The sequence below is a fragment of the Candidatus Binataceae bacterium genome, from assembly GCA_035308025.1.
Classification (GTDB): domain Bacteria; phylum Desulfobacterota; class Binatia; order Binatales; family Binataceae; genus JAJPHI01.
Window position 1 is genome coordinate 1 of record DATGHL010000053.1, and the last position, 57,671, is coordinate 57,671.

Sequence of the window (57,671 nt, forward strand, 5' to 3'; positions counted from 1 at the left end):
CTCGCCAGTGCGGATTCGCACGACCTCATCCAGCGACGAGACAAAAATCTTCCCGTCGCCGATCTTGCCCGTCCTCGCGTTTTCCGCGATCGCCTTTACCAGCGGCTCGACCATCTCCTCAACCACGACGACGCTGATCAGTACCTTAGGCAGGAAGTCCACGACATATTCCGTCCCCCGGTACATCTCCGTATGCCCCTTTTGCCGGCCAAAACCTTTGACTTCGAACACGGTCAATCCGGTGATCCCCAGCGCGGTGATGCTCGCCTTCACCTCATCGAGCTTTGAAGGCTTGATCACGGCCTCGATTCGTTTCATCTGGCTCTCCTCTTTTGCAACCGTTTTATATCTTGGGTGGCGGGCCCGGCACTTCCTGCATCCGCGCGGTTGTGCCGCCGTCGTATTCGAGGTGCAGTGCGCGCACGACCATCCCGTGCATCCGCCACGTCGCGATTACAAAGATGAGCTCCATGATCTGCGCGTCGCTCAGATGTCGTTTCAGCGCGGCGAAGGTCGCATCTTCGATCAGGTTGCGGCCCACCAGCTCATCCGTCACCGCCATCACCGCCCGTTCGACCGGCTCGAATTTGTCCGAGGTTGCCCAACCCTTGATCGCCTTGAGCTTGTCTTCTGCCAACCCGACCATCCGCGCGACCTTCAGATGCTGCGAGTACTCGAACTTCGAGTCGCCAACGATCCCCGTCCGCAGGATGGCGAGTTCCCGATATTCGGGCTTCAAGGCCCGTCCCGGTTGCAGCAGGGCGAACAATGAGGCGTGCGACATTTTCAGAATGTCCGGGACCAGCGCATAGGTGGTCCAATAGTCGCCGGGCGTGCCGGTCGCCGTGCCGGGCTCGGCTACCGGATCGCGTTCGCCAAAGAATTGACGGTAGATTTCACGGACCTCAGGTGAGGCCTCCGCGAGACTGACCGGTCGCAAACGATCGCCCATCGTCTAAACTCCCGCGAACCCGCCGACTCTAATCGACCGTGCGGCCTGCTCACCCCGCGGCGATCGCCCCGCACGTCCGTAGCGCTGCGAGATCGCTCGCACTGAAACCCCAATCGCGCAGCGCCTCCTCGGTATGCTCCCCGGCGCGCGCCGGCGGACGCTGGATCGCGCCTGGCGTTCGGCTGAAGCGCGGCGCCGGCGCCGGTTGCACGACCCCGTCGGGCTCGACGAAGGTCCCGCGCTCGCGATTATGCGGATGCTGCGGCGCCTCAGCCATGCTCAGCACTGGCGCGAAGCAGATGTCGCTCCCCTCCATGATTTTGCACCACTCGTCGCGCGTCTTGGTGCGGAACAGCGCGGCGACCCGCTCCTTCATTTTCGGCCACGACTTACGCTCGTTTTGCGGCGCCAACTCTTCTTTCTTCAAGCCGGAAAGCCGCAGCAGCTCGTCATAAAATTTCACTTCGATCGATCCGATCGAAACGTATTTGCCGTCACTGGTTTCGTAAACGTCGTAATAATGCGAGCCGGTGTCGAGCACATTGGCGCCGCGCTCATCGGTCCAGAAGCCCGACCCGTGCATCCCATAGATCGCCGACATCAGCGACGCCGCACCGTCAACCATCGCCGCGTCGATCACCTGCCCCTTGCCGGATTTTTGCGCCTCGAGCAGTCCGGCCACCACGCCGAAAGCCAGGTAAAGCGCGCCGCCGCCAAAGTCTCCCACGAGGTTAAGCGGCGGCACCGGCGCCTGACCGCGCCGCCCGATCGTGTTCAGCGCTCCTGAGAGCGCGATGTAGTTGATATCGTGGCCCGCCGCCGCGGCCAGCGGACCGTCCTGGCCCCAGCCGGTCATCCGCCCAAAGACCAGACGCGGATTGCGCGCGAGGCAGAGGTCGGGACCCAGGCCCAGCCGCTCCATCACGCCCGGACGAAACCCCTCGATAAGGGCGTCAGCCTGCTCGATCAACCGCAAAATCGCTGCTGTTGCTTCCGGCCGTTTCAGATCGAGCGCGACCGACCGCCGCCCGCGATTAAGCACGCTGAACTTCGTGGGCAGGCTGATGCCGAGGCCCGCGTCGGCCAAACGATCGATTCGCAGAACGTCGGCGCCGAGGTCCGACAGCAGCATCGCGCACATCGGCGCGGGTCCGATGCCGGCGAGCTCGATCACCTTGTAACCTGTCAGCGGTCCCATACGTCACCTCGGCTGGATGGAGTGATTTTCGGCTCCCAACCTTAGCATAAGCCCAGATCGGTAAAAGGGTCCGTGTGGCCAAGTGCGAGGGCGCTGAAGATGGTTACATTCCAGCGCCAATTTGCAAAAATATCTTCTACTTATGCCTGACGCGGCCGAGTGGCTCTCAAAACTCAGACAGGATACGACGGCCGCGAACCAAGCGGCGGGCGCCGCGGCGCGCTGCCTGGAATTCGATCCGCGAATTTTCCGCGATTGCTTCGACCGCGAGCCCTTCGCTGTGCATCACCACCTCGCGGGCAATGCGCTCTTTACGCTCGAGCGCCTGGCCGCGCTCGCACGTTTTATCGAGGCGCAACCCAATCAGGTCTACGCGGATGCGGGTGTCGCCGACCTCAATCAGCGCTGGGATGAATCAGCGCACCCAGCCACGAGTCTGGCCCAGACCGTCGAGCAGATCGTCGGCAACGACACCTGGATTATCCTGCGGCCGCTCGAACTCGATCGCGAATATCGGCTCCTGCTCAATCGATGCCTCGATGAGTTACGGGCGGGTATCGGTGGCGATTGGGGCCGGCCCGTATGGCGTGAAAACTCGATCGTCTTTCTCACTTCGCCGCGCCGCCTCAGCACCTACCATATCGATCGCGAGTGCAATTTCATCTTGCAGTTGCAGGGCGAAAAGACGCTTTACGTCTTCGACCGCAACGATCGCGAAGTGCTGCCCGAGACCGAGCTCGAGCGCTACTGGGCAGTGGACTCGAACGCCGCGCGCTACAAGCCGCAGTATCAGGATCGCGCGCGCGTCTTTCGCCTGCGCCCCGGCGACGGCGTGCACGTTCCGGTAAATTGTCCGCACTGGGTGCAGAATGACGACAACGTCTCGATCACGCTCAGCATCAATTTCCAGTTCCACGACAGCGATCGCGCCAACAAGTACCGCGCCAATTACTATTTACGCAAGCTTGGAATCAATCCGGCGCCGCCCGGCCGCTATCCGCGTCGCGACGCCGTCAAGGCCTTCGCCTATCGCGCCACGATGGCGCTGCGCAGCCGGGTCCGGCGCGACCGGCAGACCACTCCCGCAGGCTACGGCGGCTAAGCGCCGCCTCACTGCGTCGGTTTTGCCGCGTCGGATTCCGCCGCGTCGCGCTTGTAGACGATCGCGACGCCGTTGACGTAACGCCCCTGATGACCTAACTCGCCGACCTCGGGCGTATGCTCGCGCGCGCGCACGTTGACCCCGGAATCGGGTCCCACATCCTGCCCTTGCTCATTGGAGGCGCCCGGCAGGGGTTTGCCGCGCTTCTGCCGCTGGTCTTCGAGAATTACGAAAGCGTCGGCGCCGGTCTCACACGCCTTGCGGCGCACCAGCGCCGCGACTTCGCTCTCGTCGGCGTTGATGTCGTCGGCCACTTCCACGATCGCGACCTCCTGGTAATCGACGTTTGGCGCCGCCGAATAGATCGGGATCGCGCAGTCCGCGGGTAAGGCGGCGCGGGTCTGCGGCGCCAGCCAGCTAATCGTGGACTCCGGCGGATCCTTCTGCGGCGCGCAAGCCGAAAGCATCGCGAGCCCCGCTCCGAGCAGCATCCGGGCCCAGGCTCTACGACTGAGTTCACAGATCATCGTGGCATCTCCAGGAACAACTCCGCGCTGCTGCTACTCAATTCGGCTCGACGCGTTTGAGGCTGAAGACTCCCTGCTCGACCAGCATTCCGCCTTGATAGCACGAATAATCGCCTTCACCGTCGTTGCCGTAAAATGCCTCCAGACTGTAGAGACACCACGAGCCGTCCTGCAGGGAGACGCGAATCCCGCGCGCATCGACGTTTCCGCTGACCCACCCCCGGGTCATCTGGTTGCGGCAGTTGGCGTTGCCCGCCGCGCATTGATACGTGCCGGAGATCTGATCGCCTTTCTCCTGGACATCGAAGCCGATCTTAACGCGACGATTGTCGCCGCTGATCGTCTCTCCGGCAAACCGGCCCTTGAAGTCGTCCAACGGCCGCGCCCCGACGGGGTCCTGCGTCTGCGCCCGCCGGGCATTCGCACATCCAGTGAGCAACGCGGCGCTCACGAGGCCGAGCAAAAGGCATCTCGCGGCAATCGCTTTCCGAAAACTCATGCTCTAATCTTATACCCCGAACGCATGGCTGACAGCGTTAAACGCGATGCTGCATATATGATCGGGCGGTTGTGAAAACGATAGCCTGTGGAGCACGACGGCGGTGTTCGATCGTACCTCAATCATAATTCTCGCGATCGTGATCGTGGCGGCGATTCTCGTGCGCAACTCCATTCTGCGCATTGGCGAAAAGGCGGCGCGCGACGCGCGTTCACGCAAGCGCCCATCCAACGGCAGGAAATCATCGTGAATTTTGGCCTGCTGATGGCGTTTCGCAACCCTCCACCCGGGGTTCCCTTCACCGAGATCTATCGCAAGCATCTTGAACTGGCCGAGGAAGCCGAGGCGCTGGGTTACGATACGCTGTGGCTGACCGAGCATCATTTTGTCGATGACGGTTACTCGCCGTCGCTGCTGCCGATCGCCGCCGCGCTCGCCGCGCGCACCAAAAAGATCCGCATCGGCACCTTCGTTATACTGTTGCCGCTGCACAACCCGATTCGCGTGGCCGAGGACGCGGCGACCGCCGATGTCATCTCCAATGGCCGGATTGATCTGGGCTTCGGCCAGGGCTATCGCGTCCCCGAGTTCAGCGGCTTCAATATCTCGCGCAAAGAACGCGGCGCGCGCCTCGAGGAGAACACCGAGATCGTCCGCCGTCTGTTCACCGAGCAGAACCTCTCCTTCCAGGGCCGCTTCAACCGGATCAGCGGGGCGACCCTGATGCCGCCGGCGGTGCAGCGCCCTCATCCGCCGATCTGGCTCGCGGCGCGCGGCCCCAAATCGATCGCGCGGGCCGCGCGCAACGGCTATCATCTGATGGGCACCGGCGGCGTCGATCAGCAGCAGACCTACGACGCCGCCCTGCGCGAGTCGGGCCGCGATCCTGCCGATTTCAACATCGCGCAACTGCGCACCGTCTTCGTCGCGCCGCGGCGCGCCGCCGCGTGGGACGCCGCCGAAGCCGGCGCCCACTACATCATGAGCTGCTACGGCAAGTGGTTCGCCGAGGCCAACGACCTGCCCGGCGATTCGGCTTACAGCGCCGACCTTCCGCCGGTCGGCAAGCTGCGCGATAGCGAAACTGCGGCGCTGTTCGGCGAACCTCTCATCATCGGCACACCCGCCGAAGCAATCGCGATGATCGAGGATTATCAGGCGCGCACCCGCATGACTCACCTCGTGATGGCGATGGTCTTGCCCAAGACCGACTTCAAGAAAATCACCGCAAGCCTGCGGCTCTTCGCCAAGGAAGTAATGCCGCATTTCCGGCGCAAGGCGCGCGCCAAAACCCGCCGGGCTCATGCGCGCTAGCCCTAGCGGAGTCGAGCGCAGCGAGGAGGCGAGTTGTTACTTTGGCCGCGCCTCGCAGACTCGGCCGCCCCCCGGAGCCGCGTCAGGATTCTCAGTTTGGCAGGCGGCGATCGCGCTAATCTTGACGATCGCCTGCGGCTGTTCCACCGACAATTCTGCCGACCATTTTTCCTACGTACCGCCACAAACCGAGCAGGAGAAGGAGATCAAGGCGACCGACGTCGCGCTCGATCGCGACCGCATCATGGTTCAGAGCGGTAACCTCGCGCTGCCTTATCAGCAACTCGGGCCGCTCGCCTATACCGAGCCGTTCTCGCCCCGCGCCATCGACGAAGACCATATCGACGACCGCCTGCGGACCATGGCGATTGCGAAGTGGGGCAACGACGTCGACGCGATCGTCGGCGTCAAGACCGCGCTCAGCCGCGATGCGCGTGAGGTCAACGTCAGCGCCGAAGTCGTCAAGGTCACTGGCGACTGTTCCTTTTGCCGCCACGCCGGCGGCTACGCTCAAGGCAAGTAGCAAATTAAAGAGACGCACGCGAAACTTTCGAATGGATGATTCGGCGGGTAGCGCGACAACGGAGCGCGGAGCCTCCGGCCGGTGAAAAACGCGACAACGGAGCGCGGATTCGTCGGACGCTGAAAAAAACACCGGGAGCGCGACGCGCCCCCGGTGCGGTTCAGCCTGCTATGTCACGTTCAGATGTTCAGTCAGATCACTCTAACGATGCAGCGTCTCGAGGTGGTTGATGTCGTATAGATGCGCCACCTCGGTGCCCGTCACATTCGGGAAGCCCCCCGGCACCTCCCAGATCGTTCCGCGATTATTCTGCACGTCCAGCACCTGCACTGATTGGAACTCGGTGGAGAAAACGCCGTGATTGATCGCCGCCCACGGCCCCTTGAAACTCTCCGACCATTTCTTCTGGAATTCCCAGATCTTCCAGAGCTTGCCCTTGTGATCGAACGCCACCATCAGCCAGGTATCCCAGTTCTGCGTATCCCACAGTAACAGTACGCTGCTATACGGATGACGCTCCGAGGTTGGGATGCGCTCCATCAGGTAGTAATGACGCAGCGCCCAGCTATCGTTCGGGATGATCCCATTCGGACCGTACATATAGGTGAATTCGTGCTGCGAGTCCTGCACCGCGAGCACATCCTTAATCCCGATATAGTTCCACTTCCACTCCAGCTCGCGGCCCGAGAAGCCATAGAAGTCTTCGATCGTATGGTCGGTGCCGAGCAGTGAGTCCGACTTGACCTCAGCCGAAATCCGGCGCACGCGGCGGAGAGCCGGCAAATAGGCCCAGCCGTCGTCCTCTCGCGTCGGGTCGGCGTACCGGTAGACGATGAAAGCGGTGCCGCGAATATCGAACGGCGTATAGAACCCGGTGAATTCCTTGAATTCGAAGTCCTTCGCCCCCGCCACCGGCAGCGTGTGATCGGGAACCTGCGCCAGATGGCTGAAATAGACGCGCTCATAGAATGCGTTCAGCGTCCGCTGGAAGGTGCCGCCACCGCCGTACATCAGCTTCAACTCTTCCGGCGTCGGCATCGTGTTGGGTGGATAGGGAATTCCGGCACTCCATTCCTTGGGCGGATACTCCCACACCGGGATTTCGTGCGTCCCGCCAAAACGCTCCCAGGTCACCGGCGGAACCGTAAACAGCCCGAAGTTCTGCCAGCGATACTCGAAGTTCCACGCGGCTTTCCACGCTGAGTCCGGATCGCCCGGTTTGAGATCCGCGCTCGCGAACGGCTGTCCGCAGACATAGTTGTCCATCGTGTGGTTCGCCGTCAGCCGCACCTGTGCCTGATATTTCTCGGTGCAATCCAGATAGTCCTTGCGCGGCGTATGGTCCACATAATCCATGATCGGCATCTTGAATTCCGGGAAATTCAATTGCTCGAGATAGCCCGGAAACATGAAGGGTCGAATCCGTTCGAGATCTTTGGCCGTCAGCACGTCGCCGACCTTGAAGTCGGGCTTGGCGTCCTTGTTCTTCTGGAACCACTGGATAAAAGTGTCGCGAGTATAACTGCTGACGTCCTGCGCCTGCGCCGCGGGCCGCGCGACCACCAGCAGACCCAGCGCCACCACCCCCGTGACGGCCGCCCGCCACCAGGCGCCGGCGGCTTTCCGCGGCCGCACGGAATCGTTCATCTTACCCTTCATTTTTCCTCCATCGAGCAGCCCGTTATGCGGGCCGCAAATTGATTACATGTGACTCACCGGCGCGCGTTTGGCCGCCGCCGGCGTGCTAGCTCTGCGCCGCGGCCAACAGCCGTTGCGCCGTTACATCAAGCGCATCCGAAGCGGTGTAGCGCACCGCCGGATCTTCTTCCTGCACCATCGCGATCAAAGTCTCAATCCCGCGCGCTTTGCCGATCCGTCCAATCGACCAGGCGATCTGTGCACGCATCAACGGGTCCGTCGTATGCGGCAGCATCGCGGTCAAAAGTTCCAGCTCCTTCTGTCCGCCGACCAGCCCTAACGCGCGGATGCCGGACATTTGCAGGTTCGGATCCGTCGCGCCGATCGCGGCGATGAGAACCTCGTAACCCCCGGTGAAGCCGATTTGATCCATCACCTGGCCGACGTGCTGGCGACTCACCGTGTCGTCCATGTCATTCATCGTTTGTTTGAGGTAGGCGGCGCCGGCCGGCTCCTGATAGTGAGTGAGGCTAGCCGCCGCGCCGATTCGAACGTCAAGGTCGTCGTCGCTCAGAGCCCGCTTGAGTATCGGGACGACCCGCGGATCATTTGCATAGCCCAAGGCAAGCGCCGCGACCGGCCGCGCATTGCCATTCCTGGAATCGGTGAGAATGCTCTCGATCGGGCCCAGCTCGACGGACTCGCCGAACTTGAGCAGCGAGGTCGCCGCCATCGCCCGCTCGATCGGCGCGGCATCAGAGGTCATGACGCGTCGCAACAGCGGCGCTGCGGCCGGATTACCCAGCTTGCCGAGACCCTGCAGTCCCGCCAACCGCAGGCTCTGATCCGGACCGCCGGCCGCGTCGCTCAAAACCGTAATCGCCGTGGGATCGGTCGCATCGCACATAGCTTCCGCCACGATTCGCCGATCGAACGGGCCGGCGGCAAAATAGAGCTTCTGCAAAACCCCGACCGCATACGCGTCGCCCGCATCGGCTAGCCCATCCGCGGCGGCCATCTTGAGACTCAGATCAGGATTCGCGCGAATCCCTCGCGCAAGCAGATCGACGCCCTGGTAGTTCCCGCCCTTGGCCAGCGCGCTCGCCGCAAAGTAGCGCTCGAACGGATCCTTGTCGCCTAGGCCGCGCTCCAGCACCAGCATCGAGAACTGGCGCAGCGCGCTGAACCCCTTGCTCCCGTCCAGCCGATAGGTTGCTCTAAACTTGGTCGCGGCCGCGGGTAAATCGCCGGCAACGATTAACTCTTTAACCGCAACCATCCGCGAATCCAATTTCAGTAGCGGATCCGGACGCGCCTGCTCGCTTGGTGGGCGGCGCATCGTGCTCGCCAACGCAAGCGCAACGACGCCCAACCCCAGCGTGTAGAGCCACCAGTAGCGTCGCCACGCCTTACCTGATCCGACCGCTCTCGCCATTTGATCGCTACTACTCTTTGACTACCAACCGGCCGCCCGATGATTTGGTTCCCGGAGGGCCGGTCTCTACCTTAGGTGCATTAGAAACGGTACCGAACTCTCGTCCAGAACTCGTCCATCACGTTGCGTTCGGCGCCTCCAGCCTGCTCATGGCCCGCCCCGAAAGCGGTTTCACTGAACGGCTGAAACGGCTTACCTTGCGCGCACGACGGCGTGATTTTACAGAAGGTCGCGAAAGTCGCCAGGTCATGCACATTCGATTTGCCGAGGAAGGCGTCAATCCCGAGCCGCGCTGACCAATGATCGTTAATCAGCCATTCGGTGTCGCCGCCGATAGTGGCGTCGGTGCCTTGCGTACCATACGCGACGAAGAGCAGCGGGATGATCTGGTCGCGATAATAATGCGTCTGCGTAAAAGCCGTCAGCGTAAAATCATTATTACCGGTTATCAGTCCGCGCCGGCCTCCCTGGGTATCATGCCCGCCGGGATAGTACGTCTCAAACAGTTGGAAGCTGCTGAAGAAAGTACGATCCGGATTCAGGAACTTGATGAAATGCGGCAGATCCACCCCTAAAACGTACGCGAGGATGTCGTCCTTGCTCTGCAGCGTCAGCGAGTTGGTGTCGGTCAAGCTCGCGTTGTGGGTCCACGATGATTCGGCCCGAAACACCAGGCCGGTCTTCGGTTCAAAATAATCGGCCGAAAGCCCCATCGTGTTGACCTTCTTATAGTAGATCTGAATCTCACCGCCGAAGGTGCAGTTGTCGATAAAGGTGTCCGGCCGCACCCCTGGCTTCAGATGGATTTGATTCGGCCGCACCACGGTTACCGGAACGCCTCCTGGCGTGAATACGTTCTTTCCAGGGACCGCGCCTCCGGTGATGGTCGCGAAGGTCGGGCAGGCCGGATTGAACGCCGTCGTCGTGTTGAGCCGCGTATTAACAAAACCCGGAACGTCGCGGATGCCCCAATAGTCAGTGAACGCAAACCGCACGCCCTGCGGAATTTCCCAGTCCCACTTGGTGCCGATCCCGCTGTTGCGGATCCGCCACTGCGGCGTATGCTCCTTGTCCAGCGCGAAATTGATATTGTTGCCGTTGCAGCCCGGCGCGCCGCCGCACAGCCCGTTGGTGAAGAGACCATTGTTGAATGCAAACGCCCGCTTGGCGTCGCCGAACTCGACGGCCCACGGCTGTCCGCTCTGCCCGAGTCCCACCGGCACAAATTGATCAAAGTTCCAAACGATGTTGCCGGCCACATCCTGCAGCGCCGCACCGACGTCGCCAAAGCGATGCTGATACCACAGGGTTAACTGCGGGATGCGCGTGTCTTCGAACGGCTCGATAAAGAAATGCTGCCCAAAATCGACCGGGTTGACGATATCCTGCAGGCGAAAGAAGTCTGCCTTGCCCCACACCGTCTGCTGCTTGCCCAGCCGAATGAGATTCTGCCCGAACATATCCCAGTTGAAATCGAGGTAGGCCTCGCGCACCGGATAGTAATCCCGATTACTATCGTCGCGCTCGAACTCAAGATCGGCCTGTGAAACATTCGTGTTGGTGCAGCCCTGGCAGGGGATCAGGAAGTGCTCATTGGGCGCGACCGGATCGGGAAAGGCGAAGCTGCGCGCCCCGTAACCGCGGAACTGCTTGACCTTGTAGCCGAACGCTTTGAGCAACGCGACCCCGGCGCCAGTTACGATGGGTCGCTGAAAGGGCGAGGTGCCCGTGCCCGAAAAACCTGTCGGGCGATCGCCGAAACGATCATTGATTATCGAGTAGGCGCCCTCGTAGCCCCCTCGCACTTCCATGAAATAGTTAATCGAGAGGTTCTGGATCGGCCCGGCGCCGAGGTCCTTGATTAGCTGGCCCGACGGCTGCAAGTCGAGCCGGTTACGCAGCGACGCGACATGGTAGCCTTTGACGAAATTCTCGTTGCGCCAGATTTGCTGGGCCTCACCGTACCCGTGAAGCTCAAAATTGTCCTTGAGATTGGTAAAGAAATCGCCATCCGCGCGCGCCGGCGAATCCCATGCGCTTAAACCCAGGATGGCCACGATGAGCACCGCCAGGCGCCCGCTTAGCCTTTTCCCCCGAAGCATCTGCTCCTCCTCCTATGCGCTGTTTGAGCCGCGGCGCACGCTCCTCTTGCGTCCGCCGCTAACCTTAACCTATTTATGCACCATAGCTGTCCAACTGTTCCGTTTGTCTCTGCGATCGATCTTACTACCCGCTCTTCCTACAGGATCTTCCTACGCGGGCCCCTCAACTCATCTCCGCCACCGCCCCTCCCGGCAGCGTACGCTCGGCTTCCTCCGTCGGCGCGCTTCCCCGCTCGACGAACTTCGGACGCACGATCGCAAAAATCGACGGCACCAGGGTAATCGCGGCCAGCCAGTGAGTAACCATCAGCAGCGCCAGCAGCATGGCCATCTCCGCTGAGAAGCGCAAGTCCGACATCCACACCCACGGGATAATCCCGCCGACCAGCGTCGTCGCGGTAAACGTCACCGCCATTCCGGTAGTCGAAATTGCCCGTTTGATCGCCGCGTCGTGGTCGTGCAGTCGCTGATACTCGCGCTTGATCCGATCAACCACGTACAGGATGTAATCGACGCCGATACCCATACCGACCGCGGTCACCGGCAGGGTATTGATGTTCATTCCGATTCCCTTCAAACCAATATAGAGAAAGCTCACCACGCCCGCGGCGATCAGGGTGATCATCACCATCAGACCCGCCACCAGTGACATATAGCTGAAGGCCACCAGGCCGAATACCACAGCGACGATCAGGAAAGTGCTGACCTTGTCAGAATAGGCAATCTCGTCGTTGAGCGCCGCCGTAGTGCCGATCGTGCCGCCCGCCAAAACCAGTTGCACGTGGTTCATCGGATGCGTGGCGATGAAGTTCTTGACCCGCGCGATGGCTTCATAGATGGTCGAGCCCTTCGCATCCTTGTAGAACACGACGAACTGACCGTCGCGGGCCCCATAGTCCATATATTCCAGGATGACCCCCGGCACCGGCGCGTTCGCCTCGTACATGAACGTCATATTACCCACCGCGGCGGCGTCGCGCGGGATCATCGCCCACTTCGGATCGTCGTAGTGATACAGCCGGTTGACGCTCCGCACCAGCGTTGGCACGTCGCGCGTGCCGCCGGCTTCGTCCTGCTGCAGCATGTAGTGCCGCAGATCATCGAGCTGATTGAGCACCACCGGATCCTTGAGCGCGCCGTCATGGTCGCCGTGCAGATAGATCACCAGTTGATTCGAACCCGCAAAGTCCTTGTTGATCTCGCGCGCCGAAACGTTGAAGTTCGAATTCGGGAACAGTAGCGGCGAACCCGCTTCGGTCTCGCCGACCTGCACCGAGCCGGCCTCGTAGGCACCCGCGAAAACGATCGCCGCCGAGAAAGCGAAAACCGCCCAGCGGCCGTTGCGGCTGATGCAGAAATTGCCCACCCGATCGAGCAGCTCGTGCATCCACGCCGGCACGTAATGGCGCGTCACTTTCGGCGTCGGCAGCACGTCGAGCAGCAACGGAATCAGCAACAGGATCGTGAAGAGATTCGAGAAACCCCAAAAACTCGCAAAAAACGCCAGCTTGCGGATGAGCGGAATCGTCGCCACTGAAAGCACGAAGATTCCCGCCGCGTCTGCCAGCACCCCGATACCGCCCGGCAGCAACAGCTCCTTCATCGAGTTCAGGACCGCGACGTGCCGATCACCCGTCGCCTCCATCTCCTCGAAGTACCGCTCAACCATCTGCACCCCGTGGCTCGCCGCACGCGCTGACACCAGCAGCGGGATAACCAGCACCAGCGGGTCGAGGTTGTAGCCGAGAATACCCAGGAACCCCAGTCCCCAAATCGCCTGAACGCAAGCCCCCAATACCGGCAGCGCCACCCCATATAGCCGGCGGAAGTAGAACACCAAGGTCACAAAGATGAACAGGAAAGTGACGGCGAAAATCTTCGCCAGCTCCCCCGTGTAGAACCATACCCAGCCCTTCAGCATCGGCTCGCCCGCGACATAGAGCGTGGTATTGGCGTCGTCGACGTGCGCCTTGATCTTCATGATCTGGCGATGGATGTTCGCGTAGTCGAGCCGTTCCTCGTTGAAGCCCGCCAGGATCAGCGCCGCCTTGCCGTCGGTCGAAACATATTTGCCGTACACGATGTCATTGTTGAACATCGACTGCTTGAGCTTTTTCATCGACGCCGCGTCGGTCGGAATCTCATCCGGCAGCACCGGCACCGATTTGATCAACCCGCCCGAGGTCGCCTCCAGCCGCCGAATCTTGACGTGCGACAGCGACGCCACCTGGTAGTGGTTAACGCCGTCGATCTCGTCGACCTTCTCGGTAACGTACCGGATCTTGTTGAGGGTATCCGGATTGAAGATGTCGCCGTTCTTGACCTCGAGGCTCAAACTGACGATATTCGCGCCGCCAAATGTCGTCCGATAGTGATTATAGGCCTTGATATACGGATGGGCCTGCGGCAACAAATCCGCGAACTGGCTGTACATCTGAACTTTCGTCGCATGGTAGCCGAAAAAAAGCGTCAGCAGCCCCAATATCGCCAGCGCAACCCATCGATGCCGCAGCGTGTAGCGCGCGATCCCGTGTGTGATCTTTTCCGACAGAGGGAGGTTTTCTTCGTGAAGTGCTTCGGCCATTGATCCACCGCCAAAGGTGCGCACGCACCTGCTGTCTAATTTGCCTTAGCTGTGCTTGGTCCCGGGTGTCGCCCCTGCGATCACAGCCTGATCGATCGGCGCCCAGCTTGCGCCGCCATCGTGCGTAACCAAAATCGTGCCCTTGCCCCCAGTGATGATTCCGAACGAGCCGTCGGGCGCGAAGCGCAACGACCTGAGCCAGCTATAAACGCTGTTCGAGACCTCGCGATCGCGCGCCCATCCTGTATCCGTCTGATGGACCAGCGTGCCCAGAATTCCCGTCAGCACGACCGGATGCCCCTTCGGCAGACCGATCCCGAACAGCGTATTCAGCGTGTCGCCGCGGGTCGCCTGCCAGCTCTGTCCGCCATCCTTCGTACTTAGCACAAAGCCGCCCGTCCCGATGACGTAACCCACCGTCGGACTAGCCCACGCCGTCTGGATAAAATAGAGATCACCCTCATCGAGTTGCGGGATTCCGCGATGGTACGCCTCGTCGTCGGTGACATCCTCGACATACTTGGGCAACCCGCTCACTTTGTTGGAGTCCTGCCAGGTATGGCCGCCATCGGTGGTTTTCATGATGGTGCCGAATTCCCCGACGATCCAGCCGTTCTTGTCGTCGAGGAAATCGACGCTGTTCAGCGCTATATCCTTTTTTAATCCCAGGTCTTCCCAAGTATCGCCGCCGTCGGCGGAGTGGATGATCATGCCTTCGGGTCCGACCGCCCAGATTTGCTTCCGATCGGCGCCGCGCGCGATCGCTTCGACGTCATCCGTGATACTGTCGGGGACCTTGGATTTGTTCCAGTGCGCGCCGCCGTCCGTCGTGCGCAGAATCAGGCCATTCTCGCCGCCGAGCACGACATCTTGCGGACCGTCGGCGCTCGCGCTCAGGAGCGCAAGCTGAGTACCGCTCGGCTGTAACGTCACCTTCGATCCATTATCGGAAATTTTCAGGATCGTGCCGTAGGTGCCGACCGCCCAGGCATTGTCTTTGTCAGCCACCGCAGTCGCAAAGTAGTTCTCGTAAGAGGGCAACGGATGGCCGACCGCAGTAAGCCCGATCTTTTCCGCCACCGCGGCCTTCTGCGCCCGCCCTTCGCATCCTGCCGCCAGGACCAACAGCGCGAGCGCCGCCAGCGCAAACCCGCGCCTCCTCGATACCCAGTCAGGGAGGTTCGTTCTAACCTGCATTCGCTCGTTCATCGCTTGAAACTGCTCTTTGAAAACGGCTGCAGTCCGGCCTCCGAAGGTCGTTGCGACCGGTCTTTTTTCATACCCAGCCCGCGATGTCAAGATCGTCGTACCGGTTGGTACTGCTATTCTGAGGGAGCGCGGCTGCCGCGCAGAGCGAGTCTTTACCTCGGCCGCGCGTCGCAGACTCCGCCGCCCACCCTTGGAGCTGCGTTCGAAACAAAAACAAGCTCAGATCTTCTCTTCCGCATACTCCCTCAGAATGACGTTGCTGCATTCAGTGGCGCCAAGCCACTTTTGTCATTCTGAGCGTAGCGAAGAATCCCGGAGCCTCTTTCCGCAAGCTCGCTTGGGGACTACGCCGACTTCTAAGGCGCGCGTTTACTTGGCCGGTGCCGGCTTCTCCGCCCGTTTCGCGGCCGCGCGCCGGCGCGCATAGACCACCGGATCCGCCAGCGGCGAATGGCTGTGGCCGTGTGCGCTCACCGCCGGTACCGGCTCCCCGCGCTGTTTGCGAGTTTCCTCGCGCGCCGCCACGGTTTCGTCGTACTCCGCCCCCCGCCCGTGCAGATGAGCCGCGTAACGCGAGGTCGAACGCTCGTCCATCCAGCAGAGTTGCGCCGGCGGCGGCACCCGCAGCCGGGTGACGTCGGGACGCGACGGGTCAGCAGCGCGCGCCTCAGGTTCTCTGCCGCTACGCCCGAAGGTCACGGCCGAGAGGATTCGCCGGGCGCGCCGTCCGCACTGCGGGCACGGATGAGCGCCAGCCGCGTCACTGACCGCGGCCAGCACCTCGAACGTTAGATCGCAGCGCCCGCAATGGCACTCATAAAGCGGCATCGACTCAGACTAAAGCTCCTCAGTCCACTCGATGGGGATGTTCCTTCCAGTCTTCGGGATCGTGCGTGATCCACATCGTCGCGCCCTGCATGTCGCGAATCGCCTTGATCCGCTGAATCGAGCGCAGCGACTGGTTCGGATCGACGTCGATCCCCATCGTCGCTTCCATGGTCGCACCAGCGCGCAGATGGAGCGTGTCGCCGACCAGCAGGAACTTGCGGTTGGGCAGGTTCACCATCACCGAGCATTCGCCCGGCGTATGTCCAGGGGTCAGAAGGAACTGGATGGCGCCATCGCCGAAGAGATCGAAGTCGCCGCTCAACTCGAGCCAGTCATAGCCGCGCGTCGGCAGGAAATCATTCAGGATAAAGGCCCAGCGCCGATCCGGATCGGGCCAGTAGGCGTAGCGCAACTCGTTCGCGCCGACGATAAACTTGGCTTTCGGGAAATAGGTCAGGCCGCCCGAGTGATCCAGATGGGAGTGCGAAAGAATCACATACTTCACGTCCGAAGTCTTGTAGCCCACCCCCTCGATCTGCTTGTCCAGCGTGTCGGACTTGTTCCACTTAATCGGCAGCGCCTTCGCGGTCTCGCCCCAGTAGCCGACGGCGTCATCGATTATCTTCGCGTTGCAGCCGGTGTCAAACAGGACGAGGCCCTTGGCATGTTCGATTAGAAACGAGGGACACGGCAGCTGCAGCAGATCGTTGCTGCCGCCATGCATCAATAAGGAGGCCGGGGCGGTCAACTCCGCGCCGGGCAGCACAAACATTTTCTTCGCCTTGCCTTCCGCCATTGGTCGATCTCCGCGCTTGACTTTCTGATGGTTTAATCTGCAACCCCTCTGCTTGTCGCATCCCAACGCCGTTGCGGACGTTACTCTGAGGCGAGGTGAAGCTAGATCGCCCGCGCCCTCGCTGTCAAGCAACCCCCGACCCACTGAACAAAACTCGTCTACGCCCGCGCGAAAGCTTATCATCCCGCCGCCGCGATAGCTTCGCCGCCGGGGGCTTTTGCTCTGCGCCTGGGTGGAGCGGCTCGCCCGAAGCGCGCAAAGACCAGCAACAGCAAGAAGGCTCCCTGGATCGTCGTGTCGCGCATCGCGAAGCCAGCCAGCGAGACGAAGCCGATTTGGTAAAACAGCGCCAAAAATGGCACGCGACTGAATGCTCCGTTCTGCACCGACCGATAGGACCAGCCACCCATCACGCCCAGCAGCAGCACCAGAAACGCCGAGCCCGGCAGCGTGAAATCCTCGGCCCAGTAGCGATAAATCGTAAAGACGTTGGTGGTCGGCGCGTCCGGATCTTCTGACGAGACCTGCGTCTCGTCAAACCGTTGGAACTGATGCCCGCCGCCCAGCCATTGATAGGCGCTGGCAAAGCTATAGCGGCCGAGCCCCGGGGCCGGAAAACTGCTCCAGTTGTCCTCGAACCAACTGGAAAACGCCGCCAGCGATCCCACATAGGCCGTTTGCGCTTGGGCCAGCCCGAATTGAACCGGATTGAACTTGGCGTCGCGCCTGATCGGCGCTCCCGTGCGCAACGCCTGCAGACCAACGTAAACCACGACCAGAATCGCGGAGAGGACGCCGGCCCAGGTCAGCGAACGCGCGCCAAACCGCAAGCGCGTGATCTCGCCGCTCCAAACACCGGTCGCCAGATAACTTACCAGCCACATGATGCCGCAGAAGAGCACGGGCCCGCGAGTCGTCAGCGTAATCCCAATCAACAGAACCGGCGCAGCGACCAGTATCGCTATGACGCGATCGGCGCGCCGCTGGCTCAAGCTAAACAGGATACCCGAGAGATACGCGCTCAGATAAACCAGCGTACTCAGGGCAACGTATGCCGACGGCTCGCGAAAGCCGTGGCGGTAATACCGCAGATAAGAAAAAACCACGCTATTGATCGCCAATGCCACCGGATTGGCCAGGCTCGTTAGCCCCTCTCCGATCGAGCGCAGCAGAATCTCGACGCCCACCAGCCCGGCGATCACACAGAAAACATTGGTCCAGCGCAGAGCGCGGAGCGAAGGCGACCCGCGCCGCAGCGGCATCGGCCGCCGCGCGGAGCCTGATCCTATGGCTGCGCCGATTTGCACCAACCCGCACATCAGCAGGAACCACACGACACCTGGCCATATCTCATTGTCCGGCGCAAAGACCAGGCTCGCGCCGACGAAACCCGCCCACAGAATCGAGTAAAACGCGCCCGGCGCCAGCCAGCTGCCAAACTGGACCGTACCGAACCACGCCAGCAGCACCAGCAGCAACTCGACCATCAAGGCAAGAGTCCAGCTAGTGCTCATGCGAATAAAGCCCGATCAGGAAATGATCAGGTTGCCGAGCGTTCGCACTAAAGGAAGGATGGTTCGATGACACGAATGGCTGCGCTGGCGGTAATTTTGTTTTGCGCCTCGCCGGTGGTCGCGAGCGCGGGCCAATTCAATCAGATTACGGGAAGCGGGCCAAACGATGTGCCACGGAATTGGTTGGCCTGTAAGCCGACGCGTCCTTGACAGACGTTCCTGCATTCTTTAGTGCTGCGTGGCCATGATCGACGATCCCCAAACTGGGAACTGGTACGAGAACCGCGACGCCATTAAAGGCCTCGAACGCGACAACCCGATATACACGCCAGGCGCCCGCTTCCAACAAATCGCCTGGCAGCTAGCGCTGTACCGCACCCTTCAAATCGCCGCTCCCATTCCAGGGCAAGCCCGAATACTCGACGTCGGATGCGGTACCGGGGGCGCTGTTCCTACATTGTATTGGACGCGGACCAGTCCGAATCAGATAACCGGCATCGATATCAACGCCGAATTCATCGACCGGGCGAGGCGGCGATTCCCCGGATGCAACTGGATCGTCTGGGATGCAACCCAGGACTTGGTCGAGCCTGCGAGCTTCGATCTTGTAATGCAAAGTACGATGTTTCTGCAGGTGGGCGAGGCCGTGATGGAGTCTGTGGCAGCCGCGATGTCACGGGCTGTGCGTCCCGGCGGACACGTCCTATTCGTCGATTGGCGATACACCTATGACCGGCGGGTACTCCGGAGCAGCACACTTCGTCAATGGTTTAGCGACTGCAATTTGGTCGGCCGGATACCGGGGGCGCTGGTGCCGCCGATCGGGAGGGCGGTGTCGGCCCACGCCCAATGGGCCTACTTCCTGATCCAGCGCACCCTGCCGTTCCTCGTCGGACAATATGCTTGGCTGTTTGCGAAGCGCCATCCATAAGCTAAGAGCCTTGCACGCGAAGAGCCACGCGGGACGATGGTGATCTTCGTTGTTCGCACGACGATGCGATCCTTGCTTGCAAGATGCATTGGGCAACGTGAAAATCGAGTTCTCGGCCAGTCAGTAGCATTACTAATTATCTTCGGGCTTTTGGCCCCGAAGGCTCTTGTTTTCGCACAGACATGCAGCTCAGCCGGATGTTCGGGGACGACGACTCACATCGGCGGCGCCGCTAGCAATCCAAACATCTCTCGCTTTAGCGTCAATGGCATAATCAACCCGGTGGCCTACGGTGCGTTTCCCAGTTCGACCACCGCGAGGCTCACGGCGACAGCCGGTAGCAGCACGGGCGCGGTCAATGCGATCGGCGACTTCGTTGCGGGGCAGCTTGTCTTCGTGGTCAATGCCGGGGCCGTCTGCGCCCTTGCGACGCCGTTGGCTCCCAGCGTCACACCCTATGCAACCGCAGGCTACAGGGTCGACGGCACTGGCCTGGCTTCCTACTCTATCGAAGCGGTTGGCCCGAATGGATGCGTAACTCCAGCGGGCCCTACTACCACTATCACAAACGGCAATATTATTTTGAGCTCTGCAAAAGGACATCAGCTATCGTGGCGCGCGGTGACGGGTGCGAAATTTTACAAAGTATATGGCTGCTCTGGTAACGCCTGCTCGCAGAAATTCATCTCGCTCGCGCGTGGAACAAAATACAGCGATTTCGGCCAGGCCGTGGGCAACGGCTCCTCTCCGTCCACTTCCAGTCTCAACGATCATCTCTTCGCCAGCATCACGGCGATTAATGGATCGAAGGTTACGCTCTCGGCCAACGCCGGCGCGAGCGGCGCCTTCATGATGTACCACGATAGCGGCACGCCAATTGTGAATGCGCTAGCGGCGGCGCAGTCCGCAGGGTCGGGTCAGGGGGGTGGGCGCGTCGAGATCTCGCCGAACCCCAGCCCCTACTGGCTGGCGCTGCCTATCGACATCCCTAGCCAGACGGCACTCCAAAGCAGCGCCTGCTCAACCGCCCAATATGGGAACTTAGGCGGAACCTACGAATCCTCAGATCGCGCCGGGACGACGCTCGCGTGGGCGGGCGACCCTGAAATGGTCGCGCTGTGGCACTGGAACACCCTCCATGCACAGACAAAGTGTTTTACGCTTGACATGTCGAACCAACCCGGAATGACCGCGTTGCGGCTGGATACGAATGCCACGGGCGGCAGCGGTGTCGATCTCAGTGACATCGAAGATATTGGCATAACCAGTGCTCACATCGGAATTGAGATCGGGAACAATAATTGCCAAGGCGATCTGTTCCCCGATTGCGATGCGTCTCGAATACTCATTCGACGCATCAGCGTAATCGGCCGGATGGCTGCGGATACCACCGCGCGCGGGATGCTTTGGGACGCGGCGTCCGCAGGGCCGGTGAGCGAAATCGACGACTTCGGCTGCCTTCAGCAAGTTAACGGCTGCATCGATTTTGAGGACTCAGGAATGGGCGGGCCGCTGCTCAATCATCCAAGCATGGGATTTCAGAATCCGATCTTTGGCGCCAACTCATTCTTTATTAAAATGGCTAGTGGTGGTGGTTTGGAAGTGGACCGCGCTCAAGAAGAACCTCAAGTCTCGCCCGCTTATGGGTTTTGGGTCCCAGCCAATAGTTTACAAAATCAGAACGTCATATTGCTTCGACAGGGTGCCTGGAACAACACGATTTCCTTGGACAGCCCAACCACTGTCGTTTCACAGAGCAACAATGTGAGTGAGGCCACGAATATTCAACGCGCGAACATTGGCGGCGCCGTTGTAGTGAGCATAGGAGATCGATTCCCGGGCGGATGGACAGCATTTAACGGCGGCCTTATTCTCACCCAGCTTGGAGGCCGGGATTCACAAACACCGACTACGACCTACAACAGGATAGACAGCCTGAGCGTGACTGGCGGCGGTGGGCTTGCCGTAAACAATGGGGGTGTTACTGCCCTAGGCCTTCAGGCGACGGGAACTGCCGGGATCACGAATTCTGGGGTTACTTTTGCTGGCCTGCCGACCTGTAATCTCACCAGGGTCGGTCAACAGCTTGAGATGACAGACTGCAATACCAATTGTGTCACGTATGGCGCCACCAACTTCACCGGTGGTGCGAGCGGCAAAATATTTGTAATTTGCGATGGCGCCAACTGGGTCGAGCATTAACAAAGCGTTGGTCTACTCTCGAACTGAGCTTGACCGGATAGGCGGTGCGCCCTCAGGGATGAGGGCGAGGGCGTCGGTCTGGGAGGCGCGGTATTGGACTCGGATGAGGCGATAACGCTCCATTGCCGCGATGCCGAGGCAGAGTAGGACAAAAGTGAGAACACCTGTCAGAATAACGGTTATCACTACGCTTGGGCGCGTGGGTCGGTCGGGGGCGATCGGCGACTGGATTACAAAAAACGCGAAATCAGCATTAATCTGCGCGAGCTTTTCCTGTTTGATCTGGTCCGCAGCCATCAGATAGATCTGCCCGCGCAGCAGGGCGTCGGCGCTGTGGTCAGCTTCTTCCAGGAGCGAGGTCGCGGCGGCGCGAGCGGTTTCAAGTTCGCGATGCTGAACCTTTTCGCGCAAAGCAGTGATGAAAAGGTCGAGGATGCGGACTGCCGTCCGGGAGTCATTATCCTCATAAGCGAGGGTCAGATTACCCGTATTCGCGCTGTATTGAGTATCCAAACGACCAATCATGAGCTTATAAAGCTCCCATGTCGTCAGGTGCGGCTGGATTAGCCGCGCCAGATATCCGCGCGAGTTGTCAAGATGGTCCTGCAGGTCATTTTGCCGGATGACGGGCACCGCGAAGTCATAGCTCTGCAGCGTCGCGATAAATTCCTCCGCCTTCATGTCGCTCTCACCGCCGGTCGCTCCGAGCATCGAGGCAATCTGACCGACGCCACCGACCAGCGAATTGATTGCCGGGCTTTCATGCTGGCTGACCGGACGCAGCACGGCGGTGGCGCGATACCAGTGGATCGCGACAAACTTGGTGAAGAGCGCGGCAATCAGCATCATCGCAAAGGTGATCAGGATGACCGGACGCCACCAGCGCCGGGCCGACTCGAGAAAATTGAAGAGGTTCTCGTAATTCGGCGTTTCAGGTTCGAATGGTTCGAGGTCCGGCAGACCGTTACGCGCGTTTGCGGCGGAGTGAGTCGATGTCATCGGTTACTTCCCCAATCTCGGAGCGGTGTTCGCCGCAGTAGCGAAAGCTCGGAACCAGAAGCTCGAGTGCGCGCGTAACGTCGCCGTCGCGATTGGCCTCGGCAGCCGCCTCAAGAGTCTCGAGGTGTTGAGCCAGTCGTGCGCGCTCTAGGCGTCCTTTGCTGTGCACCATGGTAACGGCGCGGCTCGCCGTGGGACGGGCCTGCTCGTCGTGCCCGATTAGCTCCTCGCTCATTTTCTCGCCGGCGCGAATGCCAGTATAGATGATCTGGATGTCCTCGTCAGGAATCAGGCCGGCGAGCCGAATCATGTGGCGGGCGATGTCATCGACGCGGATCTGGTCGCCCATCTCCAGGACGTAAATGGCGCCGGATTCGATGATCGCGGCGCTATGGAGCATCAGCGCGACCGCCTCCGGGATCAACATAAAATAGCGGCGCATGTCGGGATGGGTTACGGTGAGCGGTCCGCCCTGGCTAAGCTGGGCCTGAAAACGCGGAATAACACTGCCGTTACTGCCCATCACGTTGCCGAAGCGCACGGCGCCGAATTTACAGCTTTGGCCGCGTGCGATGTCCTCGACGACCAATTCCGCGATCCGCTTGGTCACGCCCATCACGCTGCTCGGATTCACCGCCTTGTCGGTCGAGACCAGAATGAAGCGCTCGACGCCGGCGCGCGCGGCGGCGGTGGCGACCACGCGGGTGCCGCCGACGTTGTTCTTGACCGCTTCGCACGGGTTTCTTTCCATCAGCGGGACGTGCTTGTGGGCCGCGGCATGAAAGACGATCTCCGAGCGATGTTTGGCCAGCACCGAGCTGACGCGGGCCGCGTCGCAGACGTCACCGACCTCGATCACCAGCCGGTCGTCAGCGCCGCGGCCGTCGCGCAGCTCGGCTTCAATCGCATACAGGCTGTTCTCATGCTTCTCGAACATCGCGAGCGTGCGCGGCTGCAGCGCCCAAATCTGACGGCAGAGCTCGGCGCCGATCGAACCGCCCGCGCCGGTGACGAGGATGCTCTTGCCGGTGATTAATTGTCCGACCGTTTCAGGATCGAGATCGACCGGGTCGCGGCCGAGCAGATCAGCAAGATCGATTTGGCGAATGTCGGAAACCTTGACAATTCCATGCATCACATCGCGGAGACTCGGCAGGGTCTTGACCGGGAGCTTGATCGTTTCGAGGGCTTTGATTACTCCGCGCACCACCGAAGGGGGCACACGCGGCATCGCCAGCAGGATCTCATCGGGCTGGAGCCGGCTGACGACGCGCTTGACGTCGTGCCGCGTGCCGAGGACGCGGTAGCCGTGAATCCGCCGGCCGACCTTGGCGCGATCGTCGTCGATGAAGCCGACTGGTCGATAATCGTAATAAGCCGTGTGCATCATTTCGCGAACGATCATCGCACCGGCGTCGCCGGCCCCGTAAATCAGGATGCGCTTGGTCGGTCTGGAATTGGGAAATTCGTAGAGCAGCCGCCGCAGGGCGCGCGCCCCTCCCAGCAGGAATATGAGCAGCATCGGATCGAGCAGGAATATCGAGCGTGGGTACCAGGCGAACTTGAAGAGCACGTTGACCACGAACTGGAAGGCGACGTAGGCGCAGATCGCAAAGAGCCCAATCCGCGCCAGATCGCGCGGCGCCACATAACGCCAGACAATCTGGTGTATGCCGAAGGCGAAGTAGAACATCGTCTGAAGCGCGAAAATCCAGGGCAGAGGGGCCCACAGCAGCGCTCGTGAAACCGGCAGAAATGTCAGATCAAAGCGCAGCTCGAAGGCGATTAGGTAGGCAAGCCCAATCAGCGCCACGTCAATTCCGATCTGGAGCAGATGGAGGCCACTTGGAAACGCGGAGGGCGACGCTGGGAGGGGCGTCACCGGGGCGGCCAATGGCTTCCGGTTCAGAGGTGATCGCGTGTTCAAGAGATGCTCAGCCGAGGCTAGTTTGGCGCTCAAGTCGGTGGATATTCTCATACGGAAGACCATTCCGCTAGCCGGTTGAAGTTGAACGGTAACGATTAGGCTTAAATTCGAGTCATAGAGTTAAACAGCGCTGCAGAGCATCGCTTGTTTGTGCCCCGTCGATTTGACGGCTTCCGGCGGGCGCGATCGCGAGTTTCTCGCGGCGGTTAATCTGCGCCATGTAGGGGTACGCGCAGGCAAGAAAAGAGTTTCAAAGATTAAGTGGGAAGAGATCGCGCAATCCCGAGGCCGACGTCTCCTTGGGACGCCGGTCGCGCCTTGGCTGTCTTGCAGCGGACGCACGGTTTGGGCATCCTTGCGCCAAGTTCAATTGGAGGGCAGGGCGGCCGCTGGCGGGGAGCGATCGATCTGGTTCGAAGCATGCGCCAGCAGAGATTTGGGAATTCAGCGAAGTCAAGCGGCAATCTCCACGGAAGAAGCTTTAACTACGACCGCGCGCCGGTCCCGCCCGGCACCAAGGTAGCCGGCGTGCTAACGGCGCGGGCCTCGCCGATTTGGCGCCGGTTACTGGAGGCGCTGTGGGCATACGCCGAAGCGCAGCCGCGCTTACATGCGCTATGGCGGGGTTCGGCGACCGCATTGATCATCGCGGTCATTAGCGCGGGCCTGCGATGGTCATTGCAGGTGCTGATCGCAAGGTGGCTCGGCGCCAGTGCCTTCGGGGACTACAGCTACGCCCTGGTGATGGCCCAGATTCTGACGGTGGTCGCCGGATTCGGCATCGGCGCGAGTGTGGTCAAGTTTATTCCGGGTTACATGGCGCGGGGGGATTGGGGACTGATACGCGGGCTGGTCATGCGCAGCCGACAACTGACGGCGGCCTCGAGCCTGCTGTTGGCGGTGGTGACGATCGCGGCGGTGCGCATTGTCGAGCCGCAGCGCTTCGAGGTCGGTAGCCTGATGATGGGTGCCGTGCTGATACCGTTTGTGGCGCTGTCGGGTCTGGAGCAGGAACTGGGCCGCGCGCGGGAGCGCATCCTGATGACTTACGCGCTGCCGCTGATTTTGCAACCCGTGCTGGAGATGGCGGCGCTCGGCGGCCTGTGGATACTGTCGGGCCGCCTCGACCCCGTCAGGGCAATCGGCATCCGGATCGCCACTGTCGCGTTAGTCCTCGCGCCGCAGATGGCGAGTTTGCGCAGCGCTCTGCCGCGCGCGGTGCGCCGGGCCAAGCCGATTTACGATAATCGCGGCTGGATGAGCGTCGGGCTGCTGATGCTGGTGACCTACATCGGTGTCACGCTTTCGAGCCGCGCCGATCTGCTGGTCCTGGGATGGTTTCGCCCGGCGGACGACGTCGGCGTATATAGCGCGGCGGTGATGATTTCCGGGCTGGTTGGGCTACTGGTCGCGGCGGCCGGAACGCGTGCGGGTCCGATGTTTTCGAACCTGTTCGCCCGGGGACAACGGCGCGAACTCGAGCTCTGTGCGCAGGGCGCGAGCCGGTTGACGTTTTGGCTCTCGCTCCCGCTGATTGTGGCGCTGGCAGCGCTGGGTAAGCCCTTGCTGGCGGTCTTCGGCCACGACTTCGGCCGCGGGTATTCGGCCCTGCTCATTTTGCTTGTGGGGCAATTATCTAACGCTGCGATGGGACCAATCGGCGTTCTGCTGCTGATGACCGGGTTCGAGCGGACCACCGCGATGGTCGTTGCGGGCAGCGCCACGCTGGATTTGGTGGCGGCGCTGGTGCTGGTCCCCAGGCTTGGAATGGTTGGCGCCGCGGTCGCCTCGATGCTGGCGGCGACCGGCTGGAACGTCGCGATCGCAGTGAGCGCGAAGTCCGCGCTGGGGATCGATCCGGTCGCGCTGTGGCGGCGGGAAAGCAGCTCAGATGAAACCTCTTAACCTGCTGGATTGAGGTTGACTGGAAGGGGGGAATGAATCCTAAGCGAACGCGAATTGTGTTTATCGCGGGCTATGGACGCAGCGGCAGTACGCTGCTCGGCCAGATGCTCGGACGGGTGCCCGGAGCCGTCTTTGTCGGGGAGTTGCGCGACATCTGGGCGCGCGGTGTGATCGACAACGAACCCTGCGGTTGCGGACAAGAATTTCGCCGATGCGAATTCTGGAACGCTGTGATGCAACGGGCGTTCGGCGGTCTCGCGGGGCTCGACGCTGTGCAAATGCTCGCCGACCAGGGCACGATCGATAAAAATCGCAACATCCCGATGCTGGTGCTGCTCGATCGTGTGCCGGGTGATTTCGCCGCGGCCAAACGCCCGCGGGAATACGTGCGGGCAATGGCGCAACTCAATCGCGCGATTATCGAAACCGCCGGCGCCCGCCTGATCATTGATTCGTCGAAGGACCCGTCCACCCTCTGCACTTTGGCGCGTGCGCCCGAGCTGGAACTCAACGTTATCCACCTGCTGCGCGATAGTCGTGCGGTGGCGCATTCGTGGGCGCGCCGCAAGAAACAGTTCGACACTGGCGGGCAGGTGAAATTTATGCCCCAATATAGCGCCCTGCAGAGTGCGCTCGAATGGGACTGGTTCAACGGCTGGTGCAGCGCGCTGAAGTTCCTTGGACACCGACGTATGCGCTATGTGTCCCTGAGATATGAGGACTACGTGCGCGAGCCGCGTAGCCTCCTGCAGCGGACGAGTGCCGCGCTGGGCCTCGAAATACCGGACTCCGACTTCGACTTCATCGGTGCCGACGGCAGCGCCGAGCTCGGCCAAAATCACGCGATCAGCGGCAACCTGTCGCGTTTCGCAATCGGCAAAATCCGCTTGAAACCAGACGACGAGTGGCGCAGCGCGATGTCCGCGGCGCGCGCCCGATGGATCAAAGTCCTGACGCTGCCCTTGATGCTGGGATACGGTTATTAGGCGGGCTTAATCAAATATCGTCAGATGCGCAATCGCCTCGCGGATCCCGGACACGCGGCGGCCACGGCGGATAAGTCCCTCGCGTTCTAGACGGCGGGCCACCTTTTCGACCAGATCCGCTCTGAGCCCGAGTAGCCGCGCGACGGCGCGCTCATTGCCGAAACCGGCGACCGCGAAATAACGGCGCAGCAGCCGCTCGGTGGCCGCGTCTGGCGATAGCCTTCGCGCCTCGCGCAGCGCCTCGGCCCATCGATGCGCGACCGTGTCCCAGACGTAGGTGAAGGGGTCGTAACGCTCCTCGACCTTGACGGCGAGAAATTTCTCTTGCAGCTCCTTGATCGCGCGATCAAATTCGGCCCGCCGGTTTGGCTGCGCGTAACCGCTCGAGATTTTCAGCGCCTTGGTCTCGGCTGGACCATGGCGGACGAGCGTGTCCAAGATGAGTTTGGCGCAGTGCGACAATAGCCCGCGCGCGTAGAGCTTGCGGTAGCCGCCGGCCGCGATGCGCAAGCGCAGGAAGGCCGGTAACAAGTCGAGCGCGACGAAGGCCGGGCGGCCCGCGATGACCTTGCCGTAATAGACCGCGCCGCGCGCGGGCAGCTCGTCCTTGAGCCGCCAGGTCATCATGAGCGCCGGGTCATGCTGAATATGATGCGGTAGTTCGGGCTCGCGGCGGCCCTCGATCGCCTCGCGCATACTCGGTACGCCGAGGCCTGCGGTAAAGGCCGAGCAGAAACCGCTCTCCTCGATGAAAGCCAGCGCGCTGTGATCGTTGGTCACCCGCCGCGCCGGTGTCCGACGAAAATGATGATCGCGATAGCGTTCGAGCGCCGCGCCGAGGTCTTCGCGCGCGTCAACCTGTTGAGCGGGTCGTCGTCTCGGCATCGCACGGGATTCTCGCAAAACCGCTGACTCGCGCGAAGCGCCTGCACACGATGGAGTTCGGTCCCTTAGCCAAATGGGGACCGGACTCTTGGAATTAGAGCGCGACTTCTTCGTTCAAGGACACGGTATACCCCTCCCAAGCCGGGTTGGGGTTGTTAATCATCGTGTTGATGAGCTCTGAAAACGCCGCATCAGAGGCTACCTTAGCGTAGCCGGCATAGTCTTTATATACTGCGACCACGATGACGTTCCCACTTTCAGAACCTATAACCTGACGGCTCACGACGAAGGCAGCACCCAGCCCCTCGATGAGCTTTTTGACGGCCTTTAGGCCCTCGTAGAGATCAGCATATCTGCCGGGTTTCACGCGAAAATTCACGACTCCACGCACTGTTGCCATGAAATGCCCTCCTGTTGCGAGTTTGCGTAGCGGATTTAGCGCTCTTTCTAGAGTCTGGTCTGATGCGCCCGTTAAGCATGAACCCGGTGTTCTTGAATTGTCAAATGCTCGTAACACCGAGCAGAGATGACCTATTCAGATTCAACCTTCTCCTGGAATTCGGAGCCGCGTCCACCCGCCGCGCTGGCGTGCGGCGAAAAATGATGATCGCGATGGCGTTCGAGCGCCGCGCCGAGGTCTTCGCGCGCGTCAACCTGTTGAGCGGGTCGTCGTCTCGGCATCGCACGGGATTCTCGCAAAACCGCTGACTCGCGCGAAGCGCCCGCAGGCTGTAATTAAAAGGCTGGCGAATTCCTTCAGGGAGTTTCAGGATGGAACTACGCACGCTGGGAAAATCCGGGCTGCAGGTCTCGAAGGTCGGCCTGGGCTGCAACAACTTCGGCATGACGATCGATCTCGACGCGACTCGCAAAGTCGTCAATGCGGCGCTCGAGGCGGGAGTCACCCTGCTCGACACCGCGGATATTTACGGCAAGAGCGGAGGTTCCGAGACCATGCTCGGGCAGATCCTCGGCGAGCGGCGCAAGGCGATCGTGCTCGCGACCAAGTTCGGGATGCAGATGGACAAGGCCGGCGTGCTTAAGGGTGGTTCGCGCCGCTATCTGATGGCGGCGGCGGAAGACAGCTTGAAGCGCCTCAAAACCGACTGGATTGATCTCTATCAGCTTCATCAGCCCGACCCGCTGACTCCGCTCGAGGAGACTTTGCGCGCGCTCGACGATTTGATTCGGCATGGCAAGGTCCGCTACATCGGCTGCTCGAACCTCCCCGCCTGGCAAGTGGTTGAAGCGCATTGGACGGCAAAGGATCTGGGAATCAATGCCTTCGTCTCATGTCAGGACGAGTACAGCCTGCTGGTGCGTGAGCCGGACCGCGATCTGATTCCGGCGATGCAGTCCTATGGGTTGGGACTGCTGCCCTTTTTTCCGCTGGCGAGCGGACTGCTGACCGGTAAATACCAGCGCGCGGTGGAACCGGCGGCGGGGACGCGGTTCGCTTCGATGGGTGGCCTGGCGAAGCGCTATGCGAATGAAAAGAACTGGCCGATCGTCGAGCGGCTGAAAGCATTCGCAGAGTCGCGCGGGCATACGCTGCTCGAACTGGCTTTCAGTTGGCTCGTGGCGCGTCCGACCGTGGCCAGCGTGATTGCGGGCGCGACGAGCCCCGAGCAGATCGCGCAGAACGTCAAAGCGGCGGACTGGCAGCTTTCGGCGGCAGAGCTGGCGGAGGTGGATACGATCACAAGGAAGAGTTGACCGCGCCGCGCTGATCAGCGGGCGCGGGTGAAACGGGCGTTGGCGCGGGTGGCGGCGCTGATGCACTCGCGGAACAGCGTGCAGTAGTTGGTCCGCACCGCCAGGCCCTTCATGATGCCGTCGAGGCCAATCAGCGCACGCAGCAGAAAGATGCCGTGGGCGGGCGACTTGTACAGCTTGTGGGCGAAAGCCATCTCGCCGACCGCGGCCGCCTTCGCGACCGCGTCGTATTCGTTCGGATGATAAACCCGATCGATGATGACCGGTTCGAACAGCACATAAACCACTTTGATCAAGGGCGCCGGATCTTGGCTACGGTCCAGGTAGCCGAGCTTGAGCAGCGCCGCGCCGAGCGCGCGGTCGTCGCCCGCGAGCATCGCCTGCGCAAGCTGCAGGTTGGCCCGCCGGATCGGATCGGGAAAACGGCGCACCGAGCCGAAATCGAGCATCGCGAGGCGCGGGTGATAGCTGACCAGGTAGTTACCCGGCTGCGGATCGGTATGGAGCAGGCCGAATTCGAGTATCTGACGCCAGATGAGCTGGTAATACTTGCGCGCCACCCAGGTGCGTAACTTGAGATCAGCATGCTCGCCGAAGACGTCGGAGAGCCGGTAGCCATCGAGATAGGTCATCGTCAGGACCCGTTTGGTGCTGAGTTCCTTGATGACGCGCGGGATCAGCACGTCGGGCTCGTCGGCGAGGTAGCGGCGGAACTCGTTGATGTTGCGGGCCTCGTTAACATAGTCGAGTTCCTCGCGCAGGCGCGTTTCGAGTTCGGCGAAAATGGTCTTGGTGTCGATCTTCTGGCGCATCAGATCGCCGGCGACGGTTTGCAAGGTGCGCAGCAGGAGCTTGAGATTCTGGAGATCCTGTTCGACGGTCGCGTCCACGCCCGGGTACTGAATCTTGACCGCGACTTCCTCGCCGTTTTTGAGGCGGGCGCGATGGACCTGGCCGAGCGAGGCGGCGGCGAAGGCCTCGGTCTCGAAACTCGCGAAGAGTTGTTCGGGCGATTTGCCGAGCTCGCGACGGAGCTGCTGCGCGATGAGCTTGTAATCCATCGGCGGGACGTCGGACTGCGTCGCCTTTAGGATGTCGATGGCTTCGTTCGGCATCAGGTCGGCGCGCGTCGAGAGCATCTGGATGAGCTTCATGAACGCGCCACGAAGCTGTTTGGAGCTTTCAACGATGCGCCGCGCGTTCTTCAGATGAGTGTCGAGCAGTTCCTGTTCGGCGCGGCCCGAGGCGAGAAACGGCCGGCGCAGCGAAGCCCACAGGTAGCTCGTGCCGACCTGCGAGGCGAGCCCGCCGATCTTAATCGCGCGGCGCGCGCGTCCGCTGGTGAGAGTTTCGCGGTTTTTGCGTTCGGCCATTGTCTGAATTCCGCTCGAGCCCGACCCGGCTGATTCCGACCCGATTGATCAGGGTGGCGGCCAGCGCCGCGCCAAAACCATTATCGATATTGACGACGCTGACACCGCCCGCGCAGCTATTGAGCATCCCGAGCAGCGCAGCCAGTCCGCCGAAGGCGACGCCATAGCCGATACTGGTCGGAACGGCGATAACTGGTTTGTCCACCAGGCCGGCGACCACCGACGGCAGCGCGCCCTCCATGCCGGCGACGACGATCAGCACCGTCGCGGACTGTAGCAGCTCAGCTTGCGCAGTCAGACGATGAAGCCCGGCGACGCCAACGTCGTAGATGCGCACGACGCGATTGCCGAAAAGCTCGGCGCACACGGCAGCTTCCTCGGCCACCGGAATGTCGGAGGTTCCCGCGCTGAGGATCGCGATTGTGCCGTGCCCGGACGCCACCGGCGGTTCGTGAATGACTACGCCGATGCGGGCGTCGGCGCGATAATCGAGCGCCGGCAGCTTGCGCTTGACGGCGCGCGCCTTGTCGGGCGCGAGCCGCGTCACAATCAAATTGACGCCGCTGCGCGCCATGCTGCGGCCGATCGTTGCGATCTGATCAGCGGTCTTGCCGTCGCCGAAGACGACCTCCGGCACGCCGCGGCGAAGCGAGCGATGGTTATCGAGGCGCGCGAAACCAAGGTCGTCGAAGGGGAGCCGGCGCAGACGGCCGAGCGCGCTCTCGGCGGTCAACTGCCGCGCCGCCACCTGTTCGAGAATTTCGCGGATGCGCGCCTCGGTCATCGTTTCGGATGCGCTTCGGCGCGGATCGGCTGCTCCAGATGGAGCAGGAGTTCGCGCACGGCGCGCGCATCGCTGCGCACGACCGTGATCGTCGCGTTGCCGGCGTTGAGCTGCTCGCCCGCCTTTGGAATATGCCCGAGACGTTCGACCACGAGGCCGCCGATCGTAGCATACTCACCCTCTTCCGGGAGCTTGAGGTCGAAACGCTCGTTGAGATTGGCGACCTCGGCGCGCGCCTGCACCACCAAGGTGCGCGGATTGATTACGCGCGCCAATTCCTCGCGCTCGTCGTGCTCGTCTTCGATCTCACCGACGACCTCTTCCAGCAGGTCCTCCATCGTGATTATGCCCGAGGCGCCGCCGTACTCGTCGACCACGACGGCCAGGCTTTCGCGCGTGCGCTGCAGTGCGATGAGGATTTCATCGAGCGGCGTGGCTTCGGGAAAATAACTCACGGGGCGCATCAGCTCGGCGACCGAACGCGAGAGATCGGGCGCCTCGAGCAGATCGAAAGCGTGCAGCACGCCGACGATGTTGACGATGCGCCGCTGGAAAACCGGGATACGCGTGTAGCCCTCGCGGCGCACCAGCTCGATCGCGTCTGCAATAGTGGTCTCTTCCGGGAGGGCCTCGACGCGGACCAGCGGCACCATCGCCTTGCGCGCCTCGGCGCGGGTGAAGCGAAATATGCGGCTGATCATCTGCTGCTCGGCGGGCTCGATCGAGTCGAGGCTTTCGAGAGACGGCGTGGTTGAGCTGCCGGGGCGCCGCACGAGCATCGCGAGGTCTTCACGGCTGAGAAAAACGCTGTCGGCCTCGGGCGAGACGCCGACCATCCGCCGCAGCATCCGGCTAAGTGCGGTCTCGGCGGCGAGAAGCGGCGCGAAGATCACCGCGAGGACGGCGAGCGGCCGCGCCGCAAATCGCGCGAAGCGGAGCGGCGCGCGCAGCGCGAGCATCTTGGGCGCGGATTCGCCGACCAACAGCACCAGCGGCGCGAGGATGAAGGGCGCGAGGTAGGCGCTCTTGGGGTCGAGCGCGTGCAGAAAACTGGTCAGCGTCGTCGCCGCGATCACGGTTGCGAGGTTCGCCCCGCTGAGCATCAGGGCGACGATGCGATCGCGCCGTTCGAGCAGGCGGCCGAGGACCTGCGAGAGATCGTCGCCGCGCTCGCGGTCGGCGCGGACCTTCAGTTCGTCGGCGGCCACCAGGGCAATTTCGCTCGCGGCGAAGAAGGCCTGAACGATCAGGCAGGCGGCGATGATTGCGCCGAGCGTCACGCGGGTCATCGGCGCAACCTCACGAGTTCGACCGTGGCCCCGCGCACGCGCTCGACGCGGGCCTGAAAATCCCCGAGGCGAAAGCTCTCGCCGCGCCGCGGCACGCGCTGGAGCTCGCGCAGGACGAGTCCGTTGAGGGTCTGCGCGCCGGCTGCCGCCAGCGAGCCCTGATCGTTCAACGCCGTGCGCAGGCGGGCCAAATCGATCGCGCCTGCAGCCAGCCATTCACCCGGCCCGGCCGGCATCAACTCGGGGCCTTCATAATCGAATTCGTCGCGAATCTCGCCGAACAGCTCCTCGAGCAGATCTTCGAGCGTGATCAAACCGAGCAGGCTGCCGAACTCGCCGACCACCAGCGCGAGCTGGAGGCGGCCGCGGCGCATCTCGTCGAAAAGTTCGCCGAGCCGCTTCGTGGGCGGAATGAAGTAGGCCGGACGGGCGAGGCGATCAAGCCGCGGCGGCGCCGCGCCGAGACGGCGCGTAACCAGGTCTTTGACGTGCAGGATGCCGACGATATTGTCCGGCGCGCCGCGGTAGATCGGCACGCGCGAGAAGTGGCCGCGCGCGACCTCCGCGACGACGCGCTCGGTCGGGGTCGCGACGTCCAGCGCAAAAATTTTGTCGCGCGGCGTCATCACCTCGGCGACGCGGCGGTTGCCGAAATCGAAGACCCGGTGAATCAGCTCGCGCTCCTGCGGCTCGACTTCACCGACCAGCTCGCCCGCGCGCAGCAGCGCCTTGAACTCCTGCTCCGACACCGGCGCGGGTCGCGGCGGCTCCATCGCGGGAACCAGCCAGCGCACGATCGGATGAGCTATCTGCGTCGCGAGATTCAGCGGACGCGCCGAGAGCGAGGCGACCCCGCCCGGATAGCCGAGCGCAAAGGTCTTGGGCGTGATGTCGCAAAAAATCAGCACGACGGCCAGCATCGCGGGCGCAGCAATCCACGCACCGAGCGGTCCCAGCCAGGTCAACAGCAGCGCCGTGGTGAGGCATTCAGCGAAGATATTGCAGGCCTCGTTAAGGCCGATGATGACGACCAGGGCTTCGAGCGGACGCGCCATCAGGCGATCGCACGCCTCGCGCACTCTACTGCTCAACTTGTCGCGCGTATCTTCCATCCGGACCAATGCGAAAAGCGCGGTCTCGGAGGCGGCGAGCGTCGCGCTCAATAGTAGCAGCGCCGCGACCACGATCGGCAGCACGAAGCTAAGCACCGGCGTCACGCAATTGATCCCATCCTGCCAGGCGGCGCGTGAGGTCCGGCAATGAGCGCCCGCTCTTGAGCAGCTTCGCGCTGCGCCCCTTGACGATCCGGCCGATACGACTTACCGGCACGCCGAGCTTGCGGGAGAGCGTCGCGGGTGAAAAAGCCGTCGCGGTGCAGAAAAGCAGCTCGTAGTCCTCACCGCCGCTCAGCGCAAGCTGCGGGTCGTCCCCGAGCAAGGTTCTATACGCGGGCGAAAGTGGGATAGCGTCGATATCGATCTCGGCGCCGACGCGGCTACGTTCGATAATGTGGCCGAGGTCCTGCCAAAGACCGTCACTGATATCGATCGCGGCGGGCACCGGTTTGAGCGCCGCCAATCTGCGGCCGGCGGCGAGGCGTGGCGTTGGTGCGAGAAACCGCGCGAGCAGAAATTTGCGCGCAGCGCCGCGCGCATCCTGACGCCCCTCCAGGATCGCGAGGCCGAGCGCGGCGTCGCCGATCGTCCCGGTCACGTACACGCTGTCGCCGACCCGCGCCGCGTCGCGGCGCATCACGCCTGTCCCGGCGTCACCCACGATCGCGATCGTAATCGCGAGCTGAGCGGCGCGCGTGACGTTGCCGCCGACCACCCCAACGCCGGCCGTGGCGGCCACTTTGCCCAAGCCCGCATATAGATGATCGAAGAACGACGCGGGCAGCTGCGGGCGAATCGCCAGGTTGATCACGCAGACCGTTGGAACCCCGCCCATCGCGGCGATGTCGCTCAGATTGACCGTCAGAGCGCGCGCCCCCAGCGCCTCCGGCGTCGTCCAGTCGAGCTTGAAGTGCACCCCCTCGACCATCGAATCGATGGTCAGGAGCTGTTGGCCGCGGGCCCGCGCGATAATCGCGCAATCGTCGCCCGGGCCAAGGATAGTGCGCTGGCCGCGCGGGATTTTCGCACAGAGCCGGCTGATCAGGTCAAATTCTCGCAAGAACGCCACTAGTGAAGCCGCAGGCGAAGCGAGCAAGCGAGTCTGCGAGCTGCGTCAAGAATCAGAGTCGCCGTTGCGGCCTTTTGGATCAGAACCGTTGAGAACAGGAACGCGAGAAGCCGCGCCGCGCTGTTCGCAAAAGACTATTCATGCTTCAAGGCTAGAGCATCGTCACTAGCGCGGCAAGCTGCCGATAATCCCGGCGGCGCGACCGGTAGCAATGCGCGCTGCGAAAGCGCACTGAAAGTGGTTGGAAAACCCGCGACTACTGGGCTAGCTTATGACCCATCAAGCAGCCCGTTCAGGATTTGCTCGCCGCCCACCGCAGGAGGTGCCGAGATGAACCATCGCCGAATCGACTACGGCGCTTTGATCAAGCGCGACAAGGTCCATAGCAGCCTCTACACCGATTCCGAAATCTTCGCCGACGAGCTCGACAAGATTTTCCATCGCGGATGGGTTTATGTCGGTCACGCGGGCGAGGTGCCCAACCCCGGCGATTTCCGCCTGAGCCGCATCGGCCGCCAGCCCGTGATCATGGCGCGCGGGCAGGACGGCGAGCTGCGCCTGATGCTCAATCGATGCCGTCATCGCGCATCGACCGTATGCCAGGTCGAGCACGGCAACGCCGCCACCTTCCGCTGCGCCTACCACGGCTGGACCTATCGCAATAATGGTGAACTGGCGGGGGTGCCCTATCAGGACGCTTACGGCGACTCATTTCGCAAGGAGGATTTCGGCCTGACGCGCGTGCCGCGGATGGAGACTTATCGCGGCTTTATCTTCGGCAGCATGGCGCCAGCCGGCATCACGCTCGACGATCATCTGGGTGCGGCGGCCAAAGAGCAGATCGATCTGTTCACCGATCTCTCGCCGGTGGGCGAGCTCGAGGTGCGCGCCGGCACGAACAAGTTCGATTACAGCGGCAACTGGAAGTTTCAGATCGAGAACGCGATGGACGGTTACCATCCGAATTTTAGCCACGAGACCTTCCTCGACATGATCCAGGGTCAGACCGGCGTGCGGCTCGATGTCTTCAACGGCAATTCGGCGGGCGAGGCGCGCGACCTCGGCAATGGCCACGTGATGCTCGATTATCGGCGCTACAACCGCGAGTATGGCGAACGGATGCGCGCCGTTCTGCCGACCACTCCGGCCGATAACGACTATCGCGCGCGCGTCGAGGCCCGCCTCGGCGTCGAGCGCGCCGCCGAAGTCCTCAACGCCGGCGGCACCCACACTTTCGTCTTTCCCAATCTGATCCTGATTGGCGTGCAGATTCGCGTGGCGCATCCGGTCGCCGTCGATTACACCGAGGTCACGCTCCACCCGACGCTCCTCAAGGGCGTCGCGCCGGAACTCAACGCCGCGCGTCTGCGCGGTCACGAGGCCTTCTTCGGCGCCGCCGGCATGGGTCAGCCCGACGATGTCGAGATGTTCGCGCGGATGCGCGACGGGATGCAGGCGACGCTCGACCCTTGGATCTACCTGGGCCGCGGGATGGATCGCGAGCGCCGCGACCCGGCCGACGGCACCCTCGTGGGGCAGATGACCGACGAAATCACGCTGCGCGGCATCTTCGCGCACTACAAGAAAGTGATGTCGCAGAGTGGGCCGGCGGCGGTACGAGCGCGTCGCGCCCCGGCAGGGGTCGCGGCTCGCGCGAGGTAGAGCGCGCGTGGCGATCGAACCTGGCGCCGCCGTTGACCTTCGCGCAGTCGAGAGCTTCCTCTATCGCGAAGCGCGCCTGATGGACGAAAACGCCTATGCGGAGTGGTTCGCGCTGTGGGATCAAGACGCCCTCTACTGGGTTCCCGCCGGCGCCGACGACATCGATCCGACGCGGCAGGTCTCGACCGTCTATGACAATCGCCAGCGTCTCGAGGCCCGCATCCACCGTTTGCAAAGCGGCAACGCCCATGCCCAGTCGCCGCCCTCACGACTGCGGCGCGTCGTCTCCAATATCGAAATCGAGGAGGGCGCCAACGGCGAAATAACCACCCACTCGAACTTCGTGCTAGGCGAGGTCCGGCGGGGCAGGCAGGACGTCTTCATCGGGCGCTCGACCCACAAGCTGCGGCGCGACGGCGGCGATTTCAAAATGTTCTACAAAAAAGTGCTGCTCGTGAACAACGATGAGTACATCGATAACCTGACCTTTCTCGTGTAGAAGTTCGCAATGGCAATCGAGCTGAGTCCGATCAATCCTGCTTCCGACCTCGTCGCCGCCGCAGTCCACGAGCCGCTGGGCCCTCTCGCATACCTGCGTTTCGTTGAGAACGGCGGGGTCGCGACACTCACGATCAACCGGCCCGCGGTGCATAACGCCGTCAGCCTGGCGACCATGGCGGAAATCGAACGCGTCCTCGATTGGCTCGAGGCCGACGCTTCGGTCGCTGTGCTGATCCTTACCGGCGCAGGCGATCGCAGCTTCGTTTCCGGCGGCGACCTCAAGGATTTCGAGCGCATCACCACCTACGAGGCCGCGGTCGCGATGTCGCGCCGGATGCAGCTCATCACGGCGCGGCTGCGCGCGCTGCCGGTCGCGGTGCTCGGCGCGATCAACGGCGATTGCCTCGGCGGCGGATGTGAAGTCGCGCTCGCCTGCGACATCCGGATCGTCAGCGACCGCGCCCATTTCGGCTTCAAGCAGGTCAATCTCGGAATCACGCCCGCATGGGGCGGACGCCGCCGATTCGTCCGGCTCGTCGGCCGCGCCCGGGCGCTGACGCTGCTCCTCACCGGCGAGTTGATCGACGCCGCCGAGGCCGGCCGCATCGGGCTCGCCGATCAGGTTGTAGCGAGCGCTCAGGTGCTCGCAACGGCTGAGCAGCTCGCGCGCACGATCGCGTCCAATCCACGGATGGCGGTGCGGGCGATCAAGCGGATGGTCAACGAAGACGCCGCCGCCGATGACGAGCAGGCGCGCGCTTTCGAGGCCGATCTCTTTGCACAAACCTGGATTTCCGAGGACCATCAGGAGGCGCTCGACGCGCGCAAGGAGCGCCGCGAGCCCCGCTTCAAAGGCCGCTAATTCAGACAACAGGTAAGTTTCGATGGCAAAAGATCTCGACCCCACCGCCGCTTCAACTGCGGGTGCGACCGCCTCCGCGGGCGCCGGCAAGAATGGCGCGAACGGCGCCGCTGCACCTTCACCTAGCAACGGCAAAGCGCGCGCGATTCCACCTGCCGAGACCGGCTCCGGCATCGATCTCGACGTTCTCTACACGCCCGAGAGTATCCGCGGCCTCGACTCGCGCGCGGATATCGGAGAGCCCGGGAAATACCCCTTCACTCGCGGCGTGCAGCCGACGATGTATCGCGGGCGGCTCTGGACGATGCGCCAGTACAGCGGCTTCGGCACGCCGCGCGAATCGAATCAGCGCTACAAGTGGCTGCTCGAACAGGGCCAGACCGGCATCTCCGTCGCGCTCGATCTACCGACCCAGCTCGGCATGGATTCCGACGATCCCGAGGCGATCGACGACGTCGGCCGCGTCGGCGTCGCGATCGACACGCTCGCCGACATGGAGACGCTCTTCGAGGGTATTCCGCTCGATCGCGTCAGCACCTCGTTTACGATCAACTCGACCGCGGCGATCCTGCTCGCGATGTATCTCGTTGTCGCCGAGCGTCAGGGCGTGCCGGCCGCGAAGATCGCGGGCACCGTGCAGAACGACATCCTCAAGGAGTACGCCGCCCGCGGCACCTGGATTTTTCCGCCCGAGCCATCGTTGCGGCTGATCGTCGACACCATCGAGCATTGCATGACGCACGCGCCGCGCTTCAATCCAATCAGTGTGGCCGGCGCACACTTCCGCGACGCCGGCGCAACGGCGGTGCAGGAGCTGGCCTTCACCCTCGCCGACGGCCTGACCTACGTCCAGCGCTGCGTCGATCGCGGCCTCAAGGTGGATGACTTCGCCCAGCTCATCAGTTTCTATTTCTACACGCACAACGACCTCTTCGAGGAGGTCGCCAAATACCGCGCGGGCCGCCGCCTGTGGGCGCGCTTTCTCAAGGAGCGCTTCGGCGCGACCGATCCGCGCGCGATGATGTTCCGCTTCGGCGTGGTCTGCGGCGGCAGCACGCTGACCGCGCAGCAGCCGCAGAACAATATCGTGCGCGTGGCTTATCAGGCGCTAGCCTCGGTGCTCGGCGGCGTCCAGTCGGTCTTCACCGCCGCCTGGGATGAGGCCTTCGCCATCCCCACGGAGCAAACCGCCGAGCTGGCGCTGCGCACGCAGCAGGTGCTCGCCTACGAGACCGGCGTCCCCAGCGTCGTCGATCCGCTGGGCGGCTCCTATTATGTCGAGGCGCTAACGGAGAAGGTCGAGCAGGAGGCCCGCGCGATCATCGAGCGGATTGAGCGGATGGGCGGGATGGTCGCGAGCATCCAGAGTGGGCTGATTCAGAAAGAAATCGCCGTCGAAGCCTATCGCCATCAGCAGCGGATCGAGAACGGCGAGCGGGTGGTCGTCGGCGTCAACAAGTTCACGCGCGAGGAGCCCGAACGCGCGCAAATGGAGCTTTACCAGTCCGACCCGGCGCTCGGCGCGAACCAACGGGAGTCGCTCGCCCGCATCAAGTCTTCGCGTAACGCGGCGGCTGTGGCGACCAAGCTCGCGAAGTTGCGCGACGCCGCGCGCGGCTCGGAAAATCTGATGAACCCGATTCTCGACGCGGTCAAAGCCTACGCCAGCCTCGGCGAGATCGTCGGCGTCCTGCGCGCGGAATTCGGCACCTTTCAGGAGCCGGTGGGACTGTGAGCGCGCAAGCCTCTGGCGCCTCCGCGACCGAGCGCGCGATCCGCATCCTGATCGCGAAACCCGGGCTCGACGGCCACGATCGCGGGGCCAAGGTCATCGCCTATGCGCTGCGCGATGCGGGTATGGAGGTCATCTATACCGGCTTGCGCCGCAGCGCCAACGAGATCATCGCCGCCGCCCTGCAGGAAGACGTCGATGCGATCGGGCTTAGCATTTTGTCCGGCGCGCATATCTCGCTGACTGAAAAGATCGTCGCCGGACTGCGCGAGGCCGGCCGCGCCGACGAGGTCGCGGTCTTCGTCGGCGGCACCATCCCGCCGAACGACGTTGCGCCGCTGGAAAAAGCCGGCGCCGCCGGCGTCTTCCCCACCGGCACGCCGCTCAGCGCGATCGCCCCGGCGATCCGCACCGCGGTCGCCGCCCGCCGCACCAGCTAAGGAACCGTGCACAAACCTGATTTGTCATCCTGAGCCGGCGAGCAGCGCGAGCCGTGTCGAAGGACCTACGCGAAGCGCTCTATCACATCGATTTGTGCGGCGTCCCTCTAGGGACGACTAACCCACCGCGCCGGAGCCGCGCCGAGCGGACTTGCCGGCAGCGCCCAGCGCATCGGCGAGCCTGCGATCGCCACCGGCGGTTTGAGCCGACGCGCCGGACCCCACGCCGTCGCCTCCTGAGCCTCGTCGAGGTCGTCGATGGTCTCGGGCGCGAGTGCGACCGATGTTCGATCCTCCCGCGATTGATCGATCAGTAAAGCCCCAATGCGCGCCAGCGAGGTCCGCACGACGGAGCCAAGACCCGTCGCCAGCCGCTGCGTGAGACCGCGCACCGCCGCAGCCGCCATGAAATAGCCGGTCGCATGATCGAGCGCCTGCACCGGCAGCGGCGTCGGACGCGCGCTCCCGTTTTTCCGCATCCCTTCGGCCGCGATCCCGCTGCTCATCTGCACCAGGCTGTCGAACCCGCGCCGCGCCGCCCACGGCCCGCTCCAGCCATAGGCGTCCAGCGACACTTCGACCAGTCCGGGACTGAGTTCCTGCATCCGCGCTGAGTCGAAGCCGCGGCGTGCGAGTGCCCCGGGCCGATGGCCATGCACGAGCACGTCGGCGCTGCGCAGCAGACTGGTGAAGGTTTCGCGATCGCGATCGTTGCCGAGATCCAGCCGCGCGCAACGCTTGCCCAGCGTCACCTCGGGCACGATCGCCGGCTCCTCCCACACCGGCGGATCGATCCGCAGCACCTCGGCGCCGAAGCCGGCGAGAAAGCGCGTCGCGATCGGACCGGCCAGCACGCGCGTCAGATCGAGCACGCGGACCCCCGCCAGCGGACGCTCCGCCGCGATCGCCCAATCACAAGTCCGTCCCGCGCTCCCGGCCTCGACGTGGAACAGCGGCTCGCGCGCCACCGCGCTACCCTGCGGATGAACGCACCACTCGTCGAGCGAGCGCATCGCCGCCGCGCAGCCGCCGCGATCAACGATCACTTGCTCGAGGAGATTGGCCTGCCATCCACGCACCACCTTTGCGACCGCTTCCTTGCTCGCGGCCACGCCCAGCACGCCGAGCGCCGCGGAGCGATGATTTGGCACGTTGGTGTGCAGCTTGATCCAGCCATCGGCGGTTGGATAGTCCCCGGCGGTCACATCCCAGATGGGCGGCAGGCTCCAGCCTTGCGGGCGAATCGAGATCCAGAACCACATCGATGCGCAACGCCGATCGACTGCGATTGCGGGTACCGCGCCGTGGCGCGCCGCGATCAGCTCGCCTACAGACAACGCGGCGACGCCGACCGACGCGGCCGCGAGATCGCTGACCGCAAATGCCGACGGCAGGTCGCCAACACCGTCGCATCGGACGTTCGCGCTCAGCGCCGCCGCGCCGCCGAGCGCCTCCCACACCTGATCGAGTATTTCGGCGGCTCTGGTCATCGGCGCGCTCCTCCGCTAAACAACACGAAACTGTCCCGCGAGACGCTGCCCGCGTCCGAAAGGTTCATCGCATATGCATAGCATCAAGTTCGGCTTGTTTTTACCTACCGGCGATTTTCCGCAGGCGCGGGCGGCGGCGGAATGGGCCGACACGCATGGCTTCTACTCAGTTTCGATCAACGATCATTTTTTCTCGCCGCTGGCCAAGCCCGAAACGCCGCAACTCGAATGCTTCTCGACCTTGAGCGCGATCGCAGCCGTGACGAAAAACGTCCGCCTCGCGCCGGCCGTAACCGCGATGTCTTTCCGGCCGCCGCCGATGCTCGCGAAGATTGCCTCGACCCTCGACCATCTGAGCGGCGGACGCCTAATCATGGGGGTCGGCGCCGGCTGGCAGCGCAACGAATACGACGCGCACAATTATCCCTATCCGGGCAATCTCGAACGCATCGCGCAGCTTGGCGACGCGATCAAATTGATCAAGGCGATGTGGACGCAGGACGCGCCGACCTATCACGGACGTTACTTCTCGATCGACAAGGCCTACAACAATCCCCGCCCCGTGCAGAAGCCGCATCCGCCGATCATGATCGGCGGCTCGGGCCGCAAGATTCTGGAGCTGGTCGCCGCTGAGGCGCAGATCGTCAATCTGATCCCGCCGATCGTCAATGGCAAGGATTTCGTCCAGGACCCCGCCGCCGCGGTCAAGTTCGACAAGCCCGAGCTCAAGCGCCGCATCGCGATGCTCCGTGGATTCCTGACCGCCGCCGGCCGCGCACAAGACGCCGTCGAGCTCAGCGTCATCTGCATGGTCAGTCTCTCGCGCAGCAAGAGTGACGCTGACGCCGCGCTCGCGCGCACCGCCGCCGCGATGGGCTTCCCCAACACCGAGGCCGCGCGCAACGCTCCCGTCCTGCTCTCCGGCACGCCCGACGAAGTCCGCCGCGAGCTGCGCGGGCGCATCGAGGAACTCGGGACGACGTATTACATTGTCTTCCCGTCGTCGCCCGAATCCGGCGAGCTGCTGGTCAACGAGATCATGCCGGAGTTCGCGACGCGCCCGGCCTGACGAACTAGCGAAAGAAGCGCAGCGAGCAGGCAGCCTGTCCTGAGCGAAGCCGAGGGAAGTCTGCGAGCTGCGTCAAGATTTCCAGTTGAGGAATCTCTTTCAGCAGCCGCCATGGACTATCCGGCGGATCATCCGGCGATCATGCCGCCGTCAACCGGCACCGCGACGCCCGTGATGTACGACGACTGGCTCGAGCAGAGCCACACCACGGTGCTCGCGATCTCGTCGGGCGTCGCATAGCGGCGCATCGGCACAAAGGCCTCGAACTCTTTGCGGCCCGGCCGCCCTTCATTGTTGCCAATCCGTTCCATCATCGGCGTATCAACCGGGCCGGGACAAACCGCATTGATCCGGATGCCGCTCTGGGCGCACTCGAGCGCCGCGCTCTTGGTCAAGCCGACGACCGCATGCTTGCTCGCGACGTAGATGGGCAACGCAGGAAAACCCGCCAAGCCGGCGAGCGACGCGGTGTTTACGATCGCGCCCGCGCCCTGCTTGAGCATCTGGCGGATTTCGTACTTCATGCACAGCCATACGCCCTTGACATTGACCGCCATGATGCGATCGAAGTTCCGCTCGGAAGCCTCGTGCGTCTCGATCACCTCGCCTTCGATACCGGCATTGTTGTAGGCGCAATCCAGCCGCCCATGCGCCGCCACGATCCGGTTAACCAGCCCCTGTACCTGATTCGCGTCGGTCACGTCGGTTTGCTCAAACTCCGCCTTGCCACGCGCTTCCCGAATCATCGCCACCGTGGCTTCACCGCCTTTCTGATCGACGTCGGCGCAAGTCACCACGGCCCCGGCGGCGGCGAATGCGATCGCGGTCGCGCGGCCGATGCCGCTGCTGCATCCGGTGATCAGCGCGATTTTACCTTCGAGCACATTTGCCATTGCTTCCACCTCCATCTCGCGACTCTGTATTTCCGAGCTTGTAGTACATTCTGTCGATTCCCGACAGGCTAATGTGCGACGGCTTCGAGCAGCTCGACCATCCGCCGGATGCCGTTGTTAAGCTCCTTGACCGGCATCCGCTCGTTGACGCCGTGCACGCTTTTTTCCTCAGCCGAGGTCAGCCCGATCGGCGTGAAGCCATAAGCAATCAAGCCTTTCTGGCGAAAATAGTTACTATCTGTAAAATCAGCGAGCATCATCGGCACGACCACCGCATGATCGCGCGCGGCAACTTTCTCGATCGCCGTCATCAGCCGGGTGTTGCGCGGCGACGTCGCTGCCGGAAAATTCAGCAGGACGTCGCACCGGATCGAGTTATCGGCAATTGCCTTGCGCAAGTTCTCGACGACTGCCGCCGCATCGTCGCCCGGCAGCAGACGGCCGTCAATCTCCGCGCCGGCGCGGCCCGGGATGAGGTTGATCGTGGAACTCGCGTGAAGCACGGTGGGCGTGAATGTATCGCGCACCAAGGCGTTGTTGCGCGGCGTCGCCACGAACTGCAGCGCGAATTTCGGATCATCGCGCAGCGCGCGGCCCAGATCACGCAACGCCGGCGGTCCGCCATCGAGTTCCGCGAGCGCCTTGTAGTAGTCCCGCACCGGATCGATGATGCGAATTTGGGCGCGATAGCCGGTGACCCGTTGGAGCGCCGCCACCAGGTGCGTGACCGTGGTTTCTGCCGGCGGCGTCGCGCCTTCGCCTTCGACACCCGCCGCCGTCAGGCGGATCCAGAGCGGGGTCTTTTCCGTCACGGCCACGCCATAGTAACGGCGTCCGTTGGGCCGCGTCATGATGCTGCCGCCCTGATTGATCAGATAAGCCGCGTCGGCAAATACATCGGGCTCGTGCTCGACCAGCCAGGCCGCACCGTAGCGGCCACCGGTCTCCTCGTCCCCGGTCGCGAGGAAAATGACGTCGCGATCGAGCAGTCGGCCCGAACGCTTGATCGCAAGCATCGCCATCAGCTCGATCACGCCCGGACCTTTGTCGTCGATCGCACCGCGGCCCCAAACTGCGCCGTCGCGAACCGCGCCCGCAAAGGGCGGCGCCGCCCATTCCTTGGGATTGGCCGGCACGACGTCGAGATGGCTCAACAGCACCACCGCCGCACTGTGATGCCCGGTGCCGTGCAGGCGCGCCGCGACTATGCCCCGGCCGGGCGCCGGCTCCCAGACCGTCGCCGGGATGCCGTCGGCCAGGAACTTTTCCTTGATCAGCTTCGCCGCCGCCAGCTCGTCGCCAGGCGGGTTGGTCGTATCGATCCGGATCTCGCGCGATAGCAGTTCGGTCGCCTCCGTGCTCAGCCGCGAATAATCGAACGGCCGCGGCGACGGCGCGCGCTCGACCAGCCCGCCGATCGATTGCGGGCTGGGACCGGGTGTGGGCCTGGCCTCGCGCGAGGCCCCCCGCGCTGCCCCCCCGGCCGCGAACATTCCGGCCACCAGGACCGCGAGACTGAGCCCGGCGCGGCGACGCTCAGCGATCGCCGTAGTTAAAGACATCGATAACGGTCTGCAGGAAAGCCGCGGCCGGAGCACCATCGATGATCCGATGGTCAAACGTCAGCGACAGCGCGACCATCGAGCGCCGCGCGATCTCGCCTCGATAGACCGCTGGCTTCTCGACGATCCGCCCGACGCCAAGAATGCCGGTCTCGCCAAGGTTGAGGATCGGCGTGAACACATCGACGCCGAAACCGCCCAGATTGGTGATCGTAAAGGTGCCGCCGCTCACGTCCTCGATCTTAAGCTTGCCCGCTTTCGCGCGCTCGCCTAGGTCCTTCGTCTCAGCCGCGATCGTCCGCAGCTCCTTGCGATCAGCCGCGCGAATCACCGGCACGATCAAGCCCTCGTCGAGCGCCACCGCCATCCCGATATTCACCTCGACAAGCGAAATGATCGCGTCATCGGCCAGCCGCGAGTTCATCCGCGGATGGCGCGTGAGGGCTCGCGCAACCGCATGAATCAGCAAGTCGGTGTAGGTGAAATCGAATTCGCGCGTCAGGCGTGCCCGCAGCTCGACCGCCGCGCTTACGTCCGCTTCAGTAGTGATCGTAAGTTGCGCCGTTTCGCGGAGACTCTGATGCATCCGCGCGGCGATCGTCCTGCGCATCCCGCGCATCGGGGTGCTGCGCAAGCGCGGCTTGGCCTCGCTCGGGGATGCGGAATTATCCGCGCCGCTGGACGACGCCGCTGGCGCAGCGCTGGCGAGGGCTCCAGGAGGCGTCGTGCCGGCGGCGATGGCGCTGACAGGATGACGCGCCGCCTGCTCGACATCTTCGCGGGTGATCCGGCCGCCAGGACCGGTACCGGTCAGCCGCGCAAGGTCGACACCAAGCTGCGCCGCCAGCTTGCGCGCCACTGGACTCACCGCGCGTCGGCCATCAGCAGCCCCCGTACCGTCATCGCCGTCGCGTCCATCTGTGCCGACGGGCGCTACCGCCACTGGAGCAGAAACCGGGCGCGAGGCGGCGCCTGACGCGATACCGGCAGGTCGCGCGGCGAGCGCCGCCGCGTTCTCACCCGGCGCAGCGATCAGCGCGACCACACCGCCGCATTCGACAATCGCCCCTTCCTCGTGCATCCAGGCTGCCAGGATACCCGATGCCGGCGCTTCAACCTCATACAGGACCTTTTCGGTCTCGACCTCGTAAAGCGGTTCGCCCGCCTTTACCGAATCACCTGCCGCCTTGAAAAAACGCTGGATCGTTCCCTCATGCATCGTGAGGCCGAATTTGGGCATGGTAACTTCAATCGCCATCGTACTGATCGCTGATCGGCCTCGAAAAGTAGATCGTTAACCGGCCCGCCGCGAAAACCCGCTCTCTACTTAATGTATCAAAAATCTACTCATGGCCAATCAATTCACGAATCGCCGCTTCGATGCGCGCCTCGTCCGCGATCGCGGCCTTTTCGAGCGGCGGGCTGAATGGAATCGGCACGTCAAGCGAGGTCACGCGCCGCACCGGACCGTCGAGAAAGTCGAAACCCTTCTCCCCGATCATCGCCGCGATATCGGTCGCCGCGCCGCCGCGCAGATGACCCTCGTCGACGACGATCGCGCGATTGGTCTTTTCGACCGAGGTGAGAATCGTCTCTTCGTCGAGCGGGACCAGCGTGCGCGGATCGACGACTTCAACGCTGATATTTTCCTTGGCCAGCTTGTCGGCGACCTTGAGCGCCTTCGGCACCATCGCGCCGATCGCGACCACCGTGACGTTGTCGCCGGCGCGTTTCACCGCGGCTTTTCCCAGCGGCACCAGATGATCGCCCGCGGGAATCTCCTCGCGCAGGCGGCCGAGGCCGCCGTGCTCGAAAACGATGACCGGATTATCGTCGCGGATCGCGCTCTTCAGCAGCCCCTTAACGTCCGACGGCCCCGACGGCACGACGATTTTGATTCCCGGCACGCTCAGGAACTGCGCATAGACGGTTTCGGAATGTTGCGCCGCCGCGCCGCCCATCGCGCCGTACACGGTGCGGAAAGTGATCGGCAGCCGCGCCTGTCCGCCCGACATGTAACGCAGCTTGGCGGCCTGATTGCAGACCTGATCGAAGGCGCAATAGAAAAAACTCGCGAACTCGACTTCGCAGATGGGCCGCGTCCCGGCCATCGCAGCGCCGACCGCGGCGCCGACGAAACCCGCTTCGGCGATCGGCGTGTTGCGCACTCGGGTCGCGCCGAATTTATCAATCAACCCCTTGGTCGCGCCAAAGACGCTCAGCACCACGTCCTCACCCATCACAAAGGTCAGGGGATCGCGCTCCATCTCTTCGAAGAGCGCCTGGTTGATTGCCTGGACGAACGTCGTTAGTGCCATCGGGCTGCTCCGTTTTCGGCAAGCGGCATGAATCGGCAACTCATGCGTAGAGGTCCTCGGTAACTTCCGCTGCATCCGGCAAGGGGCTTTCGCGCGCGAAGGCGACCGCCGCTTCAAGCTCCGTCGCGGTCTCTTCGTCGATCTTTTTGAGCTCCGACGCGCCGATCCGTCCGGAGGTCTCAGCAAACTTGCGAAACCGAATCAGCGGGCAGCGCGCCTTCCACTCGTCGATCTCCGCCTGCTCGCGATAGGTGTTGGCTCCGAGAAAGGCCTGCTCGCCGACCACGTGGCCTTCCCATCGATAGGTCTTGCATTCGAGCAGGGTCGGGCCGTCACCGGCGCGCGCGCGGGCGGCCGCCTCGAGGGCGTAACGATAGACCTCGACAACGTCGTTACCATTGACGATCAGGCCCGGGATTCCGTAAGCCTGCGCGCGCTGCGCGATGTCGCGGACCGAGGTCACGGTCTGCGCGGGCGTGAATTCGCCAAAGCCGTTATTTTCGCAGATAAAGACCACCGGCAGTTTCCAGACCGCCGCCAGATTGAGTGACTCGTGAAACGTCCCTTCGTTGGACGCGCCGTCGCCGAAGAAGCAGGCGGTGACGTCGTCGCGGCCCGCGACCACGGCGGCGAGCGCCGAGCCTGTCGCGATCGGCAGTCCCGCGCCGACGATGCCGTTGGCGCCGAGGATGCCCAGGGCGAAGTCGACAATATGCATCGAGCCGCCCTTGCCCTTGCAGTAGCCGCCGCGCTTGCCGTACAGCTCCGCCATCATGCGGTCGAGGCGGCCGCCCTTGGCGATCAGATGGCCGTGCCCGCGATGAGTCGAAGTTATGCGATCGCTGTCGCGCAGCGCCGCGCAGACGCCGGTCGCGCTGGCTTCCTCGCCGATCGAGACGTGGACGAAGCCCGGAATCTCGTTTTTCAAGGCGAGGTCGCGAACCCGCTCCTCAAACAGCCGGATCCGGACCATCGTGTGGTAAAGATCGAGCAAAAATTCCTTGTCGAGTTCTTCCATTTTTTCACCTGTTTCACCGTCCGGAGAGTACACTCCGTTGGGCACCGTCCGAATTAGGGCAATCTCTGTGAAATTAGAACAGCGCCCTCCGTTGTCGCGCTCCTGCACGATCGCTTAACAAAATGTTTCACGCGAAACATTTTGAAACGCAGCACGCGGACTCGCCTGCTCGCTCCGCGCGGCAACCGCGCTCCGTTAGTGTGTCGCGCTCTTGCGTAACGCCGAAGGTACGCTGCACTTCTCAATCGAAGCCTTCAGCGCGGAGCGAACGCTTCCAGCACGCGCTCATCCGGCAGTGAAACATGGTCGCCTCGTAACGGCAGCAGGCAGACATGATTCGCGCCGGCCGCCAGATGAGCGTCGATCCGCTCCTTGATCTTATCCTCGCTGCCCCACGCGATCACCGCATCAATCAGCCGATCGCTGCCGCCATGCTCGAAATCCGCCGCAGCGAAGCCCTGGGCGATCAAGATGCGGCGATAGTTATCCTGGTTGGCGTAAAAGCTCAGATGCTCGCGGGCCCGCGCGCGCGCCTTGGTGGCGTCCCGTTCGAGAATGGCAGTCACGCTCGCGCAAACCCATTTATCGGGGCCCATCAGGGTGCGCGCCTGCGTGGTATGCGGCGGAAGACACAGGTAGGTATGTGTGCCCTGCGCCTCGCGCGCGGCCAGGCCCAGGGATTTGGGATGCAGCGCCGCGATCACCAGCGGCGGCTCGACTTTCGGCGCGACAGCGTTGTAGAACGCCGATTTCATCCGCGGAATATAGTCGCTCAGATAACTGAAAGGTTTGGCGTACGGGTGCCCGTGCAGATCTTCGACCAACGAGCGATGGCTCACGCCGATACCGAGGATGAAGCGGTCGGGTGCGATTTCGGCCAGTGTTTTGGCCGCCGCAGCCATGGTCATCGGATCGCGCGCCCAGACGTTGGCAATACCGGTTGCGTAAATCAGACTGTCGGTGCGCCCGAGCAGGTAGCCACCATGCGCGAAGGTCTCCCGCCCCCAAGCCTCCGGCGACCAGAGGACCTTGTAGCCCATCCGCTCGACCCGGCGGCAAAACGCGAGGCTTTCCGGCCCAGCCATCGCATCCATGAAACAAAACGCACCCAGCTTCCCGATTTCCATCGCATTCACTCCGTCGGAACCAGTGATGCCTGGGCGGCGAAAAAATATTTCACGCGAAACACGTGTTTCGGTGCCCGGAGACCGGCACTCCACCAGGCTGAGCGAAAGCCGCGACAATGGAGCGGCGTGCTGCCTGAACGATGACAAGATGTTTCACGTGAAACATTTGTAACGCAGCTCGCAGACTCACCTGCTCGTTCCGGCGCGCAGCGCGCCTTTACTAGTGCTCCACAAGTTTCTGATCGCGCCGCGGCCAAACTGAAGGCTTTCACCCTTGACAGACATTCCCTCTCTCGCGCGACGCTCCGTGCCCTTCACGCGGTGCGCTGTCTGGCGGGTACTTAGCGCCGATCGCCCGGCGGGTCAATCGCTTTGTCCGCGGTTTCGCGTTAAAAACGGCGCGATGGCGCAAGCAGCGGTCAAGACGGCGAATGCAGCGCCGGTTACGGGCGCGACGGTCGGGCGGCTCCTGAGGCGCTTGCGGCGGGCCGCGCCCGGCTGGAACGCGCCGGTGCTGACTTTGATGGCGGCGGAGAAGCGCGATCCCTTCCTGACGCTGATCGGCTGTATCCTGAGCCTGCGGACCAAGGATGAAACGACGGCGGTGGCGGCGCCCCGCCTGTTCGCCCGCGCCGACACCCCAGCGGCGATGCTGCAACTGACGCCGGAAGAGATCGCGCGGCTGATCTATCCGGTGGGCTTCTATCGCACGAAGGCGCGCGTAGTGCTGGGCATCTGCCGCGACTTGATGGACCGATTCGGCGGTCAGGTGCCGGATCGCATCGACGATCTGCTGACGCTCAAGGGGGTCGGCCGCAAGACCGCAAACCTGGTCGTGACGGAGGCTTTCGGCTGCGCCGGAATCTGCGTCGATACGCATGTTCATCGGATCTCGAATCGCTGGGGCCTGGTCAAGACGCGCACGCCCGACCATACCGAGGCGGCCTTGCGCGAGGTCCTGCCGCGCCGTTATTGGTTGGAATACAACTCGCTGCTGGTCGCCTTCGGCCAGACGCTGTGCCAGCCGGTCTCGCCATGGTGTTCGCGCTGTCCGGTCGCGCAATGGTGTCCGCGGACCGGCGTCGTCAAATCGAGGTAAAAGATGAACGAGGAAGTCGGTTTCATCGGATTGGGAGCGATGGGCACTCCGATGGCGGGCAACCTGCTCGTGGGCGGCTTCAAACTCCGCGTCTGGAATCGCACTGCGGCGAAGGCCGCGGCGTTGACGGCGCGTGGCGCGACCGCGACGGCAATGGCGGCGGAGGTCGCCGTGACGGGCGGGGTCGCGATCACGATGCTCGCCGATGACGACGCGGTCGAAAGTGTCGTGGTCGGGGAGGGCGGGCTGGCGGCCCGGTTGGGCGCGGGAGGCGTCCACATTTCTATGAGCACGATCGCGCCGGCCACTGCGCGCCGCCTGGCGCGGATTCATCTCGAGGCCGGCAATATATACGTCGCCGCGCCGGTCTTCGGCCGTCCCGAGAACGCCGAGCAGCGTCAGCTCGTGGTCTGCACGTCGGGACCCGCGGAGGCGAAGGCGCACATCCGTCCGCTCCTCGAAGCGATGGGGCGTGCGATCTTCGATTTCGGCGAGGAGCCGGGCGCGGCGAATGTCGCCAAGCTCTGCGGCAATTTCCTGATCGCGGCGGCGATCGAGGCGATGGCGGAGGCCTTCGCGATGGCCGAGAAGAGCGGGGTCGATCGCGCACAGGTCGCTGAAATGCTGACCAAGACGCTGTTCGCCGCCCCGGTCTATCAACGTTATGGCGAGATGATCGCATCGAAGCGTCATCTGCCGGCGGGCTTCAAACTGCCGCTGGGGCTGAAGGATGTCGAACTGGTGCTGAAAACCGCCGGGGCGGCGCGCGTGCCGATGCCGTTGGCGGCAATGCTGCGCGAGCGCATTATCGCCGGGCTGGCGCAGGGGCGTGAAGAGATGGACTGGTCGGCGCTCGCGCTGGGCGTGCTCGATGACGCCGGAATTAAATAACGCGATTGCGTTGATTGTTGCCGCGGCGATTCTGCTGATCGCCGCGCCGGCGCGCGCGATCGATTTCTACGAAATCCAGATCTATCCGACCGAGACGACGCCGCCGCAGACGCTCGAACTCGAACTGCATTCCAACAGCGTGACGACGGCAACGGGCGCTGAGGCCCATAAGGAGATTAGGCCTTACGAGATTCACGAAACCGTCGAGGCATCCTATGGCCTGACTCCGCATATCGAGGTCGGACAGTATTTGTGCACGGCCAAGCTCGATAATGGCAACTACGAGTACGCCGGCAGCCGCACGAAGATGCACTTCGGCGTCGCCGCGACAGACGACTGGCCGATTCGTCTGGGCGGTAATATCGAGCTCGATTACATGCGGCGCGCGGCGGAGGAGGATCCGCTCTCGCTCGAACTACGGCCAATCGCCGAGGCGAACTTCGGGAAATTCACGCTGATCGCGAACTTCGCTTTCGAGAAGCCGTTCGAGGGCCCGGGGACCCATCGGGGGATGACGCTCGCGCCGTCGGGAGAGCTCACGTACGAGGTTTTTCGCTGGCTCGAACCCGGGGTGGAGTACTATGGGGATATGGGCGCGTTGACGCATCTGCCGGGCGTGCAGCGCCAGCAGCACTTTATCGTGCCGGCGCTGAATCTGCCCTTGCTCGCGTCGCTCGAACTGAATCTCGGCGTGGGTATCGGGCTGACGCACGCCAGCAACGGGACCTTTATTAAGTCGATCGTGGGCTGGCAGTTCTAACGCTCACGCTAGCGGAGCGCGGCTGCCGCGCGGAGCGAGCAGGCGAGTCTGCGAGCTGCGTCAAGATTCTTGATTAGTGATCCGCAATCCGCGCGTAGTGCGCTCGCGTATCTGGTGCAGGTCACGCTGTTCAATCGCTAATTGGACCGAATTGACGCCGGCAGCGTCTAAGCCTGTGGTAAGCAGAATTATCGTTGCGTGGCTGGAATCGCTTAATTAATGTCAAAGCTTACCTAGTCACAAATTCGATCCTCTGACAGAAGCATCCAGTGGCGGAAAACCGACGCGACGAGCAGAAACTCTGGCTGATTCTGTTCCAGATTAAGGCGATCCGTACGCGGCTGAACCTGCTCGCGATTCAATACTGGCTGTTTATCACGCTGGCGATTCTGATTGGCGCGGCCGCGGCGATTTTTGTTCTGGCCGCGCTCCTGAATCCGCTCGCTTTCCTGATTGTCGGCGCGATTGTCAGCGTAGCCGCGTTGCTGCTCGCGATGCGCGCGGCGCGGGCAGCGCTTCGCCAGGGCGCTAATCCAACGCGCGCGGCGCTGATTGCCGATGAGCGCGCGGATTTGAAGGGGCGGCTGGCGACGGTGATGGCGTTGGCGGAAACCCCGCCACGCTCTGCGCTCTGGCCCTACCTGGTCGAAGACACTTACGGCCTGCGGAGCCGCTTTGAGCCCGCGCAGATTGAGCCGCGCTGGGTGTCGCGGGCGATCCTGGCGCCGATTGTGGTCGGCTTCGCGATCGTCGCGTTGACTGCGGCGCTGAGATTTTACGCGCACCTGCCATCGCGCGGCGCGCTTGCGCCGCCGCCCGATATCACCGCCGATATCGGCGATCTCGAAGTGCTTCCGGATGATCCTGCGGTCAAACCCAACGGGCGGGTCGTGGCCGACGCCAAGACGCTGCGCCAGCTCGAAGCCAAGATTGCACAGGCGAAGCAAGGCCGGGTGTCGAACTGGATGGACAAGGCGCGCAAGCTGGCCGGCAATCTTCAGGATCAGGTGACCGGACGTAATCCGTTGCCGCTCTCCACGATTCATTTGAAGTCGAGTAATCCGGCGTCGCCGAACGCGCTGAACCCGCCGCCGCAGCTCGCGCAGGCCCATCCACCGGGCCGCGCAGGCGCTCCCGGCGTGAGCCATTCGAATCCGAATGCGGGTGCGCCGGGCCAGAGCGCGAATTCCAACGGCGCGGCGGGTAATCCCGATCGGCAACCGCCGGTGGTCGCGCTACCGGGCGAGCAGGCCGATCAACTGGCGCAGAATGGCGCGGCGGCGCCCTATCAGCCGGGCGCGGACAAGCGCGGCGGCGGGGCCGGCGAGCCCGCGGCCGGGACGCCGCTGGGCGGCGACAGCGGGGGCGGCGGTTCCAGTCATGGCGCCGGTTCCGATCCCGCCCATCTGTTCGGCCCGCCCGAGGCGCAGGAGCTCGGCAGCGACAGCTTCAAAATCGCGATCGACGCGGTACCGTCCGACGAGGCCTCGAGCAAGGGCGCGCCGGCCTATATCCCGCCCAAGGTGCGCGTGCCGCTGAGTTCGCAACAGTTCCCCGATGAGCCGCTGGCGCGCGCGGCGGCGCCACCGGAGGATCAGATGACGCTCAAGAAAGTGTTTGAACGATGAATGAAACCCAACCAGTGAATGGGCTGCAGACGCCCACGGTGGCTGATTTCGCCGGAACTTTCCGGCGCATCCAGGCTGAGGTGCACAAGGCGATCGTCGGGCACGAGCAGGCGATCGAGGAGTTGCTCAGCGCCTTTTTTGCCGGCGGCCATGTGCTGATCGAGGGCGTGCCCGGCACCGGCAAGACCACGCTGGTCAAGGCGCTCGGGCTGGCGCTCAATCTCTCGTTCAACCGCATCCAGTTCACGGTCGATCTGATGCCGGCCGATATCACGGGTACCCGCGTGATCCTGTCGGGCGCGGACGGGCGGCGCGAATTCGCCTTTCAACCGGGGCCGGTCTTTGCGCATATCCTGCTCGGCGACGAGATCAATCGCGCGACGCCGAAGACGCAATCGGCGCTGCTCGAAGCGATGGCCGAGTTGCAGGTGACGGTCGCCGGCGTGACCTATCCGCTGCCGCCGCCCTACCTGGTAATGGCGACGCTCAATCCGCTTGAAATGGAAGGCACCTATCCGCTCCCCGAGGCGCAGCTCGATCGTTTTCTCTTCAAGGTGCGGCTGGGCTATCCGGCCGAAGACGAGATGGTCAAAATTATCGGCTCGACGACGCGGACGGAGGAAGCTGTGATCGAGCCGGTGTTCCCGGCGGCCGAGGCGCCGGCGGCGCTCGAGCGGCTCAAGCGGCTGGTGCGCGAAGTGATCGCGGCGCCGCAGATCGAGCGTTACGCCGCGCGGATGGTGCGTGCGACGCAGCCGCCGAATGCGCACGTGATGGGCGAGACGCCGTCAACCGTCGCCGTCGATGCGGTCGCGCGCTACGTCAGCTTCGGCTCGAGTCCGCGCGGGGCGCAGGCGTTGATTCTGGGCGCCAAGGTGCGCGCCCTACTCGACGGCCGCGCCAATATCGCCTACGACGATGTCGATCGCGTGGCGCCGGCCGCGCTGGAGCATCGGATCATGCTCAATTACGCGGCGCACTCGGACAACGTCGATGCGGCGCGGATCGTCGCGGAAGTGGTCAAAGCGGTGCGGCCGACGCGCAGCTAAGGGCAATTTTGCGATGCTCGAGCAGCGCGCCTTCGAAGCGGAATTTCTGCGCAAGCTGGACGGCCTGGTCCTGAGCGCGACGCGCGCGCGCACCCGCCGCGCCGGCCGCCGCGTGATTGGCCGCGCGCAAGGCGCCGGGATCGAACCGGAAAATTATCGCGAATATGCGGCGGGCGACGATCTGCGCTTCCTCGACTGGAATGCGCTGGCCCGCCTCGACGATCTGACGATCCGCACCTTTCGTGCCGATCGCCACGTCGAGGTCAGCGTGCTGCTCGACGCCAGCGCGTCGATGGGGATTCCGGAGCGTGACGACAAGTTCGGGCTGGCGCGGCTGCTTGGCGCCGGCCTCGCTTACGTGGCGATGAGTAAAAACGATCCGGTGCGGCTGGCGGCCTTCGGCCGGCGGGCGTCGGCGGCGGGGCTCGAGACGACGCGCTTTTACCGGCGCCAGGAATCCTACGTCGAACTGCGGCCGTTCGTGACGGGCCTCGCGGCCGGCGGGGAGACAAGGATGGCCGCGGCGGTCGGCACGCTGCTCAACGAACGGCGCGCGCCGGGGATGGTCTTTGTCATCTCGGATTTTCTGGTCGCCGCGGCGGATTACGAAACTGCGCTGGCAGACTTAAGCGCGGCCCATCATGAAGTCAAAGTCGTTCATGTCATGGGCACGAAGGAGATGGCGGGCGACTATCCGCCCGGGGCCTACCGGATTCGCGATTGCGAAAGCGGCGCGACCCGCGAAGTGACCTTGGGGCCGGCCGCCGCGGCGGCCTGTCGTGCGCGGGCGACGGCTCATGCTAATCGGGTGCGCGCATTTTGCGCCAGCCGCGGGATCACCTACGCCGAGGCCTTCGGCGCGGAGGCGGCGGACGAGATTATCCTGCGCGAATTTCCGCGTCTCGGAGGACTGATCTAGTGATGGGTCTGCTCGAGCCGCTGAACCTGCTGCTGGGCTTGAGCCTGGCGGCGCTGGTAGCGATCTATTTGCGCGCGCGGGCGCGGCCGACGATCACGGTCTCGAGTCTCGAGCTGTTTGCGGAGGCGGCGGCGCCGGTCGCGCGCAGCCGCACCCTGCGCGTCGATGCGCTCTTCTGGCTCGAAGCGGCGGCGCTGACGGCGCTAACCCTGGCCGCGGCGGGTTTCTATCTCCGGGAGCCGAAGCCCGCGAGTCGGGTGGTACGCGAGGCGCTGGTCTTCGATCTGGGCGCAGCGATGAACGCGCGGGAGAGCGACACGAGTCGCCTTGACGCAGCGCGACAGGCGGCGCTGGCGCTGATCGACAGTGCGCCGGCCGGCCGCGAGTTCAGTGTTATCGGCTACGCGCTGGATGCGCAGCTTATTCGCGCCGCGGCCGGGCGTGGGGCGGAGCTGCGCAGCGCGATCCTCGCGCTTACGCCGGTCGCGGTGGCGCCGCGGCCGGCGGCGTTGAGCGCCGCCCTGATCGACGCCAATGGCGCGGCGAAAATTGATCTCTTCACCGACCATCAGCCGGCCCCCGAGCTGCTGCGCGACGCGCGTGCGCACGCCGCCGTCGCGATCCATCTGATCGGCGGGCCGGTCGAGAACCTGGCGCTGGTCTCACTCGATCCGGGGACGCCGAAAAGCTCGCAGGGCCACGCGCTAATCCGGAATTTCTCGGCGCGCGCGCAACCATGTGAACTGGTGATCGATGCGGCCGGCCGCGAAGTCTTTCATTCCACGCTGATTCTCGACCCGCGGGCGGCGGCGATGGTGGGCTTCGGGCCGCTGGCGCAAGGCGGCATGGTGCGCGCGCGGATCATGACCGCCGACGGCCTGAGCGCCGACAATGAGCGCTATGCGCTCGCCCCGAGCGTCGCGCCGGCGCGGGCGCTCGTGGTCTCGCCCGACAACGCCACGCGCGACGACCTCGCGCGCATCCTGCTGGCGGTGAATCCGGCCTATCGGGTGACGGTCGTTGATACCACGCCGGCGGCGTTGAGTAGTCTCGCCGGGCAGAAGTTCGATCTCGCCGTGATCCACGATTTCAGCGGGGCCGCGATCGATGCGGCGGCGCGGTTCGTGATCTTTCCTCCGCCCGCAAACGGCGAGAGCGGGCGCGTCGTCGGCAGCAGTATCGCGCAGGCGGAGTTGCGCGGCCGCGCCGGCGCGCCGCCGCTCGCCACCCCGGTGACGCTCGGCCCGAC

General features: G+C 63.3%; 52 protein-coding genes (1 of these 52 running past the window's edge). 22 read left to right on the forward strand and 30 right to left on the reverse strand.

Annotated elements, in window-relative coordinates:
• From VKS22_16310 to VKS22_16320, 3 genes are all read right to left on the reverse strand, one after another.
• The coding region (locus VKS22_16310) for a P-II family nitrogen regulator (GenBank protein ID HLW72174.1) at nt 1–318 on the reverse strand (318 nt) is incomplete at its 3' end.
• Between the two features lie 25 nt (nt 319–343).
• Entirely contained in the window at nt 344–952 is a 609-nt protein-coding gene (locus tag VKS22_16315) for a carboxymuconolactone decarboxylase family protein (GenBank protein HLW72175.1), read from the reverse strand.
• Nucleotides 953–1,001: 49 nt separating this feature from the next.
• Nucleotides 1,002–2,150: a CaiB/BaiF CoA-transferase family protein gene (locus tag VKS22_16320; GenBank protein HLW72176.1), complete on the reverse strand. Its 1,149-nt coding sequence runs from the start codon at nt 2,148–2,150 to the stop codon at nt 1,002–1,004.
• A 142-nt stretch (nt 2,151–2,292) separates the two neighbouring features.
• Here VKS22_16320 and VKS22_16325 point away from each other — a divergent pair, with 142 nt between their 5' ends.
• A complete protein-coding gene (locus VKS22_16325) occupies nt 2,293–3,252 on the forward strand; it encodes a cupin-like domain-containing protein (GenBank protein HLW72177.1) in 960 nt (319 codons plus the stop codon).
• An 8-nt stretch (nt 3,253–3,260) separates the two neighbouring features.
• On the opposite strand, the gene VKS22_16330 is transcribed toward VKS22_16325, so the two are convergent.
• Together VKS22_16330 and VKS22_16335 are read right to left on the reverse strand one after the other, a co-directional pair.
• A complete protein-coding gene (locus VKS22_16330) occupies nt 3,261–3,779 on the reverse strand; it encodes a hypothetical protein (GenBank protein ID HLW72178.1) in 519 nt (172 codons plus the stop codon).
• Nucleotides 3,780–3,816: 37 nt separating this feature from the next.
• A complete protein-coding gene (locus VKS22_16335) occupies nt 3,817–4,278 on the reverse strand; it encodes a hypothetical protein (protein ID HLW72179.1) in 462 nt (153 codons plus the stop codon).
• A 103-nt stretch (nt 4,279–4,381) separates the two neighbouring features.
• Between VKS22_16335 and VKS22_16340 the strand changes: the two genes are divergently transcribed.
• Genes VKS22_16340 through VKS22_16350 form a run of 3 tightly spaced genes read left to right on the forward strand, consistent with a single transcriptional unit; the run spans nt 4,382 to nt 6,115 of the window.
• Nucleotides 4,382–4,528: a hypothetical protein gene (locus tag VKS22_16340; GenBank protein HLW72180.1), complete on the forward strand. Its 147-nt coding sequence runs from the start codon at nt 4,382–4,384 to the stop codon at nt 4,526–4,528.
• Entirely contained in the window at nt 4,525–5,592 is a 1,068-nt protein-coding gene (locus VKS22_16345) for an LLM class flavin-dependent oxidoreductase (GenBank protein ID HLW72181.1), read from the forward strand. The genes VKS22_16340 and VKS22_16345 overlap by 4 nt, the downstream gene beginning before the upstream one ends.
• Nucleotides 5,582–6,115, forward strand: coding sequence for a hypothetical protein (locus VKS22_16350; protein ID HLW72182.1), 534 nt, complete (start codon nt 5,582–5,584; stop codon nt 6,113–6,115). Before VKS22_16345 ends, VKS22_16350 begins: the two co-directional genes overlap by 11 nt.
• Nucleotides 6,116–6,316: 201 nt before the next feature.
• Here VKS22_16350 and VKS22_16355 read toward each other — a convergent pair whose 3' ends face one another.
• The 8 genes from VKS22_16355 to VKS22_16390 all read right to left on the reverse strand — a co-directional run bounded on the left by VKS22_16355 (nt 6,317) and on the right by VKS22_16390 (nt 18,221).
• Nucleotides 6,317–7,774, reverse strand: coding sequence for a DUF1329 domain-containing protein (locus VKS22_16355; GenBank protein ID HLW72183.1), 1,458 nt, complete (start codon nt 7,772–7,774; stop codon nt 6,317–6,319).
• 85 nt (nt 7,775–7,859) lie between these two features.
• The gene (locus VKS22_16360; protein ID HLW72184.1) at nt 7,860–9,188 is read right to left on the reverse strand and encodes a HEAT repeat domain-containing protein; all 1,329 of its coding nucleotides are present in this window, start codon (nt 9,186–9,188) and stop codon (nt 7,860–7,862) included.
• Between the two features lie 80 nt (nt 9,189–9,268).
• Nucleotides 9,269–11,290 (reverse strand): DUF1302 family protein, encoded by a 2,022-nt coding sequence (locus VKS22_16365; protein ID HLW72185.1) that lies wholly within the window; start codon nt 11,288–11,290, stop codon nt 9,269–9,271.
• Nucleotides 11,291–11,453: 163 nt separating this feature from the next.
• The gene (locus VKS22_16370; GenBank protein HLW72186.1) at nt 11,454–13,874 is read right to left on the reverse strand and encodes an MMPL family transporter; all 2,421 of its coding nucleotides are present in this window, start codon (nt 13,872–13,874) and stop codon (nt 11,454–11,456) included.
• Between the two features lie 45 nt (nt 13,875–13,919).
• On the reverse strand, nt 13,920–15,083 hold the full coding sequence (locus VKS22_16375) for a YCF48-related protein (GenBank protein ID HLW72187.1): 1,164 nt from the start codon (nt 15,081–15,083) through the stop codon (nt 13,920–13,922).
• Nucleotides 15,084–15,452: 369 nt separating this feature from the next.
• The gene (locus tag VKS22_16380) at nt 15,453–15,911 is read right to left on the reverse strand and encodes a zinc ribbon domain-containing protein (protein HLW72188.1); all 459 of its coding nucleotides are present in this window, start codon (nt 15,909–15,911) and stop codon (nt 15,453–15,455) included.
• Between the two features lie 19 nt (nt 15,912–15,930).
• On the reverse strand, nt 15,931–16,707 hold the full coding sequence (locus VKS22_16385) for an N-acyl homoserine lactonase family protein (GenBank protein ID HLW72189.1): 777 nt from the start codon (nt 16,705–16,707) through the stop codon (nt 15,931–15,933).
• Between the two features lie 179 nt (nt 16,708–16,886).
• The gene (locus VKS22_16390; protein HLW72190.1) at nt 16,887–18,221 is read right to left on the reverse strand and encodes an O-antigen polymerase; all 1,335 of its coding nucleotides are present in this window, start codon (nt 18,219–18,221) and stop codon (nt 16,887–16,889) included.
• A gap of 244 nt (nt 18,222–18,465) precedes the next feature.
• On the opposite strand from VKS22_16390, the gene VKS22_16395 reads away from it, so the two are divergent.
• A complete protein-coding gene (locus VKS22_16395; protein ID HLW72191.1) occupies nt 18,466–19,152 on the forward strand; it encodes a class I SAM-dependent methyltransferase in 687 nt (228 codons plus the stop codon).
• A gap of 36 nt (nt 19,153–19,188) precedes the next feature.
• Nucleotides 19,189–21,354 carry a hypothetical protein gene (locus tag VKS22_16400; GenBank protein HLW72192.1) on the forward strand — a complete coding sequence of 722 codons (2,166 nt, stop codon included), beginning with the start codon at nt 19,189–19,191 and terminating at the stop codon, nt 21,352–21,354.
• Between the two features lie 12 nt (nt 21,355–21,366).
• Here the strand turns inward: VKS22_16400 and VKS22_16405 are convergent, their stop codons facing one another.
• On the reverse strand, nt 21,367–22,353 hold the full coding sequence (locus VKS22_16405; protein ID HLW72193.1) for a hypothetical protein: 987 nt from the start codon (nt 22,351–22,353) through the stop codon (nt 21,367–21,369).
• Nucleotides 22,319–24,166 (reverse strand): nucleoside-diphosphate sugar epimerase/dehydratase, encoded by a 1,848-nt coding sequence (locus tag VKS22_16410; GenBank protein ID HLW72194.1) that lies wholly within the window; start codon nt 24,164–24,166, stop codon nt 22,319–22,321. Before VKS22_16410 ends, VKS22_16405 begins: the two co-directional genes overlap by 35 nt.
• A gap of 642 nt (nt 24,167–24,808) precedes the next feature.
• Here VKS22_16410 and VKS22_16415 point away from each other — a divergent pair.
• Nucleotides 24,809–26,185, forward strand: coding sequence for an oligosaccharide flippase family protein (locus tag VKS22_16415; GenBank protein ID HLW72195.1), 1,377 nt, complete (start codon nt 24,809–24,811; stop codon nt 26,183–26,185).
• Between the two features lie 32 nt (nt 26,186–26,217).
• Nucleotides 26,218–27,171 carry a sulfotransferase gene (locus VKS22_16420; protein HLW72196.1) on the forward strand — a complete coding sequence of 318 codons (954 nt, stop codon included), beginning with the start codon at nt 26,218–26,220 and terminating at the stop codon, nt 27,169–27,171.
• Between the two features lie 6 nt (nt 27,172–27,177).
• Here VKS22_16420 and VKS22_16425 read toward each other — a convergent pair whose 3' ends face one another.
• The 3 genes from VKS22_16425 to VKS22_16435 all read right to left on the reverse strand — a co-directional run bounded on the left by VKS22_16425 (nt 27,178) and on the right by VKS22_16435 (nt 28,737).
• Nucleotides 27,178–28,056, reverse strand: coding sequence for a hypothetical protein (locus VKS22_16425; GenBank protein ID HLW72197.1), 879 nt, complete (start codon nt 28,054–28,056; stop codon nt 27,178–27,180).
• Between the two features lie 94 nt (nt 28,057–28,150).
• Entirely contained in the window at nt 28,151–28,456 is a 306-nt protein-coding gene (locus VKS22_16430) for a hypothetical protein (protein ID HLW72198.1), read from the reverse strand.
• A 131-nt stretch (nt 28,457–28,587) separates the two neighbouring features.
• Nucleotides 28,588–28,737 (reverse strand): hypothetical protein, encoded by a 150-nt coding sequence (locus tag VKS22_16435; GenBank protein ID HLW72199.1) that lies wholly within the window; start codon nt 28,735–28,737, stop codon nt 28,588–28,590.
• A 90-nt stretch (nt 28,738–28,827) separates the two neighbouring features.
• On the opposite strand from VKS22_16435, the gene VKS22_16440 reads away from it, so the two are divergent.
• Nucleotides 28,828–29,772 (forward strand): aldo/keto reductase, encoded by a 945-nt coding sequence (locus VKS22_16440; GenBank protein HLW72200.1) that lies wholly within the window; start codon nt 28,828–28,830, stop codon nt 29,770–29,772.
• A gap of 14 nt (nt 29,773–29,786) precedes the next feature.
• On the opposite strand, the gene VKS22_16445 is transcribed toward VKS22_16440, so the two are convergent.
• From VKS22_16445 to thiL, 5 genes are read right to left on the reverse strand one after another with little or no spacing between them, the layout of a single operon-like run.
• Nucleotides 29,787–31,145: an AarF/ABC1/UbiB kinase family protein gene (locus VKS22_16445; protein ID HLW72201.1), complete on the reverse strand. Its 1,359-nt coding sequence runs from the start codon at nt 31,143–31,145 to the stop codon at nt 29,787–29,789.
• Nucleotides 31,087–31,929: a nickel pincer cofactor biosynthesis protein LarB gene (larB, locus tag VKS22_16450; protein HLW72202.1), complete on the reverse strand. Its 843-nt coding sequence runs from the start codon at nt 31,927–31,929 to the stop codon at nt 31,087–31,089. Before larB ends, VKS22_16445 begins: the two co-directional genes overlap by 59 nt.
• Nucleotides 31,926–33,218: a hemolysin family protein gene (locus VKS22_16455; protein ID HLW72203.1), complete on the reverse strand. Its 1,293-nt coding sequence runs from the start codon at nt 33,216–33,218 to the stop codon at nt 31,926–31,928. Before VKS22_16455 ends, larB begins: the two co-directional genes overlap by 4 nt.
• On the reverse strand, nt 33,215–34,435 hold the full coding sequence (locus tag VKS22_16460; protein ID HLW72204.1) for a hemolysin family protein: 1,221 nt from the start codon (nt 34,433–34,435) through the stop codon (nt 33,215–33,217). Before VKS22_16460 ends, VKS22_16455 begins: the two co-directional genes overlap by 4 nt.
• The gene (gene thiL, locus VKS22_16465) at nt 34,419–35,402 is read right to left on the reverse strand and encodes a thiamine-phosphate kinase (protein HLW72205.1); all 984 of its coding nucleotides are present in this window, start codon (nt 35,400–35,402) and stop codon (nt 34,419–34,421) included. The genes VKS22_16460 and thiL overlap by 17 nt, the downstream gene beginning before the upstream one ends.
• Nucleotides 35,403–35,732: 330 nt before the next feature.
• Here thiL and VKS22_16470 point away from each other — a divergent pair, with 330 nt between their 5' ends.
• From VKS22_16470 to VKS22_16490, 5 genes are read left to right on the forward strand one after another with little or no spacing between them, the layout of a single operon-like run.
• On the forward strand, nt 35,733–37,064 hold the full coding sequence (locus VKS22_16470; GenBank protein HLW72206.1) for a Rieske 2Fe-2S domain-containing protein: 1,332 nt from the start codon (nt 35,733–35,735) through the stop codon (nt 37,062–37,064).
• A 7-nt stretch (nt 37,065–37,071) separates the two neighbouring features.
• A complete protein-coding gene (locus VKS22_16475) occupies nt 37,072–37,563 on the forward strand; it encodes an aromatic-ring-hydroxylating dioxygenase subunit beta (GenBank protein ID HLW72207.1) in 492 nt (163 codons plus the stop codon).
• A 9-nt stretch (nt 37,564–37,572) separates the two neighbouring features.
• A complete protein-coding gene (locus tag VKS22_16480) occupies nt 37,573–38,427 on the forward strand; it encodes an enoyl-CoA hydratase/isomerase family protein (GenBank protein ID HLW72208.1) in 855 nt (284 codons plus the stop codon).
• Nucleotides 38,428–38,449: 22 nt separating this feature from the next.
• The gene (locus VKS22_16485; protein ID HLW72209.1) at nt 38,450–40,162 is read left to right on the forward strand and encodes a methylmalonyl-CoA mutase family protein; all 1,713 of its coding nucleotides are present in this window, start codon (nt 38,450–38,452) and stop codon (nt 40,160–40,162) included.
• Nucleotides 40,159–40,599, forward strand: coding sequence for a cobalamin B12-binding domain-containing protein (locus VKS22_16490; protein ID HLW72210.1), 441 nt, complete (start codon nt 40,159–40,161; stop codon nt 40,597–40,599). The genes VKS22_16485 and VKS22_16490 overlap by 4 nt, the downstream gene beginning before the upstream one ends.
• A 107-nt stretch (nt 40,600–40,706) precedes the next feature.
• On the opposite strand, the gene VKS22_16495 is transcribed toward VKS22_16490, so the two are convergent.
• On the reverse strand, nt 40,707–42,089 hold the full coding sequence (locus VKS22_16495; protein HLW72211.1) for a CoA transferase: 1,383 nt from the start codon (nt 42,087–42,089) through the stop codon (nt 40,707–40,709).
• Between the two features lie 73 nt (nt 42,090–42,162).
• Between VKS22_16495 and VKS22_16500 the strand changes: the two genes are divergently transcribed.
• Complete coding sequence (locus VKS22_16500) at nt 42,163–43,158, forward strand: LLM class flavin-dependent oxidoreductase (GenBank protein ID HLW72212.1); 996 nt, start codon at nt 42,163–42,165, stop codon at nt 43,156–43,158.
• Nucleotides 43,159–43,286: 128 nt separating this feature from the next.
• On the opposite strand, the gene VKS22_16505 is transcribed toward VKS22_16500, so the two are convergent.
• The 6 genes from VKS22_16505 to VKS22_16530 form a co-directional block, all read right to left on the reverse strand.
• Complete coding sequence (locus VKS22_16505) at nt 43,287–44,051, reverse strand: SDR family oxidoreductase (GenBank protein ID HLW72213.1); 765 nt, start codon at nt 44,049–44,051, stop codon at nt 43,287–43,289.
• A 68-nt stretch (nt 44,052–44,119) separates the two neighbouring features.
• A complete protein-coding gene (locus VKS22_16510; GenBank protein ID HLW72214.1) occupies nt 44,120–45,613 on the reverse strand; it encodes a M20/M25/M40 family metallo-hydrolase in 1,494 nt (497 codons plus the stop codon).
• Complete coding sequence (locus tag VKS22_16515; protein ID HLW72215.1) at nt 45,588–46,871, reverse strand: dihydrolipoamide acetyltransferase family protein; 1,284 nt, start codon at nt 46,869–46,871, stop codon at nt 45,588–45,590. The genes VKS22_16510 and VKS22_16515 overlap by 26 nt, the downstream gene beginning before the upstream one ends.
• Before the next feature lie 85 nt (nt 46,872–46,956).
• On the reverse strand, nt 46,957–47,931 hold the full coding sequence (locus tag VKS22_16520) for an alpha-ketoacid dehydrogenase subunit beta (protein HLW72216.1): 975 nt from the start codon (nt 47,929–47,931) through the stop codon (nt 46,957–46,959).
• 40 nt (nt 47,932–47,971) lie between these two features.
• Complete coding sequence (locus tag VKS22_16525) at nt 47,972–48,949, reverse strand: thiamine pyrophosphate-dependent dehydrogenase E1 component subunit alpha (GenBank protein HLW72217.1); 978 nt, start codon at nt 48,947–48,949, stop codon at nt 47,972–47,974.
• A 254-nt stretch (nt 48,950–49,203) separates the two neighbouring features.
• Nucleotides 49,204–50,076 (reverse strand): TIGR03620 family F420-dependent LLM class oxidoreductase, encoded by an 873-nt coding sequence (locus tag VKS22_16530; GenBank protein ID HLW72218.1) that lies wholly within the window; start codon nt 50,074–50,076, stop codon nt 49,204–49,206.
• Between the two features lie 403 nt (nt 50,077–50,479).
• Between VKS22_16530 and nth the strand changes: the two genes are divergently transcribed.
• The 7 genes from nth to VKS22_16565 form a co-directional block, all read left to right on the forward strand.
• Nucleotides 50,480–51,175, forward strand: a complete 696-nt coding sequence (gene nth, locus VKS22_16535; GenBank protein ID HLW72219.1) for an endonuclease III — start codon at nt 50,480–50,482, stop codon at nt 51,173–51,175.
• Nucleotides 51,176–51,178: 3 nt separating this feature from the next.
• Nucleotides 51,179–52,066, forward strand: a complete 888-nt coding sequence (locus VKS22_16540; protein HLW72220.1) for an NAD(P)-dependent oxidoreductase — start codon at nt 51,179–51,181, stop codon at nt 52,064–52,066.
• Nucleotides 52,047–52,826, forward strand: a complete 780-nt coding sequence (locus tag VKS22_16545; protein ID HLW72221.1) for a hypothetical protein — start codon at nt 52,047–52,049, stop codon at nt 52,824–52,826. Before VKS22_16540 ends, VKS22_16545 begins: the two co-directional genes overlap by 20 nt.
• Before the next feature lie 269 nt (nt 52,827–53,095).
• Nucleotides 53,096–54,454: a hypothetical protein gene (locus VKS22_16550; GenBank protein HLW72222.1), complete on the forward strand. Its 1,359-nt coding sequence runs from the start codon at nt 53,096–53,098 to the stop codon at nt 54,452–54,454.
• Nucleotides 54,451–55,503, forward strand: coding sequence for an AAA family ATPase (locus VKS22_16555; GenBank protein HLW72223.1), 1,053 nt, complete (start codon nt 54,451–54,453; stop codon nt 55,501–55,503). The genes VKS22_16550 and VKS22_16555 overlap by 4 nt, the downstream gene beginning before the upstream one ends.
• A gap of 13 nt (nt 55,504–55,516) precedes the next feature.
• Nucleotides 55,517–56,422 (forward strand): DUF58 domain-containing protein, encoded by a 906-nt coding sequence (locus VKS22_16560; GenBank protein ID HLW72224.1) that lies wholly within the window; start codon nt 55,517–55,519, stop codon nt 56,420–56,422.
• 2 nt (nt 56,423–56,424) lie between these two features.
• Nucleotides 56,425–57,671 carry the 5' portion of a hypothetical protein gene (locus VKS22_16565; GenBank protein ID HLW72225.1) on the forward strand. It continues 622 nt past the right edge of the window, so 1,247 of the gene's 1,869 nt are visible here — the first part of the coding sequence; it begins with the start codon at nt 56,425–56,427; the stop codon falls past the right edge of the window.

Excerpts from the sequence above, each read along its gene's own strand:
- VKS22_16315 (HLW72175.1), bottom strand. The coding sequence starts at position 952 with ATGGGCGATCGTTTGCGACCGGTCAGTCTCGCGGAGGCCTCACCTGAG.
- VKS22_16320 (HLW72176.1), bottom strand. The coding sequence starts at position 2,150 with ATGGGACCGCTGACAGGTTACAAGGTGATCGAGCTCGCCGGCATCGGA.
- VKS22_16325 (HLW72177.1), top strand. The coding sequence starts at position 2,293 with ATGCCTGACGCGGCCGAGTGGCTCTCAAAACTCAGACAGGATACGACG.
- VKS22_16330 (HLW72178.1), bottom strand. The coding sequence starts at position 3,779 with ATGATCTGTGAACTCAGTCGTAGAGCCTGGGCCCGGATGCTGCTCGGA.
- VKS22_16335 (HLW72179.1), bottom strand. The coding sequence starts at position 4,278 with ATGAGTTTTCGGAAAGCGATTGCCGCGAGATGCCTTTTGCTCGGCCTC.
- VKS22_16350 (HLW72182.1), top strand. The coding sequence starts at position 5,582 with ATGCGCGCTAGCCCTAGCGGAGTCGAGCGCAGCGAGGAGGCGAGTTGT.
- VKS22_16355 (HLW72183.1), bottom strand. The coding sequence starts at position 7,774 with ATGAAGGGTAAGATGAACGATTCCGTGCGGCCGCGGAAAGCCGCCGGC.
- VKS22_16360 (HLW72184.1), bottom strand. The coding sequence starts at position 9,188 with ATGGCGAGAGCGGTCGGATCAGGTAAGGCGTGGCGACGCTACTGGTGG.
- VKS22_16365 (HLW72185.1), bottom strand. The coding sequence starts at position 11,290 with ATGCTTCGGGGGAAAAGGCTAAGCGGGCGCCTGGCGGTGCTCATCGTG.
- VKS22_16370 (HLW72186.1), bottom strand. The coding sequence starts at position 13,874 with ATGGCCGAAGCACTTCACGAAGAAAACCTCCCTCTGTCGGAAAAGATC.
- VKS22_16375 (HLW72187.1), bottom strand. The coding sequence starts at position 15,083 with ATGAACGAGCGAATGCAGGTTAGAACGAACCTCCCTGACTGGGTATCG.
- VKS22_16380 (HLW72188.1), bottom strand. The coding sequence starts at position 15,911 with ATGCCGCTTTATGAGTGCCATTGCGGGCGCTGCGATCTAACGTTCGAG.
- VKS22_16385 (HLW72189.1), bottom strand. The coding sequence starts at position 16,707 with ATGGCGGAAGGCAAGGCGAAGAAAATGTTTGTGCTGCCCGGCGCGGAG.
- VKS22_16390 (HLW72190.1), bottom strand. The coding sequence starts at position 18,221 with ATGAGCACTAGCTGGACTCTTGCCTTGATGGTCGAGTTGCTGCTGGTG.
- VKS22_16395 (HLW72191.1), top strand. The coding sequence starts at position 18,466 with ATGATCGACGATCCCCAAACTGGGAACTGGTACGAGAACCGCGACGCC.
- VKS22_16400 (HLW72192.1), top strand. The coding sequence starts at position 19,189 with ATGGTGATCTTCGTTGTTCGCACGACGATGCGATCCTTGCTTGCAAGA.
- VKS22_16405 (HLW72193.1), bottom strand. The coding sequence starts at position 22,353 with ATGACATCGACTCACTCCGCCGCAAACGCGCGTAACGGTCTGCCGGAC.
- VKS22_16420 (HLW72196.1), top strand. The coding sequence starts at position 26,218 with ATGAATCCTAAGCGAACGCGAATTGTGTTTATCGCGGGCTATGGACGC.
- VKS22_16425 (HLW72197.1), bottom strand. The coding sequence starts at position 28,056 with ATGCCGAGACGACGACCCGCTCAACAGGTTGACGCGCGCGAAGACCTC.
- VKS22_16430 (HLW72198.1), bottom strand. The coding sequence starts at position 28,456 with ATGGCAACAGTGCGTGGAGTCGTGAATTTTCGCGTGAAACCCGGCAGA.
- VKS22_16435 (HLW72199.1), bottom strand. The coding sequence starts at position 28,737 with ATGCCGAGACGACGACCCGCTCAACAGGTTGACGCGCGCGAAGACCTC.
- VKS22_16440 (HLW72200.1), top strand. The coding sequence starts at position 28,828 with ATGGAACTACGCACGCTGGGAAAATCCGGGCTGCAGGTCTCGAAGGTC.
- VKS22_16445 (HLW72201.1), bottom strand. The coding sequence starts at position 31,145 with ATGGCCGAACGCAAAAACCGCGAAACTCTCACCAGCGGACGCGCGCGC.
- larB (HLW72202.1), bottom strand. The coding sequence starts at position 31,929 with ATGACCGAGGCGCGCATCCGCGAAATTCTCGAACAGGTGGCGGCGCGG.
- VKS22_16455 (HLW72203.1), bottom strand. The coding sequence starts at position 33,218 with ATGACCCGCGTGACGCTCGGCGCAATCATCGCCGCCTGCCTGATCGTT.
- VKS22_16470 (HLW72206.1), top strand. The coding sequence starts at position 35,733 with ATGAACCATCGCCGAATCGACTACGGCGCTTTGATCAAGCGCGACAAG.
- VKS22_16480 (HLW72208.1), top strand. The coding sequence starts at position 37,573 with ATGGCAATCGAGCTGAGTCCGATCAATCCTGCTTCCGACCTCGTCGCC.
- VKS22_16485 (HLW72209.1), top strand. The coding sequence starts at position 38,450 with ATGGCAAAAGATCTCGACCCCACCGCCGCTTCAACTGCGGGTGCGACC.
- VKS22_16495 (HLW72211.1), bottom strand. The coding sequence starts at position 42,089 with ATGACCAGAGCCGCCGAAATACTCGATCAGGTGTGGGAGGCGCTCGGC.
- VKS22_16500 (HLW72212.1), top strand. The coding sequence starts at position 42,163 with ATGCATAGCATCAAGTTCGGCTTGTTTTTACCTACCGGCGATTTTCCG.
- VKS22_16505 (HLW72213.1), bottom strand. The coding sequence starts at position 44,051 with ATGGCAAATGTGCTCGAAGGTAAAATCGCGCTGATCACCGGATGCAGC.
- VKS22_16510 (HLW72214.1), bottom strand. The coding sequence starts at position 45,613 with ATGTCTTTAACTACGGCGATCGCTGAGCGTCGCCGCGCCGGGCTCAGT.
- VKS22_16515 (HLW72215.1), bottom strand. The coding sequence starts at position 46,871 with ATGGCGATTGAAGTTACCATGCCCAAATTCGGCCTCACGATGCATGAG.
- VKS22_16520 (HLW72216.1), bottom strand. The coding sequence starts at position 47,931 with ATGGCACTAACGACGTTCGTCCAGGCAATCAACCAGGCGCTCTTCGAA.
- VKS22_16525 (HLW72217.1), bottom strand. The coding sequence starts at position 48,949 with ATGGAAGAACTCGACAAGGAATTTTTGCTCGATCTTTACCACACGATG.
- VKS22_16530 (HLW72218.1), bottom strand. The coding sequence starts at position 50,076 with ATGGAAATCGGGAAGCTGGGTGCGTTTTGTTTCATGGATGCGATGGCT.
- nth (HLW72219.1), top strand. The coding sequence starts at position 50,480 with ATGGCGCAAGCAGCGGTCAAGACGGCGAATGCAGCGCCGGTTACGGGC.
- VKS22_16540 (HLW72220.1), top strand. The coding sequence starts at position 51,179 with ATGAACGAGGAAGTCGGTTTCATCGGATTGGGAGCGATGGGCACTCCG.
- VKS22_16545 (HLW72221.1), top strand. The coding sequence starts at position 52,047 with ATGACGCCGGAATTAAATAACGCGATTGCGTTGATTGTTGCCGCGGCG.
- VKS22_16555 (HLW72223.1), top strand. The coding sequence starts at position 54,451 with ATGAATGAAACCCAACCAGTGAATGGGCTGCAGACGCCCACGGTGGCT.
- VKS22_16560 (HLW72224.1), top strand. The coding sequence starts at position 55,517 with ATGCTCGAGCAGCGCGCCTTCGAAGCGGAATTTCTGCGCAAGCTGGAC.